At 70.6% G+C, this 55,235-nt stretch carries 56 protein-coding genes and 1 pseudogene (1 of these 57 running past the window's edge); 29 read left to right on the top strand and 28 right to left on the bottom strand.

Annotated elements, in window-relative coordinates:
- Nucleotides 1-351, top strand: partial view of an SDR family NAD(P)-dependent oxidoreductase gene (locus tag ISU10_RS15830; protein ID WP_194697385.1) — the final stretch only. 405 nt of this gene lie to the left of the window's left edge; 351 of the gene's 756 nt are visible here — the last part of the coding sequence; the start codon falls outside the window, past its left edge; it ends in the stop codon at nt 349-351.
- Nucleotides 352-380: 29 nt separating this feature from the next.
- Entirely contained in the window at nt 381-1,070 is a 690-nt protein-coding gene (locus tag ISU10_RS15825; RefSeq protein ID WP_194697384.1) for an aspartate/glutamate racemase family protein, read from the top strand.
- A gap of 7 nt (nt 1,071-1,077) precedes the next feature.
- Here ISU10_RS15825 and ISU10_RS15820 read toward each other — a convergent pair whose 3' ends face one another.
- Nucleotides 1,078-2,397 (bottom strand): M4 family metallopeptidase, encoded by a 1,320-nt coding sequence (locus ISU10_RS15820; RefSeq protein WP_194697383.1) that lies wholly within the window; start codon nt 2,395-2,397, stop codon nt 1,078-1,080.
- 9 nt (nt 2,398-2,406) lie between these two features.
- Complete coding sequence (locus ISU10_RS15815) at nt 2,407-3,480, bottom strand: hypothetical protein (protein ID WP_194697382.1); 1,074 nt, start codon at nt 3,478-3,480, stop codon at nt 2,407-2,409.
- A 274-nt stretch (nt 3,481-3,754) separates the two neighbouring features.
- Here ISU10_RS15815 and typA point away from each other — a divergent pair, with 274 nt between their 5' ends.
- From typA to ISU10_RS15780, 7 genes are all read left to right on the top strand, one after another.
- A complete protein-coding gene (typA, locus tag ISU10_RS15810) occupies nt 3,755-5,623 on the top strand; it encodes a translational GTPase TypA (RefSeq protein WP_194697381.1) in 1,869 nt (622 codons plus the stop codon).
- 391 nt (nt 5,624-6,014) lie between these two features.
- Nucleotides 6,015-7,286: an ABC transporter substrate-binding protein gene (locus ISU10_RS15805; protein WP_194697380.1), complete on the top strand. Its 1,272-nt coding sequence runs from the start codon at nt 6,015-6,017 to the stop codon at nt 7,284-7,286.
- Between the two features lie 45 nt (nt 7,287-7,331).
- Complete coding sequence (locus tag ISU10_RS15800; protein ID WP_194697379.1) at nt 7,332-8,357, top strand: carbohydrate ABC transporter permease; 1,026 nt, start codon at nt 7,332-7,334, stop codon at nt 8,355-8,357.
- Nucleotides 8,354-9,184: a carbohydrate ABC transporter permease gene (locus tag ISU10_RS15795; RefSeq protein ID WP_194697378.1), complete on the top strand. Its 831-nt coding sequence runs from the start codon at nt 8,354-8,356 to the stop codon at nt 9,182-9,184. Before ISU10_RS15800 ends, ISU10_RS15795 begins: the two co-directional genes overlap by 4 nt.
- Nucleotides 9,181-10,632 carry a GH1 family beta-glucosidase gene (locus ISU10_RS15790; RefSeq protein ID WP_194697377.1) on the top strand — a complete coding sequence of 484 codons (1,452 nt, stop codon included), beginning with the start codon at nt 9,181-9,183 and terminating at the stop codon, nt 10,630-10,632. The genes ISU10_RS15795 and ISU10_RS15790 overlap by 4 nt, the downstream gene beginning before the upstream one ends.
- 5 nt (nt 10,633-10,637) lie before the next feature.
- A complete protein-coding gene (locus ISU10_RS15785) occupies nt 10,638-11,645 on the top strand; it encodes a LacI family DNA-binding transcriptional regulator (RefSeq protein ID WP_194697376.1) in 1,008 nt (335 codons plus the stop codon).
- Nucleotides 11,646-11,685: 40 nt separating this feature from the next.
- Entirely contained in the window at nt 11,686-14,598 is a 2,913-nt protein-coding gene (locus ISU10_RS15780) for an ATP-binding protein (RefSeq protein ID WP_194697375.1), read from the top strand.
- Here ISU10_RS15780 and ISU10_RS15775 read toward each other — a convergent pair.
- The 3 genes from ISU10_RS15775 to ISU10_RS15765 are packed head-to-tail and all read right to left on the bottom strand — an operon-like array spanning nt 14,570 to nt 16,979.
- Nucleotides 14,570-15,517 carry a hypothetical protein gene (locus tag ISU10_RS15775; RefSeq protein WP_194697374.1) on the bottom strand — a complete coding sequence of 316 codons (948 nt, stop codon included), beginning with the start codon at nt 15,515-15,517 and terminating at the stop codon, nt 14,570-14,572. The two genes, ISU10_RS15780 and ISU10_RS15775, sit on opposite strands and share 29 nt — an antisense overlap.
- The gene (locus ISU10_RS15770; RefSeq protein WP_194697373.1) at nt 15,514-16,524 is read right to left on the bottom strand and encodes a GTP pyrophosphokinase; all 1,011 of its coding nucleotides are present in this window, start codon (nt 16,522-16,524) and stop codon (nt 15,514-15,516) included. The genes ISU10_RS15775 and ISU10_RS15770 overlap by 4 nt, the downstream gene beginning before the upstream one ends.
- Complete coding sequence (locus ISU10_RS15765; protein WP_194697372.1) at nt 16,524-16,979, bottom strand: hypothetical protein; 456 nt, start codon at nt 16,977-16,979, stop codon at nt 16,524-16,526. Before ISU10_RS15765 ends, ISU10_RS15770 begins: the two co-directional genes overlap by 1 nt.
- 90 nt (nt 16,980-17,069) lie before the next feature.
- Between ISU10_RS15765 and ISU10_RS15760 the strand changes: the two genes are divergently transcribed.
- Nucleotides 17,070-18,428, top strand: a complete 1,359-nt coding sequence (locus ISU10_RS15760) for a hypothetical protein (RefSeq protein WP_194697371.1) — start codon at nt 17,070-17,072, stop codon at nt 18,426-18,428.
- Between the two features lie 39 nt (nt 18,429-18,467).
- On the opposite strand, the gene ISU10_RS15755 is transcribed toward ISU10_RS15760, so the two are convergent.
- The 5 genes from ISU10_RS15755 to ISU10_RS15735 are packed head-to-tail and all read right to left on the bottom strand — an operon-like array spanning nt 18,468 to nt 22,967.
- Nucleotides 18,468-19,130, bottom strand: a complete 663-nt coding sequence (locus ISU10_RS15755) for a dihydrofolate reductase family protein (protein WP_194697370.1) — start codon at nt 19,128-19,130, stop codon at nt 18,468-18,470.
- Between the two features lie 30 nt (nt 19,131-19,160).
- Nucleotides 19,161-19,667: a class III extradiol ring-cleavage dioxygenase family protein gene (locus ISU10_RS15750; RefSeq protein WP_194697369.1), complete on the bottom strand. Its 507-nt coding sequence runs from the start codon at nt 19,665-19,667 to the stop codon at nt 19,161-19,163.
- A gap of 5 nt (nt 19,668-19,672) precedes the next feature.
- Nucleotides 19,673-20,536 (bottom strand): dihydropteroate synthase, encoded by an 864-nt coding sequence (gene folP, locus ISU10_RS15745; RefSeq protein WP_194697368.1) that lies wholly within the window; start codon nt 20,534-20,536, stop codon nt 19,673-19,675.
- Nucleotides 20,537-20,592: 56 nt separating this feature from the next.
- Nucleotides 20,593-21,792 (bottom strand): fibronectin type III domain-containing protein, encoded by a 1,200-nt coding sequence (locus ISU10_RS15740; RefSeq protein WP_194697367.1) that lies wholly within the window; start codon nt 21,790-21,792, stop codon nt 20,593-20,595.
- Nucleotides 21,793-21,797: 5 nt separating this feature from the next.
- Nucleotides 21,798-22,967 carry an acyl-CoA dehydrogenase family protein gene (locus tag ISU10_RS15735; protein WP_194697366.1) on the bottom strand — a complete coding sequence of 390 codons (1,170 nt, stop codon included), beginning with the start codon at nt 22,965-22,967 and terminating at the stop codon, nt 21,798-21,800.
- Between the two features lie 39 nt (nt 22,968-23,006).
- Between ISU10_RS15735 and ISU10_RS15730 the strand changes: the two genes are divergently transcribed.
- From ISU10_RS15730 to ISU10_RS15715, 4 genes are all read left to right on the top strand, one after another.
- Nucleotides 23,007-24,098 (top strand): PqqD family peptide modification chaperone, encoded by a 1,092-nt coding sequence (locus ISU10_RS15730; protein WP_194697365.1) that lies wholly within the window; start codon nt 23,007-23,009, stop codon nt 24,096-24,098.
- Nucleotides 24,099-24,105: 7 nt separating this feature from the next.
- The gene (locus ISU10_RS15725) at nt 24,106-25,203 is read left to right on the top strand and encodes a MauE/DoxX family redox-associated membrane protein (protein ID WP_194697364.1); all 1,098 of its coding nucleotides are present in this window, start codon (nt 24,106-24,108) and stop codon (nt 25,201-25,203) included.
- 295 nt (nt 25,204-25,498) lie between these two features.
- A complete protein-coding gene (locus ISU10_RS15720; protein ID WP_228501086.1) occupies nt 25,499-26,926 on the top strand; it encodes a sugar transferase in 1,428 nt (475 codons plus the stop codon).
- Between the two features lie 37 nt (nt 26,927-26,963).
- Nucleotides 26,964-28,073: a glycosyltransferase gene (locus ISU10_RS15715; protein WP_194697362.1), complete on the top strand. Its 1,110-nt coding sequence runs from the start codon at nt 26,964-26,966 to the stop codon at nt 28,071-28,073.
- Here the strand turns inward: ISU10_RS15715 and ISU10_RS15710 are convergent.
- The 3 genes from ISU10_RS15710 to rfbA are packed head-to-tail and all read right to left on the bottom strand — an operon-like array spanning nt 28,020 to nt 30,763.
- A complete protein-coding gene (locus ISU10_RS15710; RefSeq protein ID WP_194697361.1) occupies nt 28,020-28,856 on the bottom strand; it encodes an N-acetylmuramoyl-L-alanine amidase family protein in 837 nt (278 codons plus the stop codon). The genes ISU10_RS15715 and ISU10_RS15710 overlap by 54 nt on opposite strands.
- Entirely contained in the window at nt 28,853-29,860 is a 1,008-nt protein-coding gene (galE, locus tag ISU10_RS15705) for a UDP-glucose 4-epimerase GalE (protein ID WP_194697360.1), read from the bottom strand. Before galE ends, ISU10_RS15710 begins: the two co-directional genes overlap by 4 nt.
- 36 nt (nt 29,861-29,896) lie before the next feature.
- Nucleotides 29,897-30,763: a glucose-1-phosphate thymidylyltransferase RfbA gene (rfbA, locus tag ISU10_RS15700; RefSeq protein ID WP_194697359.1), complete on the bottom strand. Its 867-nt coding sequence runs from the start codon at nt 30,761-30,763 to the stop codon at nt 29,897-29,899.
- A 25-nt stretch (nt 30,764-30,788) separates the two neighbouring features.
- Here rfbA and rfbB point away from each other — a divergent pair, with 25 nt between their 5' ends.
- The 3 genes and pseudogenes from rfbB (at nt 30,789) to ISU10_RS24335 (ending at nt 33,214) form a co-directional block, all read left to right on the top strand.
- Nucleotides 30,789-31,808: a dTDP-glucose 4,6-dehydratase gene (gene rfbB / locus ISU10_RS15695; protein ID WP_194697358.1), complete on the top strand. Its 1,020-nt coding sequence runs from the start codon at nt 30,789-30,791 to the stop codon at nt 31,806-31,808.
- Nucleotides 31,805-32,320 (top strand): annotated as a pseudogene (locus ISU10_RS24340) (dTDP-4-dehydrorhamnose 3,5-epimerase family protein); the annotation flags it as partial. The gene rfbB and the pseudogene ISU10_RS24340, both read left to right, overlap by 4 nt.
- 21 nt (nt 32,321-32,341) lie before the next feature.
- Nucleotides 32,342-33,214 (top strand): SDR family oxidoreductase, encoded by an 873-nt coding sequence (locus ISU10_RS24335; protein ID WP_442417796.1) that lies wholly within the window; start codon nt 32,342-32,344, stop codon nt 33,212-33,214.
- Here ISU10_RS24335 and ISU10_RS15685 read toward each other — a convergent pair.
- The 6 genes from ISU10_RS15685 to ISU10_RS15660 all read right to left on the bottom strand — a co-directional run bounded on the left by ISU10_RS15685 (nt 33,190) and on the right by ISU10_RS15660 (nt 36,815).
- Nucleotides 33,190-33,540, bottom strand: coding sequence for a phosphomannose isomerase type II C-terminal cupin domain (locus tag ISU10_RS15685; protein WP_194697357.1), 351 nt, complete (start codon nt 33,538-33,540; stop codon nt 33,190-33,192). The genes ISU10_RS24335 and ISU10_RS15685 overlap by 25 nt on opposite strands.
- A 23-nt stretch (nt 33,541-33,563) precedes the next feature.
- The gene (locus ISU10_RS15680) at nt 33,564-34,313 is read right to left on the bottom strand and encodes a DUF2516 family protein (protein WP_194697356.1); all 750 of its coding nucleotides are present in this window, start codon (nt 34,311-34,313) and stop codon (nt 33,564-33,566) included.
- A gap of 213 nt (nt 34,314-34,526) precedes the next feature.
- Entirely contained in the window at nt 34,527-34,802 is a 276-nt protein-coding gene (locus tag ISU10_RS15675; RefSeq protein WP_194697355.1) for a hypothetical protein, read from the bottom strand.
- A 45-nt stretch (nt 34,803-34,847) separates the two neighbouring features.
- A complete protein-coding gene (locus ISU10_RS15670; protein WP_194697354.1) occupies nt 34,848-35,363 on the bottom strand; it encodes a hypothetical protein in 516 nt (171 codons plus the stop codon).
- Between the two features lie 31 nt (nt 35,364-35,394).
- Nucleotides 35,395-35,784: a helix-turn-helix domain-containing protein gene (locus ISU10_RS15665; RefSeq protein ID WP_194697353.1), complete on the bottom strand. Its 390-nt coding sequence runs from the start codon at nt 35,782-35,784 to the stop codon at nt 35,395-35,397.
- Nucleotides 35,785-35,858: 74 nt separating this feature from the next.
- Nucleotides 35,859-36,815 carry an asparaginase gene (locus ISU10_RS15660; protein WP_194697352.1) on the bottom strand — a complete coding sequence of 319 codons (957 nt, stop codon included), beginning with the start codon at nt 36,813-36,815 and terminating at the stop codon, nt 35,859-35,861.
- Between the two features lie 23 nt (nt 36,816-36,838).
- Here ISU10_RS15660 and ISU10_RS15655 point away from each other — a divergent pair, with 23 nt between their 5' ends.
- The 5 genes from ISU10_RS15655 to ISU10_RS15635 are packed head-to-tail and all read left to right on the top strand — an operon-like array spanning nt 36,839 to nt 41,449.
- A complete protein-coding gene (locus ISU10_RS15655; protein WP_194697351.1) occupies nt 36,839-38,002 on the top strand; it encodes a glycosyltransferase in 1,164 nt (387 codons plus the stop codon).
- A gap of 4 nt (nt 38,003-38,006) precedes the next feature.
- A complete protein-coding gene (locus ISU10_RS15650; protein WP_194697350.1) occupies nt 38,007-38,924 on the top strand; it encodes an ABC transporter ATP-binding protein in 918 nt (305 codons plus the stop codon).
- Between the two features lie 4 nt (nt 38,925-38,928).
- Nucleotides 38,929-39,810, top strand: a complete 882-nt coding sequence (locus tag ISU10_RS15645; protein ID WP_194697349.1) for an ABC transporter permease — start codon at nt 38,929-38,931, stop codon at nt 39,808-39,810.
- A gap of 2 nt (nt 39,811-39,812) precedes the next feature.
- Nucleotides 39,813-40,739 carry an ABC transporter ATP-binding protein gene (locus ISU10_RS15640; RefSeq protein ID WP_194697348.1) on the top strand — a complete coding sequence of 309 codons (927 nt, stop codon included), beginning with the start codon at nt 39,813-39,815 and terminating at the stop codon, nt 40,737-40,739.
- Nucleotides 40,736-41,449: an ABC transporter permease gene (locus ISU10_RS15635; protein ID WP_194697347.1), complete on the top strand. Its 714-nt coding sequence runs from the start codon at nt 40,736-40,738 to the stop codon at nt 41,447-41,449. The genes ISU10_RS15640 and ISU10_RS15635 overlap by 4 nt, the downstream gene beginning before the upstream one ends.
- A gap of 125 nt (nt 41,450-41,574) precedes the next feature.
- Here ISU10_RS15635 and ISU10_RS15630 read toward each other — a convergent pair whose 3' ends face one another.
- The 4 genes from ISU10_RS15630 to ISU10_RS15615 are packed head-to-tail and all read right to left on the bottom strand — an operon-like array spanning nt 41,575 to nt 45,192.
- Nucleotides 41,575-42,855, bottom strand: a complete 1,281-nt coding sequence (locus ISU10_RS15630) for an ArgE/DapE family deacylase (protein WP_370865491.1) — start codon at nt 42,853-42,855, stop codon at nt 41,575-41,577.
- 45 nt (nt 42,856-42,900) lie between these two features.
- Nucleotides 42,901-43,518 carry a hypothetical protein gene (locus tag ISU10_RS15625; RefSeq protein WP_194697346.1) on the bottom strand — a complete coding sequence of 206 codons (618 nt, stop codon included), beginning with the start codon at nt 43,516-43,518 and terminating at the stop codon, nt 42,901-42,903.
- Nucleotides 43,515-44,705: a hypothetical protein gene (locus ISU10_RS15620; protein WP_194697345.1), complete on the bottom strand. Its 1,191-nt coding sequence runs from the start codon at nt 44,703-44,705 to the stop codon at nt 43,515-43,517. The genes ISU10_RS15625 and ISU10_RS15620 overlap by 4 nt, the downstream gene beginning before the upstream one ends.
- Nucleotides 44,698-45,192: an RNA polymerase sigma factor gene (locus ISU10_RS15615; RefSeq protein ID WP_194697344.1), complete on the bottom strand. Its 495-nt coding sequence runs from the start codon at nt 45,190-45,192 to the stop codon at nt 44,698-44,700. Before ISU10_RS15615 ends, ISU10_RS15620 begins: the two co-directional genes overlap by 8 nt.
- A gap of 69 nt (nt 45,193-45,261) precedes the next feature.
- Between ISU10_RS15615 and cysC the strand changes: the two genes are divergently transcribed.
- From cysC to ISU10_RS15595, 4 genes are all read left to right on the top strand, one after another.
- On the top strand, nt 45,262-46,473 hold the full coding sequence (gene cysC / locus ISU10_RS15610; protein ID WP_228501081.1) for an adenylyl-sulfate kinase: 1,212 nt from the start codon (nt 45,262-45,264) through the stop codon (nt 46,471-46,473).
- 53 nt (nt 46,474-46,526) lie between these two features.
- Nucleotides 46,527-47,537: a sulfite exporter TauE/SafE family protein gene (locus ISU10_RS15605; RefSeq protein ID WP_194697343.1), complete on the top strand. Its 1,011-nt coding sequence runs from the start codon at nt 46,527-46,529 to the stop codon at nt 47,535-47,537.
- 89 nt (nt 47,538-47,626) lie between these two features.
- Nucleotides 47,627-48,571 carry a sulfate adenylyltransferase subunit CysD gene (gene cysD / locus ISU10_RS15600; RefSeq protein WP_194697342.1) on the top strand — a complete coding sequence of 315 codons (945 nt, stop codon included), beginning with the start codon at nt 47,627-47,629 and terminating at the stop codon, nt 48,569-48,571.
- Nucleotides 48,571-49,830, top strand: coding sequence for a sulfate adenylyltransferase subunit 1 (locus ISU10_RS15595; RefSeq protein WP_194697341.1), 1,260 nt, complete (start codon nt 48,571-48,573; stop codon nt 49,828-49,830). The genes cysD and ISU10_RS15595 overlap by 1 nt, the downstream gene beginning before the upstream one ends.
- 15 nt (nt 49,831-49,845) lie before the next feature.
- Here ISU10_RS15595 and ygfZ read toward each other — a convergent pair whose 3' ends face one another.
- Genes ygfZ through ISU10_RS15580 form a run of 3 tightly spaced genes read right to left on the bottom strand, consistent with a single transcriptional unit; the run spans nt 49,846 to nt 51,787 of the window.
- Nucleotides 49,846-50,820, bottom strand: coding sequence for a CAF17-like 4Fe-4S cluster assembly/insertion protein YgfZ (gene ygfZ / locus ISU10_RS15590; protein ID WP_194697340.1), 975 nt, complete (start codon nt 50,818-50,820; stop codon nt 49,846-49,848).
- Nucleotides 50,817-51,248: a Fur family transcriptional regulator gene (locus ISU10_RS15585; RefSeq protein ID WP_194697339.1), complete on the bottom strand. Its 432-nt coding sequence runs from the start codon at nt 51,246-51,248 to the stop codon at nt 50,817-50,819. The genes ygfZ and ISU10_RS15585 overlap by 4 nt, the downstream gene beginning before the upstream one ends.
- A complete protein-coding gene (locus tag ISU10_RS15580; protein WP_194697338.1) occupies nt 51,245-51,787 on the bottom strand; it encodes a heme-binding beta-barrel domain-containing protein in 543 nt (180 codons plus the stop codon). The genes ISU10_RS15585 and ISU10_RS15580 overlap by 4 nt, the downstream gene beginning before the upstream one ends.
- 22 nt (nt 51,788-51,809) lie before the next feature.
- Between ISU10_RS15580 and ISU10_RS15575 the strand changes: the two genes are divergently transcribed.
- Entirely contained in the window at nt 51,810-52,172 is a 363-nt protein-coding gene (locus ISU10_RS15575) for a DsrE family protein (RefSeq protein WP_194697337.1), read from the top strand.
- A 4-nt stretch (nt 52,173-52,176) separates the two neighbouring features.
- Nucleotides 52,177-52,878 (top strand): sulfotransferase, encoded by a 702-nt coding sequence (locus tag ISU10_RS15570; protein WP_228501079.1) that lies wholly within the window; start codon nt 52,177-52,179, stop codon nt 52,876-52,878.
- A 204-nt stretch (nt 52,879-53,082) separates the two neighbouring features.
- Here ISU10_RS15570 and ISU10_RS15565 read toward each other — a convergent pair whose 3' ends face one another.
- Nucleotides 53,083-53,739, bottom strand: a complete 657-nt coding sequence (locus tag ISU10_RS15565) for a DUF4386 family protein (RefSeq protein WP_194697336.1) — start codon at nt 53,737-53,739, stop codon at nt 53,083-53,085.
- Between the two features lie 114 nt (nt 53,740-53,853).
- Here ISU10_RS15565 and ISU10_RS15560 point away from each other — a divergent pair, with 114 nt between their 5' ends.
- Nucleotides 53,854-54,519: a TetR/AcrR family transcriptional regulator C-terminal domain-containing protein gene (locus ISU10_RS15560; protein ID WP_370865488.1), complete on the top strand. Its 666-nt coding sequence runs from the start codon at nt 53,854-53,856 to the stop codon at nt 54,517-54,519.
- Nucleotides 54,520-54,751: 232 nt separating this feature from the next.
- On the opposite strand, the gene ISU10_RS15555 is transcribed toward ISU10_RS15560, so the two are convergent.
- A partial coding sequence (locus ISU10_RS15555) for a DUF222 domain-containing protein (RefSeq protein WP_194697335.1) occupies nt 54,752-55,235 on the bottom strand: 484 nt, incomplete at its 5' end.

Genomic DNA, 55,235 nt, shown 5'->3' with positions numbered 1-55,235 from the left:
TCGACCGCGGGGCGCATCACCTACGAGGGCGGCGGTGGCTACACGGCGGCCAAGCACGCCCTCAAGGCGCTCACCGGCACCTTGCGGCTGGAGCTGTGCGGGGAGCCCATCCGGGTCACCGAGATCGCCCCGGGCATGGTCCGCACCGACGAGTTCGCCGTCACCCGCTTCCGCGGCGACCGGGAGAAGGCGGACGCGGTCTACGCCGGCGTCGCCGAGCCACTGACTGCCGAGGACATCGCTGACGTGGTCGGCTGGGTGGCCACCAGGCCGGCCCACGTGGACATCGACGAGATCGTGGTGCGCCCCGTTGCTCAAGCTGCCCAGCACAAGGTGCACCGCGTCACCTGAGACCGTCGGCTTCCGGCAGACTGCTCCGCATGCAGACCATCGGCCTCGTCGGGGGCATGAGCTGGGAGAGCAGCGCGGTGTACTACCGCGACCTCAACCTCGGAGTCCGGCAGCGACTCGGCGGCCTGTCGTCGCCGCGGCTGGTGCTGAGCACCGTCGACTTCGCCGAGCTGACCGACCTCGAGGAGGGCGAGCGGTGGGACCAGATCGGCGAGCTGCTCGCCGATGCGGGTCGCGGCGTCGAGCGCGCCGGTGCCGACTTCCTGCTGCTGTGCACCACCACGTTCCACAAGGTCGCCGACCAGGTCGAGGCAGCGGTCTCGATCCCCCTGCTGCACCTCGCCGACGTGGTCGCCGAGGCCTGCCTGGCGCAGGGCGCGACCAGCGTCGGGTTCATCGGCACCAGGGTCGCGATGGAGGACAGCTTCTTCGCGGAGCGGCTGGGCCGCCACGGGGTCACCGTGATCATGCCCGGGCCCCAGCACCACGATTGGCTCAACTCCGCGATCTACGACGAGCTCGTGCACGGCCGGGTCGTCGACGCCACCCGCCGCCGGGTGGTCGCACTGACCGAGGAGCTCTGGGACGCCGGCGCCCGGGCCATCCTGCTCGGCTGCACCGAGATCGAGCTGTTGGTCTCGCAGGCCGACATCGAGCTGCCCGCGATCCCGTGCACCACGCTCCACGTCAACGCGGCCCTGGATCGCGCCCTGGCCTGACCGTGCCCTAGGCCTCCAGCACGAGCACGGCCAGCCTGGACAGGTCCGGCGTGAGGTGCTGCTGAGGCACCTTGGCGCAGCGTCCGCAGAGGTTGAAGTCGTAGACGAACATGTCGGGGTGGGGGTCGCCGCCCGGCACGTCGGCCAGGTCGATGCGGTCGACCAGCTCGCGCACCTCGGGGACGCGCGCGTCGTGGGACCCGAGGTCAACGGTGCCCTCGGTGGTGCGGCCGGCGAACCCGCCCGTACGGCGGACGCTGACCAGCGACTCCTGGGGCACCGTCGGGGTCGGGGCCGCGCTGCTCGACCCGGATGCGGTTGTGACGCCCACGGTCTCCCAGGCCCGACCGACGACGTCGGCGTGGTCACCGGCAGCCGCGACACAGGCGGCGGCGAATCCCGCGAAGTCGGTGTCGGGACCGACATCGGGACCGGTGAGGGCGGCGTACCAGATAGCACCGGCGCCTTCCCAGGCGCGGCCGCCGATGGCCGAGGCCGAGAGGTGGAAGGCGCGGTTGGCGATGCCGGAGTTGAGGTGGACCCCGCCGTTGTCGTCGGTGGTCTCGACGTAGGCATCCATCGAGGCGCCCTGGGGGTCACGGCCGAGACGGGGGTCGTCGTAGGCGGTGCCGGGGTTGGCCATGTCGCGAAGGCCGCGGGCGCGGACGCCGGGGACGAACAGGCCGGCGCCGATCAGCCAGTCGGCCTCGTCGACGGTCTGGCCGAGGAGCCACTGCTTGAGGCAGCTGCCGAAGACGTCGCTCACCGACTCGTTGAGCGCACCTGACTGGCCGGAGTAGCGCAGGGCTGCCGAACGCTCGGTGACGGCGTGGGTGAGCTCGTGGCCGAGCACGTCGACCGGGCGGGTGAACCTGCCGAAGATCTCGCCGTCACCGTCGCCGAAGACCAGCTGAGCGCCGTCCCAGAAGGCGTTGTCGTAGTCGCGGCCGTAGTGGACGGTCAGTGAGACGGCAGCGCCCGCACCGTCGAAGGACGACCGGCCGAACACCTCGGCGAACAGCCGGAGCGCGCCTTCGATCCCGTCGGCGGCTTCGTCGACGGCGTCGTCGCCCGAGGCAGGCTCGCCCTTGGCACGCACCGGCCGTCCGGGCAGGGTCGTGGACCCGTCGGCCGTGTGCACGGTCCAGCCTGGAACGGCTACGAGCGTGCCGGAGGGTGCATTGGTTGGCCGCGACTGTGCAGCGCGCTGGCCACGCAGCTGCGCGTCGACCGACAGCGTCGCGCTGGCTCGGGCGGCGGCAGCGCCGACGCCGCCGGAGCGCGCGATCTGCTCGAGCAGGTAGGGGGGCACGAAGAGGCAGGTCATGCACCCTGCCTACATGTCACCGCCGACGGCCGCCAACCGGCGCACGCCCTCCTCGGGTACGAGCAGCCTCAAGCCCATCAGGTCGCGGACGGCAGCCGCCACCAGCTGCACCGACACCGGGTGCGGATCGGGTAGCTCGCGGATGGCTGCTGCGTGCAGGTCCTCGAGCGACGCGCCACCGGCTGCGGCCATCCAGACGACACGTCGAAGTCCGTCGAGGGCGAGGTCGTGGCCGCTGACGGCCAGCGGCCGGTCCTCGCCGTCGCCGACGCCGACGGCGACGTAGAGCTGGCCAGGACCGACGGGCACCTGCGTACGCCGGGCCACGAGCCCGGCCAGCACGGGCGCGGCGGCCTGGATCTCGCCGTACGTCAGCACCCACAGGCCGTCGACCTCGTCGACCAGGTCGGGCAGCGCCGTCTCTGCCCAGCTGCTCGGAGCCGACACGAGGGCGTCCTCGAGACGGCGTACGTCGTCGGGCCGCGCGACGCGGGTCAGCTCGGGAGCACCGCGGAGGTCCGGGTCGTGCTCGAGCATCACCACGGCGGCCAGGCGCAGACCCGCGTCGGGGCACGGGCGCATCCCGAGGGCGTCCGGACCGGCCAGGGTGGAGAACTCGGGGTCCTCGTGCTCGAAGCGAAGGGGCTCGGGGAAGGCCACGACCGCGAAGGACTCGTCGGCTGCGAGCAGCTCGTCGCTCACGTAGCCGAACCCTCGGCGGCTCAGCTCGGCGACGACGCTCGCCCGCTGGGCCGCGTCGGAAGAGACCAGCGCCACGACCGAGCCGTCAGGTGTGGAGACCGCTGCTGCCCTCAGGAGCAGCAGGCGGCCGGCTGCCGCCTCGAGCGCGACCGCGCGGACCTGGTCTGCCAGGTGCAGGCCGGCGTCCGGCGTCAACGGCCGGTCCGTCCGGGGCAGGATGATCGTGGTCTCCTCGCCGGTATCGCTCGCACCGGTCGTCCGGCAACGGGACCACAGGGCGTCGACCTGCGCGGTGGCCGGGTGCCCGCCAGCGTCGATGCGCACGCGGCGGCCGAGGACGTCGAGCACCACTGGTGAGTGCTGGCTGGAGGCGCGCGTCATGGCGACCACCCCGCCACGCCGCGCGGATAGCGGGCAGGCAGGGGTGTGTCCAGGCAGGCCGACGACGGTCGACGTCCCATCGAGACCCCCCCAGGTTCGACGTACGTGTGGGTACGCACTCGTGCCCGCCTACCCCCAGGCGAACGCACGAGGAGACTAACGACGGGCCAAGGTCCCCTCAAGGACGATGCGGCGGTGGACCATACCGCCGCTTAGACTCTGCGGGTTTGGCCTCCGCCCGCGCTTTCTCCCCTGTATGAGGAGCCCCTCTCTGATGTCCACGCTCCGTAGCGACCTGCGCAATGTCGCCATCGTCGCCCACGTCGATCATGGCAAGACCACGCTGGTCGACGCGATGCTCCACCAGGCCGGGGCGTTCTCAGCGCACCAGGAAGAGGCTGGTGTCGCCGACCGGATCATGGACTCCGGCGACCTCGAGCGCGAGAAGGGCATCACCATCCTCGCCAAGAACACCGCGGTGAAGTACGGCGACCTGACGATCAACATCATCGACACCCCCGGCCACGCCGACTTCGGTGGCGAGGTCGAGCGCGGTCTCTCGATGGTCGACGGGATCGTGCTGCTGGTCGACGCGTCCGAGGGTCCGCTTCCGCAGACCAGGTTCGTGCTCCGCAAGGCGCTCAACGCGGACCTCCCGGTCATCCTGGTCGTCAACAAGGTTGACCGTCCGGACGCCCGGATCAGCGAGGTGGTCGACGAGACCTACGAGCTGTTCTTGGACCTGCTCGACGAGCACCACGCCCAGGACGCGCTCGACTTCCCCGTCGTCTACGCCTCGGCGCGGGCGGGGCGGGCGTCGCTGGAGCAGCCCGCTGACGGCGGCATGCCCGACTCCCCCGACCTCGCGCCGCTGTTCCGCACGATCCTCGAGACGATCCCCGCTCCGACCTACACCGAGGGCGCGCCGCTGCAGGCCCACGTCACCAACCTCGACGCGTCGCCGTTCCTGGGCCGGCTGGCGCTGCTGCGGGTGCACGAGGGCGAGCTGCGCAAGGGCCAGACCGTCGCGTGGATGAAGCGCGACGGCTCCAAGCAGAACGTCCGCATCACCGAGCTGCTGGTGACCGACGGCCTCGAGCGCAAGCCCGGCACATCGGCCGGTCCCGGTGACATCGTCGCGGTCGCCGGCATCCCCGAGATCACCATCGGCGAGACGCTCGCCGACGCCGACATCCCGGTCGCCCTGCCGCTGATCCACGTCGACGAGCCGGCCATCTCGATGACCATCGGCACCAACACCTCACCCCTCGTCGGCCGCGGCGCCAAGGGGTCCAAGGTCACCGCACGGCTGGTCAAGGACCGGCTCGACGCCGAGCTGGTCGGCAACGTCTCCCTGCGGATCCTGCCGACCGACCGGCCCGATGCGTGGGAGGTGCAGGGCCGCGGCGAGCTCGCGCTGGCGATCCTGGTGGAGCAGATGCGCCGCGAGGGGTACGAGCTGACCGTCGGCAAGCCGCAGGTCGTCACCAAGACCGTCGACGGCAAGCTGCACGAGCCGATGGAGCGGCTCACCATCGACGCGCCGGAGGAGTACCTCGGCGCCATCACCGAGCTGCTGGCCGCCCGCAAGGGCCGGATGGAGCAGATGACCAACCACGGCACCGGCTGGGTCCGCATGGAGTTCATCGTGCCGGCCCGCGGGCTGATCGGGTTCCGCACCGACTTCCTCACCGAGACCCGCGGCACCGGCATCGCCCACCACATCAGCGAGGGGTACGAACCGTGGACCGGCGAGATCCGGTCTCGCGCCTCGGGCTCGCTGGTGGCCGACCGCTCCGGCTCCGCGACGGCGTACGCGATGACCAACCTCCAAGAGCGCGGCATCTTGTTCGTGGAGCCCGCGACGGAGGTCTACGAGGGGATGATCGTCGGCGAGAACTCCCGCGCCGACGACATGGACGTCAACATCACCAAGGAGAAGCAGCAGACCAACATCCGGTCCGCCACCTCCGACAACTTCGAGAAGCTCATCCCCCCGCGCAAGCTCTCGCTCGAACAGAGCCTGGAGTTCTGTCGCGAGGACGAGTGCGTCGAGGTGACCGCCGGCAGCATCCGCATCCGCAAGGTGGTGCTCGACCAGAACGAGCGCGCCAAGCTCGCCTCGAGGGCCCGCAAGAACTGACCGCGAGTCGGCGCAGTTCGCCCTCTCGCGCGCGTCCAGTCGGCGCAGTTCGCCCTCTCGCGTGCGTCCAGTCGGCGCAGTTCGCCCTGCCCAGCCGAGGGACGGTGATCCCCCACTGTCGGCGTACGGGGCCAACTGTGCCGACTCGCGCACGATGGCGGGGCCATCTGCGCCGACTCGGGGGCGTACGGCGGGCCAACTGCGCCGGCTCGAGGTGAAAGTGTGAGAGCGCTTCCACATTGATCGATCCAATTCTCCCGCGTCTCTTGACACTTTGTTGTGGCGCACGACATAGTCCTCCGCAACCGAGAGTGGAAGCGCTCTCACACCCACCAGGAGGCACTCGGTGAAGCGCAGCACCCGACGCCCGGCAAGTTCTCGAACCCCACGTGTGGCCTTGACCGCCGTCTCGGCGCTCGTCCTCTCCCTCGGACTGGCCGCATGTGGCGGCGACTCGGGCGACGGAGGCGACGGCGGCGACTCGGGCAACGCGGGCGACGGACCCGTCAAGATCACCATCGCGACGTTCAACGAGTTCGGCTACGAGGACCTCATCGACGAGTGGAACGCAGCCAACCCCGACATCCAGGTGACCCAGAAGAAGGTGGGCACCTGGGACGACGCCAAGGAGAACCTCTACACCAAGCTCGCCGCCGGCTCGGGCCTCTCGGACATCGAGGCGATCGAGGGTGACTCCATGCCCGCGATGCTGGCCGAGTCGGACGCCTTCGTCGACCTGACCGACCCCGCGCTCGACGGCCGCTGGCTCGACTTCAAGGCCAAGGCCGCGACCGACGCCGACGGTCACATGATCGGCTACGGCACCGACGCCGGGCCCGAGGGCATCTGCTACCGCGCCGACCTGTTCGAGAAGGCCGGGCTGCCGACCGACCGCGAGGAGGTCGCGGCACTGATGGGCACCTGGGACGACTACTTCGCCACCGGCGAGGAGTTCGTCAGCAAGGTGCCGGGCACGGCGTGGTACGACTCCACCGGAGGCACCGCGCAGGCGATGCTCAACCAGATCGCCAACCCCTTCGAGAAGTCCGACAACACCATCGACGTCGAGAACCCCGACCTTGAGTCGCTCTACGCCACGTTGACCGCCAACGTCGCCAAGGGTCTGTCGACCAAGCTCACCCAGTGGAGCGACGACTGGACCGCGTCGTTCCAGAAGGACGGCTTCGCCACGATGGCCTGCCCCGGCTGGATGCTCGGCGTGGTCGCCGGCAACGCCGACGGCGTCAAGGGCTGGGACTTCGCCAACGTCTTCCCGGGCGGCGGCGGCAACTGGGGCGGATCCTTCCTGGTCGTGCCGAAGCAGTCCGAGCACCCCGACGAGGCCAAGGAGTTCGCCGCGTGGATCACCGCGCCCGAGCAGCAGGTGAAGGCCTTCCAGGCGATCGGCGCGTTCCCCAGCCAGGTCGACGCCCTCGATGACCCCGCGGTCACCGAGATGACCAACGAGTTCTTCAACAACGCCCCCGTCGGCCAGATCCTCGGCGACCGCGCCGCCGCGATCACCGTGCAGCCGTACAAGGGCCCGAAGTACTCCGACATCCTCCAGGCCTTCCAGGCCGCGCTGATCCGCGTCGACGACGGGAGCAACACCCCCGATGAGTCCTGGGCGACGTTCCTCTCCGACGTCGACCAGCTCTCCTGACGGCACACGACACGGGACTGCCCTGTGCCTCAGGATGTCGAGGTGATGACCGGGGACGCCGCCCCAGACGAGGGCGCGGCGTCCCCGGTCGCCACTCCTCCGGAACCACCCGTCGTACGACGATCCGGCGCCCGCGCCGCGTCGCCGTGGCGGGAGCGGCTCAGCCGCTGGGACGTGCGGTACTCGCCGTACGTCTACATCTCGCCGTTCTTCCTGCTCTTCTTGGTGGTCGGGATGTTCCCGCTCGTCTACACGGCGGTCGTCTCGGTCTACGACTGGAGCCTGATCGGCGGCAAGGGCGAGTTCGTCGGCCTGCAGAACTACCGCGACGTGCTCGAGAACCCGTACTTCGTGAAGTCGGCGGTCAACACGGTCAGCATCTTCGTGCTCTCCTCGGGACCACAGATCCTGATCGCCCTCGCACTGGCCGGCCTGCTCGACAACGCGCTGCGCGGCGCAACGCTGTGGCGGATGGGCGTACTGCTCCCCTTCGTGGTGGCGCCGGTCGCGGTCGGCATCATCTTCGGCAGCCTGTTCGGCGACCGCTACGGCCTGATCAACGAGGCCCTCAACTGGGTCGGCCTGCCCAGCGTCAGCTGGCACACCGACCGGTTGGCCAGCCACCTCGCCATCGCCACGATGGTCAACTGGCGTTGGACGGGCTACAACGCGCTGATCCTGCTCGCCGCGATGCAGGCGGTGCCCCGAGACCTCTACGACGCCTCGGCCATCGACGGCGCCAGCAGGTTCAAGCAGTTCACCCGCATCACCGTGCCGAGCATCCGGCCGACGGTCATCTTCGTGGTCATCACCTCCACGATCGGCGGCCTGCAGATCTTCGCCGAGCCACGGATGTTCGACAGCACCCTTGCTCAGAACGGCGGTAGCGACCGGCAGTTCAGCACCATGACGATGCTGGTCTACGACTTCGGCTGGCACCTGCGCGACCTCGGCCGCGCCTCGGCCACGGCGTGGCTGCTGTTCCTGCTCATCATCGTGATCGCGCTGCTCAACTACGTGCTGTCGCGGCGCTTCGGGGCGCTGGCCCATCTCACGAGGAGACGGCGATGACTGCTCGATCCGTTGGCCGGCCCGGGTTCCTCGTCTACGGCCTGCTGACGGCGTTCATCGTCGGCTCGGCGCTGCCGCTGTACTGGTCGTTCCTGATCGGCTCCCACACCAAGGAGGTGATCACCCGCGACACCCCACCGATGCTGCCCGGTGGTCACTTCCTGGCGAACGCCCAACGGGTCTTCGACTCCGTGCCGTTCTGGAAGGCGCTCGGCAACAGCCTGATGGTCTCCTCGGTGGCGGCGACGTCGGTGGTCTTCTTCGGCACGCTCGCGGGCTACGCGTTCGCCAAGCTGCGCTTTCGCGGGAGCACCCCGCTGCTCGTCTTCGTCGTCGTCACGATGGCGGTGCCGACGCAGCTCGGTGTCGTGCCGCTGTTCATCGTGATGGCAAAGCTCGGCTGGACAGGCAGCGTGTGGGCCGCGATCGTGCCCACGATCGTCACGGCGTTCGGGGTGTTCTTCATGCGTCAGTACCTCATCGACGCCGTGCCCGACGAGCTCATCGAGGCCGCGCGCGTCGACGGGTGCAGCCAGTTCCGCACCTTCGTGACCGTCGCCCTGCCCGCGGCGCGTCCGGCGATGGCGATCCTGTGGCTGTTCACGTTCATGATGACCTGGACCGACTTCTTCTGGCCGCTCATCGTGCTGCCCGCAGAGAACCCCACGGTGCAGATCGCGCTCAACCAGCTGCAGAGCGGCTACTTCAAGGACTACGCCCTGGTGCTCGCCGGCACCACGCTGGCGACCATCCCGCTGCTCGTCCTGTTCGTCGCCACCGGCCGCCAGTTCGTGGCCGGCATCATGCAAGGAGCGGTCAAGGGATGACTCAGACCCAGCCGACGACCGCACTCACGGACGCGGTCGCGTTCCCCCCTGGCTTCGTGTGGGGCGCGGCGACGGCGGCCTACCAGATCGAGGGCGCCGCTGCCGAGGACGGCCGCCGGCCCTCCATCTGGGACACCTTCTCCCACACGCCCGGCATGGTCGCCAACGGCGACCACGGAGACGTGGCCTGCGACCACTACCACCGGATGCCAGAGGACGTCGCGCTGATGGCCGAGCTCGGCCTGGCGTCGTACCGGTTCTCGGTGTCGTGGGCTCGCGTGCGTCCCGACGGCGGTCCGGTCAACGCAGCCGGGCTCGCGTTCTACGACCGCCTGGTCGACGAGCTGCTCGGCCACGGCATCGCTCCCTGGTTGACGCTCTACCACTGGGACCTGCCGCAGGTCCTGGAGGACCGTGGGGGCTGGACCGTGCGCGACACGGCGTACCGGTTCGCGGACTACGCGGAGTCGGTGTACGACGTGCTCGGCGACCGCGTGCCCACGTGGACGACGCTCAACGAGCCGTGGTGCTCGGCGTTCCTGGGCTACACCTCGGGTGACCACGCCCCGGGTCGCCAGGAGGGTGCGATCGGCCTGGTGGCTGCCCACCACCTGCTGCTGGGTCACGGCCTGGCGCTCGACGCGTTGCGGGGACGCGACGACGTGAGGTGGGGGATCAGCCTCAACTGCACGGTTGCCGACCCCGTGAGCGACGAGGCTGTCCACCTCGATGCCGCGCGACGCATCGACGGCCTGCACAACCGCCTCTTCCTCGATGCGGTCCTGCGCGGCCACTACCCCGCCGACGTCATCGAGGACACCGCCCACCTGGGCTGGTACCACGCCGTTCACGACGGCGACCTCGCACTGATCAGCGCACCGATCGACGTACTGGGCCTGAACTACTACCACGGCGACGCGGTGTCGGGCTCGCCCACCAACCGGCAGGCGACCAACCATCACGGGCTCGAGGTCCCGCGTGGTGTCTCGCCGTTCCCCTCGGCCGAGCACGTGACCGTCGTCCCGCGCGACCTGCCCCGCACGGCCATGGACTGGGAGGTCCAGCCCGACGGGCTGCGTCGGCTGCTCGTGCGGGTCCACGACGACTACTCGCCCCCGCCCATCTACGTCACCGAGACCGGCGCGGCATACGTCGACCGGCTCGTCGACGGCCGCGTCGAGGACCCCGACCGACTCGCGTTCCTCGACTCCTACCTACGGGCCGTCCACGACGCCATCGCCCAGGGCGTCGACGTCGGCGGGGTGTTCGCGTGGTCGTTCCTCGACAACTTCGAGTGGGCCTACGGCTACGACAAGCGCTTCGGGCTCGTGCACGTCGACTACGAGACGCAACGGCGTACGCCGAAGTCCAGCGGTCTGTGGTACGCCCAGGTCGCCAGGACGAACGTGGTCTCGACGAGCCCGACCGACGGACCGCCGCTACCGTGACGGCCGTGAACAGCCAGCCGACGCTCGACGAGGTGGCCCGGGTGGCGGGCGTCTCGCGGGCCACGGCATCGCGCGCCATCAACGGCGGGTCGCGGGTCAGTGCATCGGCGCGGGCGGCGGTCGACGAGGCCGTGCGGACGTTGGGGTACGTGCCCAACCCGGCCGCGCGCTCACTGGTCACGCGGCGCACGGACTCGGTCGCGGTGATCGTGCCGGAGCCGGACGAGCGAGTGTTCAGCGACCCGTTCTTCGCCCGCACGTTGCGCGGCGTCGACCGGATGCTCGCTGCGGCGGACCTCCAGCTGGTGCTGCTGTTGGCGACCCGCGGAGCCGAGGGGGCGCGGACGATGCGCTACCTCTCGCACCGTCACGTGGACGGCGCCGTCGTCGCCTCCCACCACCGCAACGACGGCCTGGCCGACCACCTGTCGGCGATCGGTCTGCCCTGCGTGTTCGTCGGTCGGCCATGGAGCCCCGACCGGGTGACGTACGTCGACGTCGACAACGTGGCCGGCGGCCGTGAGGCCACCCGGGTGCTCATCGACCGGGGCTGCCAGCGGATCGGCACCATCGCCGGACCTGCCGACATGACCGCGGCCGTCGACCGTCTGCACGGCTGGCACGAGGCGATGCGCGCAGCCGACCTGCCGACCGATGCCGTCGCCATCGGCGACTTCACCGAAGCGGGAGGCGAGGAGGCCGCCCGTGAGCTGCTCGAGCGCCACCCCGACCTCGACGGCATCGCCGTCGCCTCCGACCTGATGGCCGCCGGCGCCCTGAAGGTACTGGCCGACAGCGGTCGCCGGGTACCCGACGACGTGGCCGTGGTCGGGTACGACGACCTCGGCGTCGCCGAGCGCACCTCACCCCTGCTCACGACCGTACGCCAGCCGATCGTGGAGATGGCCGAGCGCGCCACGCGACTGCTGCTCGAGCAGATGGACGGCTCCGCCCCACCCGGCGCGATGCGGGTCATCATCCCGCCCTCCGTCATCCGTCGCGACAGCGCCTGACACCGCCCCCCCCCTCCGCGAGACTGGCTAGCCTGCCCTTATGGAGGTGGGGGTGCTGGGGCCGGTCGTGGTCGAGGTACCCGTGGGGACGGCGCAGCCGGGCAAGCGGGCCCGGGCGCTGGCCGCCGTACTCGCCCTGGCCGGCGCCGAGACTCCCGGCACCGAGGAGCTGGTCGCGCGGGTGTGGCCGGCCCCTCCGCCCGATCCGGGCGCTGCGCTCGACGGACTGCGGGCCCAGCTGCCGGAGGGCAACCTGGAGACGGACCTCGATCGCTTCACCGCGCTGACCAGCAGGGCCCAGGAGCTGGCTGGCGCCCGCGACCTCTCGGGCGCCGGTGCCGCGCTCGACGAGGCTCTCGCGCTCTGGCGCGGCGAGGCGCTCGAGGACCTGCGGGACACGGCGTACCTCCAGGCCGAGGCCGGTCGGTTGACCGAGCTTCGCCTCACGGCGACCGAGGACCGGCTCGATCTCGCCCTCGGCAGCGCGGACGGCGCGGAGCAGGCACTCGCGCTCGTCTCGCAGATCCGAGGTCAGCTCGGCACGTACCCGACCCGCGAGCGCCTGTGGGCCCTGCTGATGAGCGCTCTGTACGCCGGCGAGCGGCGCGATGAGGCGATCGCGGTGTACGCCGAGGCTCGAGCGACCCTGGCCGACGAGCTGGGCATCGAGCCGGGCGAGGCACTGCAGCAGCTGCAGGCCGGCATCCTGCACAACGGACCCGACGGCCCGGCCGTCGGCACCACCGACCACTCCGGGGTCCAGCCGCGCAAGCGGGGTCGGATCCCCGTGCTGTCGTCCACGACCTACGGCCGCGACGAGCTCACGGCCCAGGTCGCGGCCCTCGTCGTGAGCCCCGACGTGCGGATGGTGACGCTGACCGGCATCGGGGGCAGCGGCAAGTCGCGCGTCGCCGCACTGGTGGCGGCTGCCGTGCAGACGCAGTTCGCCGACGTCGCCTATCTCCAGGTGACCGAGGAGGCCGACGCTCCCCAGCTGCTGGCCGAGGTGGCGCTGGCGCTGGGGTGTCCGCCGGCCGGCGACCCCGCAGACGGCCTGGCCGGGCTCGACGCGACCCGGCGCGTGCTGGTCGTCCTCGACAACCTGGAGTCGCTGGGCGACGCCCGACCGACCGTACGTCGCCTGCTCGACGCCTCGGCCGCCCTGACGGTGCTCGCGACCAGCAGGCTGCCACTGCGCACGGACGGTGAGCACGAGCTGCCAGTCCCACCGCTCGCGGTCCCGGGCGCCGGGTCCACCATCGGGCAGATCGCGCAGTCACCTTCGGTCAGGCTGTTCGCCGACCGCGCGGCAGCCGCGGAGCCGACGTTCGGGCTCGACGGCCAGGAGCTCGCCGTCGCCGAGGTCTGCACGCTTCTCGACGGCCTCCCGCTCGCGATCGAGCTGGCGGCAGCGCACGCCAAGCTCCGCAGCATCGATCGGATCATCGACGGGCTGCGCAGCGACCTCGACCTGCTGTCCACGGGCTCGCAGGAGGTGCCCGAGCGGCAGCGCGCGATGACGACCGCCATCCGATGGAGCTATGAGCGGTTGGGCGAGGACGCCCAGACGGTCTGCGACCGGCTGGCCGTCTTCGAGCGCGGCTTCACCATCGAGGCCGTCGAGGCGGTCTGCCCTGACGTACCCCGGGTGGTCGAGGCGCTGGCCGCGATCGTCGACGCGCGGCTGGTGCGGCAGCTGGAGAGCCGCGCCGACGTACGGTTCGCGGTCCTGGGCACGGTGCGGGCCTACGTGCGGGAGCGGCTGGCGCGACGACCCGACCAGGTCCGGACCCGTGAGCTGCTCGTCGACCACCTCACCGAGCTGGCCGAGGACTCCCGCCGGCGCCTCTACGGCCCCGACGGCCACCTGGTGCTGGCTCGTTTCGACGACGACGCGGCCGACGTGGCTGCTGCCGTCACCTGGGCGCTCGAGACCGGACGCCGGCCGCGCGCGGTCGAGCTGCTGCTCGTCAGCCTCGGCTGCTGGGCTGCGGCCGGCCGCTACAACGAGGCTCTCGGGCTCACTCTGCGGGTGCTCGACGACGTGCCGGCTCAGGGACCGGACGCCGCACGGCTGCTGGCCGTGGCCGCACAGCTCAGCCACTGGCTGACCGACCAGGAGCAGGCCGCCGACTACGGACGGCGCGCCCTGGAGCTCGCCGAGCGCCACCACGACCGCGAGGCGACCGCGACGGCGCGCGCGTTCCTCGGTGCCGCGCTGGTGCTGACGGGCCGGCTGGAGGAAGGCGCTCGGCTCGCCGAGGAGGCCGCAGCCGAGGCGGAGCGGTTCGACCTCTACCCGTTGCGGCGCCAGACCCTCTCGGTGCTGGCGATGGCGCGGGCGATCGGCGGGGACGCCGACGGGGAGCGGGCGGCCTACGAGACGAGGCTGCGGGTCGCTCGCGCCAAGGGCGACCTCGAGGGCACCGCCGACACGCTCAACACCCTGGCCGAGATCTCCCTCGACGACGCCGACGCCGAGACCGCGAGAGCGTTCGCCGCCGAGGCCGCGGGCATCGCCGCCAACCGGATCCCGGCCGTCACCAGGGATGCGACCATCACCCTGGCCAGGGCCGCGCTCGTCAACGGCGACCTCGCGGAGTCGGCGCGGCAGCTCGCCTCGGCCCTGCCGCTCAGCGAACGGCTCGGCCAGTCGCTGGCGCTCGCCCAGTGCCTGCGGGTGGGCGGCTGCCTGGCTCTGGCCCGAGCAGACACGGCAGCGTCGGTGCGGCTCTTCGCGGCGGCCCACGTCGTGTCGCCTCCGCCTGGAGGCGGCGACGTGCCGTTCGAGCAGGACTTCGCCGCCGCTCTGGCCGAGGCGCGAGCAAGCCTCGGCGACGCAGCCGCCGGGCGCGAGTGGACGCTGGGATCCGCGCTCCCGCTGGCCGTCGCACGCGAGCGACTGCTCGAGGTCGTCGAGCAGGTCAGCTCACCCGTGTCAGGGCCTCGATAGCCGCCTGGAGGTCCTTGGTCCAGTCGGCACCGAACAGGTCGCGTCCCGATGGGTCGGCTGCCCACTCCACCGACCCGGGCGTCATCGGCAGCGGGTCGAACCGGTCGAGCACCTCGGGGCGCAACGGGTCGGCCCCGCTCTTGAGCTCCAGGAAGTACGCCAGTAGCCGAGCCCGGGCCCGCAGGCTCACCAGCAGCGGCTCGACGACGTCGGCGTCCTCGCCGAGGTGCGCCTCGAGCTCGACGAGGTCCTTGCGCAGCTCGGCGATCGCCACCAGGACGCGGGTGCCGTTGCGAGAGGACGCGATGAGCGGCGTCCAGTCGCGCAGCGCCACCAGCAGCCGCCGGATGCACTGGTCGACCAGCTCCTTGCGCCACTCCGGGTCGTTGGTGGCGGGCAGAGCGACCACCCACGTGCGCGGGTCGCCGGTGCGGTCGGCCGCGTTGCGGCTCAGCCGCTCGCGTCCCTGGCGCAGCCACTGCAGGGGCTTGCCCGGCGACCACGCCCAGCCGTGGGCGTCGGGCGGCTCGGGCGAGGAGAGGAACGCGAGCCCGACCTCGGCGTCCACGAGGTGGTCGACGATGCCGCCGAGACCGGCCGCGGTGACGCTCTCGTCGAGCCGCTCCTGCTCGCGCAGCTGTCCGGCCTCGTAGGACAGCAGGCCGACGCCGAGCAGCAGGATGCTGTGGAGAGTCCCGGTGACGGTGCTGTGCTCGTCCCAGAACTTGTTGATCTCCGGGCTCGGCCAGTCGGTCAGGGGCCAGTCCGTGACGATCAGCAGCATCAGCAGCACCGCGCACGCGCTGGCCAACAGGGCGGCACTGCGCGCCGTCAGCTGCTGCTTGCGCGCCTTGTCGCCGAGTCGCCAGACGGCAACGGCGACGGCGACCTCGACCAGGATGAACAGGATCCGGGTCATGGCGCCTCCATCGACCGTCGTACGTCGTCGCACTCGGCGTCGAGTGCCTCGATCGCCGCAACGTCCGACACCCCGCGGCGCGCGAGGTAGTCGGCACCGAGCGACAGCCGCAGTGCGAGGTCGACGACGTACGACGCCGTCGCCCACGGCCGAGCGGCGCGGACGCTGCGTGCCAGCTCGAGACAGCGCGTCCGCCACTCGCCGAGCAGGGCATCGGCCTCGTCGGCCGTGGTCGCGCCCAGCTCGCTCAGCGCCCCGCGCAGGGCGGCGGCCCAGGCTGCGGGCTCGGTGCCGGCCTCGTCGCCCACGAGGGTCTCGGCCCACGCGCCGACCCCGGCGACGTCGAACCCGCCAGCGTGCGAGTCGTCGAGCACGCCGGCCGAGTCGCCGTGCGCCAGGCGCACCGACATGAACTCGTTGTCAGCCAGCTCGAGCAAGCCCGCGAGGGCGATCAGGCGACGGCGCACGCTGTCGGTCGGAGTGCGCTCGCCCTTGTACATCAGGTCGTGCTGCAAGGACGCCCACGCGTGCTGGAGGATCGAGCGCACCTGCAGCTCGACCGGCTGGTCGGGGACCCCTCGTTCGGCGAGCCCGAGGGCTTCGCGGTCCTCGTCGCGGAATCGCACGAGGAAGTGCAGGCTCTGGTACCCAGGTACGTCGAGGAGAGTGCCCGCACGCTGGTCCGACATCTCCTCGACAACGTAGAGCCGTTGCACCAGCCGCGCCACCGGCGCCACATCGGCACTCAGCGGCACCATCACCCGGGCTCCGACGAAGTCGGTCAGCTGGGTCTTCGGGTCGGCGTACTTGAAGCCGCCGCGCCCATCGGACTTGGTGGCCTTCACCAGGAAGCTCTCGACGTCCTTGGTGCGGGTCTCCAGCCTCGCGTCGTCGAGCCTGGCCGCGACGATCGCCTGGCCCAGGTGGTCGCGGAACGCCGCCTCGAGCGACCGGAAGCCCTCGGCGTGCTCCTCGAACCACGCCCTGAGGTCCTCCAGCCTGCTCATCAGGACCCCAGCTCGGCGGTCGTCCTCGCGGCGCGAAGCCGATCGAGGTCCACGAACCGCTGGAACATCGTCCACGCGGCGTCGGCGTCGTGGGAGACCGGCTCGAACGACGCGGTGTCGGGGTCGTCGGGCGGCGAGAGAAGCACGACGCACACCCGCGGGGTGGTCAGCCCGTCGTGCAGCGCCGCGGCGAGCACCTCGCCCAGCCGTCGCTCGACGGGATCGCCGCTCAGTGCCCGGGTGGCGGCGTCCTCGTGGGTCAGTGGAAGGGAGGCAGCGACGTGCAGGACGCGCGGGGCCAGTCCCTGGATGTGCCGACCGGAGTAGAACCCGAGGCGGCTGGCATCGCCGAAGCGGCGGTTCTCGGGGCCGACCCAGGCACCGGTCGCGAGGTAGAACGGCCAGGCGCCCGCGCCCGCAACGACACACACTCGCTCCGTCTTCGTCGCCGACATGCCACCTCCCGGCGATCACCGTAGTGCTCGGGCGGTCCGCGCTCTATCGTGCGGAGGGCCACATCGTTGCCCGAGTCGGGAAGGGTCCGCATGACGCGATCGCGGAGGACCGCACGCTTCGCCACCGTTGTCGCGGTCGCCGCCGCCCTGGTCGGCGTACCGGCTTCCACGGCACAGGCGCACGCCGGTGCGGTGGCATTCGACTGCGGCGCGACCAGCGACGCGGCCGTCCAGTGGCTCGGTGGCGCGGGGGTCTGGTCCGATGCCGCCAAGTGGTCCGGTGCCAGCGTCCCCGGCATCGGCTCTCGCACCGACGAGGTCTGCATCCCGCCCGACTCGCAGATCGAGGTCGACGGCACGTCACCACGCGTGGACCTCGCGGCGTTCGAGCTCGGCCGTGGTTCGGTGCTCACCTTGGACCCCGGCACCGCGTTGTTCGTGTGGGGCGACCAGAGCGTCTACCGCTCGGTCACCCGGCCGACCTCGGTGGTCGAGCTCGACGGGGCCACGCTCGGCGGCGCCGGGCGGCTGCGGGTGATGGGCTCGCTCAACGCGCACCGCAGCTCGGGTGGGTCTCCTGCCGTGCTGAGCACGCGTCCGCTGTCCTCCTCGGTGACGGGTCGCCAGGGCATCGTGCAGGTCGACGACGTCGGCACCCTGCGCGCCCTCGGCACGGGCAGCGTGCACGTGGCCAAGCGCTACGTGGTCGACGTCAGGGGGCGCGTGGTGCTGAGGGACGACGCGGACCTGAGACTCGACCACGGCACGGCCCTGCTGCTGCAACCGCGCACGCACTCCCCCGGTCTCGGGAAGCTGCTGATCCACAACGACCGGGGACTCTCCGAAGGTCGCTGGGACGGCGTGGCAGCCAAGGCGACGTTCGTCAACCACGGCATCGTCGTGAAGGAGTTCGCCACGGGCATCAGCCAGCTCGACGTGAGGTACTTCGGCGGCGGCCGGGTGCGGGAGAAGTCGGGCTCGGTCCGCTACCTGATCATCGCCCAGGGCGTCCCCGAGACCGGGCCGTGCGCCCACCGGGACTTCTGCACCGCCGAGCAGACGGTGGCCGTCCAGATCCCCGTCACCGATGCCAACGGCGCGCAGGTAGAAGTGACGCGGGCCCAGGCCTCGGGGTTCGCAGGTGCCGTCGCCAGCCCTGTGAGAGTCGCGGTCACCGACCTCCAGACCACCGTCGCCTACCCCGTGGTGCTGCGCCTCGAGTACACGCTCTCGGCGCTGCGCAGGGCTGGCGCGCCGCTCGACCCGGCCAAGCTCGACGTCTTCCGCGCCGAAGGCGACGACCCGTTCGCCGTCATCCCCAGCTGCCAGCGCCACGACATCCCGCTGGGGGCCAGGTCGTGCCTCGACAGAGGGTCCAGCTCCCGCTCAGGAGACTGGGTGCGGCTCGTCATCAGGACCGTCGAGCTGAGCCGTTGGGTCGCGCGCTGATGGGCGAGCGGAGCTCGCCTGTCCGGCGTCCCCGGGCCTTCAGGCCCTGAACCAGCGGCCGAGCAGGGTCCCGTCGGCCTCCACGAGCGAGTGCAGCGACAGGGGTACGTCGACGGGCGGGCCGTCGGTGATCCGCGGATGGATCCCGGCCACGAGGCGCGGCACGAAGGTGCAGGCGAGCTCGTCGGCCACGCCCTGGTCGAGCAGGTCGCGCAGCAGGTGGGGGCCGCCCTCGCACAAGATGTCGCCGAAGCCGCGCTCGACCAGGGCCTGCTTCATCGCCGCCAGGTCGACGCGGTGTGAGCCGAGCACCAGCACGTTGTCGTTGCCCAGCAGCTCGCGCGCAGACCCGAGTCCGGCGGCCACGCCGACGGTGGCGAGCAGCACCCGCCCCGGCTCGGCACCGCGCATCCTCTCGGGCACGGTGCCGCTGCGCGACACCACCACGGTGGGCACGTCGAGCGGCGGGTAGCCCTCGGTGCGCGCCGTGCCGGCCCCGACCACGACGCAGTCTGCGAGCTCGCGCAGCAGACCGAACACGAGCTGGTCGGCCTGGTTGTTGATCGAGTCGGTCAGACCGGACTCCCCGGTGGCGGCGCCGTCGACGGTGGAGACCATGTTGACGCGCAGCCACGGGGTTCGCGGCGCGGCGTAGAGCTCACGCAGGTCACCGGAGGTGGATGGTCCGAGGAGGGTCCGCATACCGGTCATCCCATCATCACCGCAACCGTGTCAGGGCTGCGGGCCCTCCCAGCGCACCACCCAGTAGGCGACGCCGAACGGGTCGCTGACGTGGTCGACGCCGACCGTGCGCGCGCCCCTCAGCAACTCCCCGAGCCGGACCAGGCCCGCCGGATGGCCGACCAACAGCGCCTCCGCGAGCTCGACGTCGAGGTCGGCCAGGGCCTCAGGGTCCGGCGCAGCCAGGGCGGCGAGGACCCGATCGTCGAAGGGCACCGCGCGCTCGTCGACGTACCCGGGCGCGGTGTCGTTGCGGCGTGCGGAGCCGTTGGCCACCACGAGGTACGCCGAGCCGGCACCCTCCTCGGCACCTGACTGCGCCAGCAACCGGCGGCCGACCCGGGTGCCCTGCGGGTCGCCGACGACCGTGACGGGTCCGGCCTCCCCCACCCACGCGGCAGCCGCCAGCGATGCGGCGCGCACCTCGGCGACGGGGTCCACCTGGCCGGCGTACTCGGGCAGGAACGCCAACACGCCCGGCACCAGCGCGACCCTCACCCCTGTCACTGCAAGGCCCTGATCGCACGCAGCGGAGGTCGCCGCCCGGCGATCGACCAGACCATGTCGACGGTCGCCCGGGTCTCACGCACCTGATGGACGCGGTAGATGCGAGCACCGGCGAGGGCGCACACCGAGGTGGCGGCCAGCGTGCCGGTCAGGCGCTCCTGGGGCGGCGCTCCCAGGGTCTCGCCGACGAAGTCCTTGTTGGACAACGAGACCAGCACCGGCCAGCCGGTCGCGACCATCTCCCCCAGTCGTCGGGTGATCTCCAGGGAGTGGAAGGTGTTCTTGCCGAAGTCGTGGGCGGGGTCGATGACGATCGACTCGCGGGGCACTCCGGCCGCGAGCGCTCGCTCGGCGAGGCTGGTCGTCTCGGCGATCGCCGCGGCCACCACGTCGTCGTACTCGACGCGGTAGGGGTCGGTGCGCGGTGGGAGCCCGCCGGTGTGGGTGCAGACGATGCCGGCGCCGAACTCTGCGGCGACCTCGACGAGTGCCGGGTCGTGGCCGCCCCACGCGTCGTTGACGAGGTCGGCTCCCGCCGCACACACCTCGCGGGCGACCTCCGAGCGCCAGGTGTCGACGCTGATCACCACGCCGGGGTGGTGCTCTCGCACCCAGGCCACGAACGGCACGACGCGCCGGATCTCCTCGGCGGCGTCGACCACCTCGCCGTAGCCGGCCCGCACCCCGCCGATGTCGACGATCTCGGCGCCGTCCTCGACGACCTGGCGCACGCGCTCACGCGCCGGCCCCTCGTCGTAGGTCGCACCCTGGTCGAAGAACGAGTCCCGCGTGCGGTTGACGATCGCCATCATCAGCGTCTGGTCCGGCCCGAACGTGTGACGTCCGAGCCGCAGGTCCATGCCGAGATCCTGGCAGAGCCCACAGGACTACCGCCTGAGCAGACCCCCGTTGGGGGTCACGGTCGGGCCGGCACCTTGACCCACGGCGACCACTTGCTGGGCCCGACCTTGGACAGGGCCCGCACCCGGCACTGGTAGGCGCGGCCGGGCTGCAGCCCGGACACCCGCACGCGAGTGGTGTCGGACCCGGCGGTCTCGCGGTCGGTGCCGTTGGGACGCTGGCACTGGGCGGTGTAGCCCTTGACCCTCGCGCCGCGCGCTCGTGAGGCATCGAACGCCACGCGCGCGACCTTGGCGCTGACGCGCTTGGTGCGTACGTCGGAGGGCTTGGTCGGCGTGATGGTTCCGGTCGCCACCCGGACCCGGCGCTTGCTGAAGGTGATGGGGCCGATGTCGACCGTCACCGCGCTGCCGTCCTGGCCGAGGGCGACAGGCGCGGTGGTGCCGCTGACGGTCGTCACGAGGGAGGACCCCGTCATCGTGCTCGGGTCGGGGATGCCGAAGACCTCGCGCAGCATGCGGTAGGGCACGCGGTAGTCGGCGAAGCCCTCGAACAGTGCCCCGCCGAAGTACTCGTGGGAGTTCTGCAGCAGCACCGTCATCGCCGTCGAGCCGTCGGCCGCGACGCTGAACTCCGGCGGCGTCGAGACCACGTGCACGTTGGTGAACAGCTCCAGGCCCTTGACCTGGTCGCGGATCGCCGGACCGCCCCACCACGAGCCGTCGTCGACCGATCCGTAGGCCATGGCCTGGACGGTGTCCTCGGCCAGGCCGGTGTAGGGGCAGGTCGTGGTGCCGGAGCCGTCGACCCGGCAGGAGAAGACCATCGACACGGGCCGCACCGTGAGGTCCACGCGGTAGCCGGTTCCGGTGTCGGGGAGCAGCGCGACGTCCACGCCGTCGGCGAACCCGAACGTCGTGCGCGGCTCGGCAGATCCGTTGTTGACCAGCGCCCGGAAGGTGTGACCGAGCTCGGAGGTGCCCATGTCGTAGCCACCGTTCTTGGTGAACTCCCACCAGAAGCCGCCGGGCATCGGGTCCCAGCCCTCGTCCTCCAGGAACAGGAAGGAGTACGTCGGGTCGGCACTGGTCAGCGCGACGCCGTCGCGCCACAGCCCCTCCAGACACGGGGCCGGCCGCCCGCTGCTGCACCACGGGCTGGCGACGATGGCCGCAGAGGTCGCGGGGGTGGGCACGGTCGCCAGGGCGGTCACGAGCAGGACCGACGCAGCGGCTCCGAGAAGGACGCGTCTCATGCGGCTCACCCTAGGTGTCCGCGCACCGTCACGTGGCCGGAAAGCAGGTTGCGGGCGATGGTGCGTCGCTGGATCTCGTCGGTGCCCTCGTAGATGCGCAGCAGCCGCAGCTCGCGGTACCAGCGCTCGATGGGCAGCTCGCGCGTGTAGCCCATGCCGCCGTGCATCTGCAGGACGCGGTCGACGATCTCGTTGGCCTTCACCCCGCCGTAGAGCTTGGCCATCGACTGCGACTGCCGGGAGTCCAGGCCATGGTCGACCTGCCAGGCCGCCGTGAGCACCAGCCAGCGCAGCGCCTCGATCTCGACCGCCGAGTCGGCGACCATCCACTGGATCGCCTGGCGGTCGGCGATGGGCGCACCGAACGTCACTCGCTGACGGGCATGCTCCATGCCCATCTCCAGCAGGCGTTCGCACGCGCCGAGAGCCCGGGCCGGCAGCAGGTAGCGACCGCGGCCGATCCAGCGCATGGCCAGCTCGAAGCCGCGCCCCTCCTCGCCCAGGATGGCCGTGTGGGGCACCCGGACGTCTTGGAAGCTCAGCGACGCGGGTCCCCACTCGCCCATCGTCGGGATCGGCGCGGAGGTCCAGCCCGCCTCGCGGTCGACCAGGAAGCAGGTCACCCCGCCGTCGGCACCCAGCTCCTTGTCGGTGACGGCGAAGACCATCACGAAGTCGGCCACGTCGCCGAAGGTGATGAAGGTCTTCTCGCCGTTGATCACCCATTCGTCGCCGTCGCGGACGGCGGACGTGCGGAGGTTGCGTGCGTCTGACCCGGCGCCCGGCTCGGTGATGGCGAAGCAGCTGATCTTGTCGCCCTCGATCGTGGGCAGCAGGTAGCGCTCCTGCTGCTCGGGGTTGGCGGCGTAGAGGATGTTGTCGGCGTCGCCGCCGAAGCTGAACGGCACGAACGAGCGACCGAGCTCCACCTGGGTCAGCGCGGTCATCAGCGCCCCGAGCCCCATCCCGCCGTACTCCTCGGGGGTCTGGATCCCGAAGAAGCCGGACTGCCTGGCCTTGTCCTGCAACGCCTTGAGCTCCTCGCGGGTCAGCCCTCGCTCGTTGCGCCGCTCGCGCTCGAGCACCATCGACTCCAGGGGCAGCACCTCGCGAGTCACGAACGTGCGCACCCAGTCGCGGATCTCGCGCTCCTCTTCGGTCAGCGTCAGGTCCATGTCCGCACCTTAGGCGTCGTCAGCCGACACAATGGCCCCGTGACCGCCGCTCCCGACGTGCCGCCACTCCAGGTACGTGCGATGGGGGTGACCATCGAGATCCGGGTGCCCGACCAGGCCAGCCGCGACCGGCTGGCAGGTCAGTGGTCGCGCGCCGTGGTCGACCCGCCGGAGAAGCCGGCGGCCACGATCTCCGCGTGGGACGGCGACTCCGACAACGAGGTCGTCCGCGACTACGGCGTGACGACCCGGGTGACGATGGCGGGCCTGCGGGCAACCGCCGGCCGACGCGTCAACCTCCACGCCGGCGGAGTCGCCGACGCCGACGGGCGGCTGCTCGCCCTGGTGGCACCGTCCGGCACCGGCAAGACCACCGCCACCCGAGCACTCGCCTCCCGCCTGGGCTACGTCTCCGACGAGACGATCTCGATCGACTCCGAGGGCGTCGTCTATCCCCACCCCAAGCCCTTGTCGGTGCTGACCGACCCGTCCTCGAAGCACCACAAGCTCCAGCTCTCCCCCGACGAGGTCGGCCTGCTTCCGACACCGGAGCTGGCACGCCTGGCGCGGGTGGTCATGCTGCACCGCGGTGGAGACGGGCCGCGAGGGCTGAGCCGGCTGGGCACCGCCGCGGCCCTCCTCCAGCTGGTCGAGCAGTCGTCGTCGATGTCGCAGCTGCCGCGGCCGCTACGGACTCTGGTCGGTCTGTTGCATGACTGCGGGGGCGCCCGGGTGCTGACCTATGACGAGATCGAGGAGCACCTCGACGACCTGACGGCGCTGCTGGCCGAGCCGGATGACGTCCCACCGGCCGAGGAGCTGGTCTGGCACGCCGGACAGGAGGGCTTCCCCCTCGTCGAGTCCGAGGGTCCCCTGCTGGCCAGGCTGCCGTTCGCGGAGGCCGTCGAGGTCGACCACGAGCTCGTGGTGCTCACCGAGTCGCACGCCTGGCTGCTGGCCGATCTGACCGCGGCCATCTGGCTGCACGTCGCCGAGCCGTCCTCGATGCAGGACCTGGTGGCCGCGGCCCAGGAGCGCTTCGGTGCCCACGACCGTGCCGAGGAGGTGGTCCGATCGGCTGTGGCCACGCTGGCCCAAGAGAACCTCCTGGCCTGGGGATCGCTGGCATGATCGAGCCGTGACCGAGACCGCCTTGGTGCTTGCCCCCTTGGCCTGTGCCGCCGTGCTGCTGCTCAGCGGAGTCGCCAAGTACGCCGACACGGACGCCACCCGGTCCGCCTTCGTCTCGATGCGCGTGCCGCGGGCGCTGAGCTCGCCCACCGTCGTACGCCTGCTGCCGACCGCCGAGATCGCACTCGGAGTCCTGCTGCTGGTCACCTGGAGCTGGACGCTCACGGTCGTGGCCGCTGCCGTGACCGCGCTGTTCATGGCCTACTGGGTGCTGGTGCTCCTGGTCCTGCGGCGCGGTGACGAGGTCGACTGCGGTTGCTTCGGCGCGGCCGGTGAGGACCGGGTGTCCTGGTCGACGCTGGCGCGCAACACCCTGCTCGTTGGGTTGGCCGCCCTGGCCGCCGCCCTGGGTGCGGGCGGCTCAGGAGTCATCCCGGCCCTCGGCGACCTGGGCTCCGCAGACGTGGCGTGGCTGCTGATGGCAGTCGCGGTCACGGCCACCGCAGTCTTGGTGGTCGGGCTCCGGCGGCCGTCCGGGGAGCAGGTCGCCGACGAGGACCTGCTCGACTACGAGCGCGAACCCATCCCCTTCGGCTTGCTGCGCGACCGCGAGGACGTCTCCGTCACCTTGCGCCAGCTCGCCTCCGAGAAGCCACAGCTGCTCCTGCTCCTGTCCTCCACGTGCGGCGCCTGCCACGACGTCGCGGCCAAGGTCCCCGACTGGATCGCGCGGCTCGGACCGGTCGAGGTCCAGCTGCTGTTCACCGAGCCGCTGGACCACCTCCCCAGCGAGGTCACGCCGCCCGGTGCCAAGGTCTGGTACGACGTCGAGGGCGGTGCGAACTTCGCGTTCGCCGCCGGGAGGCCCTCGGCCGTCCTCCTCGGAGCCGACGGGCTGATCGCCGGCGGCCCGGTGGCCGGCACCGCCGCCATCACGAGGTTCCTCGACGACATCATCGCCGAGCTCGCGGCCGCGGAGCTCGACGCCGAAGGACAGCCGACGGCGCTCGCCGTACCCGCCGCCGTCGAGGTCGACCACGGGCACGACCATGGGCACGACCACGGGCACGACCACCCGCATGCGACCGCCGATCACGGGGCCTGAGCCCCGCTCCTGAGCCTGACCTCAGACTTCGTCAAACCACCGCGGGGGTGACCAGGACCCCCCTACCCTGGGCAGCGACCCGACCGCCCTGACGAAGGACTACCATGGATCCGCGCGGCCTCCGAGTCGCCGACAGGCGGTTTGGACATTTCCAGAAGAGTTTTGTCGACTTCTTCCGGTTCTCCGCTGCGCAGGGCACAATCCTTGTGGGGTCATTGTGTGGTGCCGTCCCGAACGGGGCAGCACCAGGTCTGGGGGGACTTGAATGACGTTGCTCGGCCACGCGGTCAATCGCATGGCAGGCACGCGGAGATCGCAATCCGCGCGCCTGATTCCGATCGCTGCTGCGATCGGAGACGTACTCACGCTGGCGCTCGCCGTCTTCTTGGCCATGGTCGGTCGCCAGGAGCTCACGTTCTTCAACCCGGCCAGTGACGTCCGCGACTACGTCAGCGTCGCCGCCGGCCCGCTCCTGCTCGGCTGGGCGGCCATGCTGCTCGCCGTCGGCGCCTACGCCCGCGACATCTTCGGCGCCGGCACCGACGAGTACAAGCTGGTCCTGAAGGCCTCGCTGCTCAGCGCCGGCCTGGTCGGGATCGGCTGCTTCCTCACCCGCTTCCCGCTCTCTCGCGGCTTCTTCCTGCTCGCCTTCACCATCGGCGTGCCCCTGCTGCTCACCTGGCGCCTGGTCTTCCGCCGCTCGATCCAGCAGACCCGCAAGCACGGCCACCTCCGCGAGGGCGTGGTCATCGCCGGCAACCCGCAGCACATCGACGACCTGGCGGCCGTGCTGCGCCGGGAGTCCTGGCTCGGCTACACCGTGCTCGGCGCCCTGGTCACGCCCGGCCGACCGCTCATCGAGACGCCCGCCGGCATCCCCGTCCTCGGGACCACGACCGACACCCTGGCGGCGGTCGAGGGCGTTGACGCCGACGTGATCATCTTCGCCGACGGCGCGTTCTCCAGCGCCCACGACCTGCGCAGGGCCATGTGGGAGATCGAGGGCCACTCCGTGCGCGCCATCATCGTGCCGAGCCTCACCGACGTCTCGAGCGAGCGCCTCAAGGTGCGGCCGGTCGCCGGGCTGCCGCTCGTCCACGTCGACGCCCCGCGCACCGTGCAGGCCTCCCACTGGGCCAAGCGGGTCTTCGACATCCTCGGCTCTGCGGGCGCCATGCTCCTCATCTCGCCGCTGCTCCTCGCCACGGCGGTCTGGATCAAGTTCCACGACGGCGGTCCCGTCCTGTTCCGACAGACCCGGATCGGCCGCGACGGCCGCCCCTTCAGCTGCTACAAGTTCCGCAGCATGGTGACCGACGCCGAACAGCTGCGGATCGACCTCGAGACCAACCACGAGCGCAGCTCGGTGATGTTCAAGATGGTCGACGACCCGCGGGTGACCCGTCCGGGCCGCCTGATCCGTCGTCTCTCCATCGACGAGCTGCCCCAGCTGTGGAACGTCCTGCGCGGCCAGATGAGCCTGGTCGGCCCGCGTCCGCCGCTGCCCCACGAGGTCGCCCGCTACAGCACCGACATGAGCCGTCGGCTGCGCGTGCGTCCGGGACTGACCGGGCTGTGGCAGGTCTCCGGTCGCTCCGACCTGAGCTGGGACGAGACGGTCCGTCTCGACCTCTACTACGTCGACAACTGGTCGATGGTCCAAGACCTCAACATCTTGGCCCGCACGGTGTCGGCCGTCTTGAGCTCGCGCGGCGCGTACTGAGTCCTGCGCTCACCCGGCCGCTGACACAATCCTCGGCGTGACGCGTCCCCGGGTGGCCATTGCCCACGACTACCTGACGCAGCGGGGCGGTGCCGAGCGGGTCGTCGTGGCCCTGCTCCGCGCGTTCCCCGAGGCCGAGGTGCACACCTTGCTCTATGACGCCGACGCGACGTTCCCGGAGTTCCGGCAGGCGCGCGTCGTCACCTCCCCGCTCAACCGCATCGGCGCGCTGCGAGGCCACCACCGGATGGCGTTGCCGCTGCTCGCGCCGGCCGCCAGCCGGATGCGCGTCGATGCCGACGTGACCGTGATCTCGACCAGCGGGTGGGCCCACGGGTTCGACGTACGCGGTCGCAGCATCGTCTACTGCCACAATCCCGCGCGCTGGCTCTACCAGGGTGCCGACTACCTCGGCGAGCACCCGCGCGCCGCCGTGGCCCTGGCCCTCAAGGCGCTCTCGCCGGCGCTGCGTCGCTGGGACCGCCAGGCGATGGCCCGCCACGACACCTACCTGGTCAACTCGACGGTGGTTCGCGGGCGAGTGCGCTCGACGTACGGCATCGACGCCCCCGTGCTGTTCCCGCCGTCAGTGGTCTCGGTGGAGGGCGACCAGGTGCCCGTCGGTCCGTTCGCACCGGGCTTCCACCTGGTCGTCTCGCGGCTGCTTCCCTACAAGAACGTCGACCACGCTGTCGAGGCGTTCGCAGCGCTGCCCGACGAGCGCCTGCTCGTCATCGGCCACGGCCCCGAGGAGGAGCGGCTGCGCGCCCGGATGCCGGCCAACGTGGCGATCGTGTCCAACGTGACCGACAGCCAGCTGCGCTGGGCCTACCGGCACTGCGTGGCCCTGCTCGCGCCGGCGATCGAGGACTTCGGCCTCACCCCGCTCGAGGTGGGCGCGTTCGGGAAGCCGACGCTCGCGCTGCGCGGGGGCGGCTACCTCGATTCGGTCGAGGACGGCGTGAGCGGGCTGTTCTTCGACTCCGCCGGTGCCGCCGACATCGCCGAGGCCGTCGGCCGCAGCCGCGCGACCGACTGGGACGCCGGTGCGATCGTGCGGCACGGTGAGGGATTCGGCGAGGCGAGGTTCGCCTCAACCATCACCGCTGCTGTCGACCGCCTGATGCACGTACCTGCGGACCGCTAGCGCCAGGGCCCGCGCGTAGTGCTCCCGGCCGCGCGGCCGGGTCATCCGCGTCGCGTCGGAGCGGTTGCGCATGTTGCCGAGCTCGACCATCACCGTCGGGATGTCGGAGAGGTTCAAGGTCCCGAGATCGCGACGTACGTCGAGCCCGTCGCCGCCGGCGATGTAGGTCGCCGTGGTCAGGCCCCGGTCGACCAGCGCGTCACGCGTGGCCAGGGCCAGCTCGCGCGAGGCGTCGTAGATGTCGTCGGTCCACGGGCTGCGGTCGGCCGGCATGATCACGTGGAAGCCGCGCGCGCCGCGCAGCCACGAGCCGTCACCGTGGATGCTGATCTTGAGGTCGGCCGCGGCGCCGTTGGCCAGCACGTTGCCGGCCAGCCCGCGCTCGTCGACGCACGGGCCCCAACGGTCCTGCCGGTTGCTGTGTCGGGTCATCCTGACCACGGCGCCCTGCGCCTGCAGGCGCTCGCGCAGGCGGAGCGCGACGTCCCAGGTGAAGCTGGCCTCGGGGTAGCCGCCGTTGGTGGCGGTGCCCGTGGTGTTGCACGGCTTGCTGAACCCGCCGGCCGGCACCAACCGCTTGATCCGGCGCGGGAAGTTGTGGTTGCCCAGCTGGTGACCGGGATCGAGCACGATCACCTTGCCCTCGAGCGGCTTCGCCGCCGCGACCCTCTCCGCGGGGTCAGCGGTCTCGCCGGGCACTGCGGCCGCGACGGCGATACCGGGCGCGAGCACCACGAGGGCCGTGCCGGTCAGGAGCGCCGTCGCAAGACGCGAGCCGGTCATTCGTAGCCCAGGACCTCCTGGCGCCTGGCCCCCCAGGCCAGCGCCGAGGCGATGCCCTCGTCGATGTCGTGCTCGGCACGCCAGCCGGTCAGCTCGGCGATGCGGTCCACGTTGGCGTAGGCGCCCACCGCGTCGCCGAGTCGCGGTGGCGCCTCGCGAACCGGCACCTCGCGGCCGAAGACGCGCTCGAAGGCCGCGACCAGCTCGCGCACCGAGACACCCGCGCCGCAGCCGACGTTCATCAGCACGCTGGGTTCGCCGACCCGCTCGATGACCTCGTCGAACTGTTCGACGACGCGCACGTGTGCGCGCGCCACGTCCCACACGTGGACGTAGTCGCGGATGCCGGTGCCGTCGGGAGTCGGGTGCTCGGTGCCAGTGATGGTGAAGGCCTCCTGGTGGCCCAGCGCGGCGCGCACCAGCTGGCCCAGGATGTGGGAGGGCTCCTTGGCGTAGACACCCGTGGTGAGCTCGGGATCGGACCCGATCGGGTTGAAGTAACGCAGCAGGATCGCCTTGAGGTCCGTGGCCGCAGCGACGTCCGTGAGCACCTGCTCCATCATCAGCTTGCTGCGCGAGTAGGGGGACTGCGGGTCGAGCGGGTCGCCCTCTCGCACCTCGAAGCCGTCGGCGGGTGCGGCGTACATGGATCCGGTCGAGGAGAAGATCACCCGTCGCTGTCCCAGACCCTGGAGGGCGTCGAAGAGCTCCAACGACTTCGCGACGTTGTCGCGGTAGTACTCATAGGGCAGCTGCACCGACTCAGGTACGACGATCCGCGCCGCCATGTGGATGGTCGCGTCGAGGTCGGGGTGCTCCTCGACGATGCGGGCGAGCAGCGCACGGTCGGCGATGTCGCCTTCGTAGAAGATCCGATCGCCGACGAAGACCTGCGGTCCGGTCAGCAGCGAGTCGAGGATGACGGGGGTGTGCCCCGCCTGCTCGAGCGCCTTGGCTGTCGTCGACCCGATGTAGCCGGCGCCGCCTGTGACGAGGACCTTCATGAGGAGAACTCCCTGACCCATCTCATGACTGGCAGGCTAACGGTGGTGCAGTAGCTCCAGGAGGTAGGTCCCGTAGCCGCTCTTGAGCAGCGGCTGCGCGACCTCGACCAGCTCGTCGTCGCTGAGGAAGCCGCGACGCCAGGCGACCTCTTCGGGCGCACCGATCTTGGTGCCCTGGCGGCTCTCGATCGTGCGCACGAAGTTGGAGGCGTCGTTGAGGGAGTCGAAGGTGCCGGTGTCGAGCCACGCACTCCCACGCGGGAGCACCTCGACGAAGAGCCGGCCCTGCTCGAGGTAGATCTGGTTGAGGTCGGTGATCTCGAGCTCGCCACGAGCCGAGGGGCGCAGCTGCTTGGCGTAGCCGACGACGTCGTTGGAGTAGAAGTAGAGGCCAGGCACCGCGTAGTCGCTCTTGGGCTCCGCGGGCTTCTCCTCCAGCGACAGCGCCCGGAAGTCGTCGTCGAACTCCACCACGCCGTACGCCGTCGGGTCGGCCACCCGGTAGCCGAAGACCGCCGCGCCGTCGAGGTCGGCGAACCGCATCAGGCGGCTGCCGAGCCCGCTGCCGTAGAAGATGTTGTCGCCGAGGACCAGGCCCACCGGGTCGTCGCCGATGTGCTCCTCGCCGATGATGAACGCCTGGGCCAGCCCGTCCGGGCTGGGCTGCTGGGCATAGGTCAGGTTGATCCCGAACCGCGAGCCGTCACCGAGCAGGCGCACGAACGCCTCGGCCTCGTGGGGCGTGGTGATCACCAGGATGTCGCGGATGCCGGCGAGCATCAGCGTCGAGATCGGGTAGTAGATCATCGGCTTGTCATAGACCGGCATCAGCTGCTTGCTGATCCCCTGCGTGATCGGGTGCAGGCGTGAGCCGGTGCCACCGGCCAAGATGATCCCCTTCACGAGCGCCCACCTTAGACTCCGGACCATGTCTCGACTGCTCGTGACCGGTGGCGCCGGGTTCATCGGCTCCAACTTCGTGCGCTACCTGGTCGACCACACCGACGCCCGAGAAGGTGACCGGGCAGTCGAGCAGATCACCGTCCTCGACAAGCTCACCTACGCCTCGACGCGGGAGGCGGTCGAAGGCCTCGAGCGCGTCGAGCTGGTGGTCGGCGACATCGCCGACGCCGACGTGGTCGAGCCACTGGTCGCCCGGCACGACGCGGTCGTCCACTACGCAGCCGAGTCCCACAACGACAACTCGCTCGACGACCCGAGCCCGTTCATCCGCACCAACCTGGTCGGCACGTTCACGATCCTCGAGGCAGTCCGCAAGGCCGGGGTGCGTCTGCATCATGTGTCGACCGACGAGGTCTACGGCGATCTCGACCTCGACGACCCCAAGCGGTTCACCGAGGACACGCCCTACAACCCGTCGTCCCCCTACTCCGCCTCCAAGGCCGGCTCCGACCACCTGGTGCGAGCGTGGGTCCGCAGCTTCGGCGTGCGGGCCACGATCTCCAACTGCTCCAACAACTACGGGCCCTGGCAGCACGTCGAGAAGTTCATCCCCCGCCAGATCACCAACCTCATCACCGGTGGCCGACCCAAGCTCTACGGCGACGGGCTCAACGTCCGCGACTGGATCCACGCCGACGACCACTCCAGCGCCGTCTGGACGATCCTCAACGAGGGCCGGATCGGCGAGACCTACCTGATCGGCGCCGACGGGGAGAAGAGCAACCTCGAGGTGGTGCAGCTGATCCTGAAGCACTTCGGCCGTCCGCTCGACGACTTCGACCACGTCACCGACCGCGCCGGTCACGACCGCCGCTACGCCATCGAGTCGGGCAAGCTGCGCAGCGAGCTGGGCTGGCGACCGACCTACGAGGACTTCGAGGCGGGTCTGGCCAACACCATCGAGTGGTACCAGGCGAACGAGGAGTGGTGGCGCCCGCACAAGGAGGCCACGGAGGCGACGTACGCGTCGAAGGGCCAGGCATGACCGACCTCTCGGTCGAGGTCACCCCGATCCCGGGCCTCGTGGTCCTGAGGCTCGACGTCCGCGAGGACAGCCGCGGTTGGTTCAAGGAGAACTGGCAGCGCGCCAAGATGGTGGCCCTCGGCCTGCCGGACTTCGGTCCGGTGCAGCACAACGTCTCCTTCAACACAGCTCGCGGGACCACGCGCGGCATCCACACCGAGCCCTGAGACAAGTTCGTCTCAGTCCTCACCGGACGCGCCTTCGGCGCGTGGGTCGACATGCGTGAGGGGCCGACCTTCGGCACTGTCTTCACGATCGAGATGGACCCGCGCACCGCGGTGTTCGTGCCGCGTGGCGTCGGGAACAGCTACCAGACGCTCGAGGACGCGACGACCTACAGCTACCTGGTCAACGAGCACTGGCGTCCGGGCACGACGTACCCCGCGCTCAACCTCGCCGACGAGACGGCCGCGATCGCGTGGCCGATCCCCCTGTCGGAGTCCGAGATCTCCGAGAAGGACAAGACCACGCCGCGGTTGGCTGACGTCGTGCCGATGAAGCCGCTCAAGACGCTGATCGTCGGCGCGCTCGGCCAGCTCGGGCGAGCCCTGCAGGCCGACTTCCCCGACGCCGACGTGGTCGACCTCGTCGAGGGAGCCAAGGACGGCGTGCTCGACGTCAGCGACCCCGCGCAGGTCGCGGAGTTCGCGTGGCACGACTACCAGCTGGTGCTCAACGCCGCGGCCTACACGGCCGTCGACAAGGCAGAGACCACCGAGGGCCGCCGGGCGGCCTGGGCTGCCAACGCGGCTGCCCCCGCGACCCTGGCGAGGGTCGCGACCGAGCACCGGCTGACGTTGGTGCACTACTCCACCGACTACGTCTTCGACGGCACCGCCGAGCTGCACACCGAGGACGAGCGCTACTCGCCGCTCGGGGTCTACGGCCAGACGAAGGCCGCCGGCGACATCGCCGTGGCCACCACGCCGCGGCACTACATCGTGCGCACCTCGTGGGTGATCGGCGAGGGGCGCAACTTCGTTCGCACCATGCAGCAGCTCGCTGCCGACGGCATCTCACCGACCGTGGTCGACGACCAGGTCGGCAGGCTGACGTTCACCGCTGACCTGTCACGCGCCACCAGGCACCTCCTGGACCAGGGAGCGCCGTACGGCATCTACAACGTGCAGGGATCCGGTCCGAGGACCTCATGGGCGCAGCTGGCCAAGGAGGTCTTCCGACTCAGCGGCCGCGACCCCGGCGAGGTCACGCCCGTGACCACCCAGCAGTATGTCGAGGGGCGCGAGGGCATCTCGCCCCGACCCGCCAACGGCGTGCTGGATCTCTCGAAGATCCAGGCGACCGGCTTCACGCCGGCCGACCACCTCGAGCAGCTGAGGGACTACTGCGAGTCCGACCGGCCGTAGTCGTCGTCGAGGCGGCAGATGTCGTCCTCGCCGAAGTAGTCGCCGCGCTGGACCTCGATGATGACGAGCAGCTCGTCATGCACGTTGGCGATGCGGTGGGGCGTGCCCACACCGATGTCGACGCAGCCACCGGACTTCACCTCGACGGTCTCGCCGTCGATCGTGCAGGTCGCGGTGCCGGCGACCACCACCCAGTGCTCGGCCCGCAGCCGGTGGGTCTGGTAGGACAGCCGTTGACCGGGCAGCACCTCGAGCCGCTTGACCTGGTAGCCGTCGCCACGGTCGAGTGCGTGCCACGCACCCCACGGCCGCTGGTCGGACTCCATGCTGGTCTTTCCCCGTTCGGAAGTCAGCGTCGCGTGAGCGAGCTGAGCGCAGGCTTGACATCAGCAAGGTAAACCAGCGCCGCGATGGTCAGGGCCAGATTGATCAGATTGAGAGGCGCACCCGCGAGCACGACCTGGGCCGCCACGCCCAGACCGAGGATGATGGTCCAGGCCGCCTTGTTGAGCTTGCCCGCCGCTCGGTAGGCCTCGTCGGAGAACCTCAGCGAGCTGACGAAGGCGTAGATCTTGACCGCCAGCAGCCCGATCTCGATCAGGAGCATCGTGTAGCCCTCGACGGCGAAGACGTCCATCACGGGTTCAGGGTACCGGTCATCCACAGGTTGGCAGGCCACCCGTTGCGGCCGCCGCCCCTCCTCGATCTGGTGCTGGCCGTGGATCGGGTGGAGATGCGGCGCTTGCTCACGCGTCAGTGCGGCACGGTGTCGCGGCGCCAGCTGCTCGATCTCGGAGCCCGTGACAACGACATCCAGCGCATGGTGCGGCGCCGGGAGCTCGCCCGGATCTTCGAAGGTGTCTTCGTCGACCACACCGGTCCACCCACGGCCGACCAGAAGGCGTGGGCAGCGGTGCTGTACGCCGCGCCCTCCGCTCTGGCTGGCCGCGATGCGTTGCGGGCCCACGGACTCCGCGGCTTCGAGCCACTTGCGCGTGCGCCGGTCGACCTGGTCGTCCCGGCCGAGCGGCGCGTGGCGCCACAGCCCGGAATCCGCGTACGTCGACTGAGCGCGTTCGACGCCCAGGTCCAGCAGCACCTGTCGCCACCGCGCACGAGGTTGGAGACCGCCGCCTTGCAGGTCGCCTCCGAGTCCCCGACCGAGGACGGCGCTGTGGCCGTGTTGTCGGACGTCTGCCAGACAGGTAGATCGACGGCCGAGAGACTACGCGACCACCTGACGGCCACACCTCGCCTCGCCCATCGTGCACTCCTGCTAGCGGTCCTCGACGACATCGCGACCGGCGCCTTCTCAGCCTTGGAGCGCAGGTTCCTCGCGAGGGTCGAGCGCGCCCACGGACTGCCGGTCGGCGTTCGTCAGCGCCGGGTGGAACTCGCCGGCAAGGTCTGCTTCCGCGATGTGAGCTATCCGCGCCTGACCACCCACGTGGAGCTCGACGGCCGCCTCGGCCACGAGCGCGCGACAGACAGGTGGGCCGACCTGGAACGCGACCTTGCGAGCGCTGGGCCAGGCGCGTCGATGTGGTCCCGACTGCTCACTGTCGTGAAATGGGAAGATCCCCAGCACCAGGTGCTGGGGATCTTCCGAATTCCTCTGAACGAGGCGAGAAGGTCAGTCGCCGACCTTCTGGGCCGCGTCGACGAGCGCGCGAGAACCAGCGGAGACGGTCTTCTTGGCCGAGGTGCGGGTGGCCTTGGCGCTGGACTTGGCCACGGCGCGCTTCTTGGCGACGGTCTTCTTGGCCGCGGTCTTCTTGGCCGCAGTCTTGTTGGCGACGGCCGCCTGGGTGCGGGTGGTCCTGGCCTTCGCGACGGTGGTCTCGGCGGCGGCGACGGCCTCCTGGGTGGAGGACTGGCGACGGATGCGGCCGACCAGGGTCTGGCCGCGCTTGACGAGGTCGCCGTAGGCGTCGGTGGCGGTCGACAGGCCGACCGTGGGCAGGCTCACGACGCGCTTCTCGATCGCGGAGTAGGTCGCCTTGGGGTCGAAGTCGACGACCGACTTCTGGGCGGCGGCAACGCGCTTTTGGGCCTCAGCCGCGTAGTCGCGAACGGTCTCGACGGCCAGGTCGGTCACGCCGACACCGGCGTCGATCACGCGCTTGAGGTCGAACTTGGGGGTAGCCATTCTGTGTTTCTCCCTTGTTGTGGTGGGTTGGTCATGCGGTCGACTGGTCGTGCAGGTCGTCGTTCTGGTGGATGAACGACGCGTAGACGTCCAGCAACGTCTGCTTCTGACGCTCGGTGAGCGAGGCGTCGTTGAGCACGGCCAGCTCCACGGATCCGCCCACTGCGATGTGGGAGTCGTCGGGACTGACGATGCCGGCACGGATGTAGAGCTGCTCCGCGGAGATGCGCAGGGCCTTGGCGAGCTGCTGGAGCACCTCGGCCGAGGGACGGCGCAAGCCGCGCTCGATCTGGCTCAGGTAGGGGTTGGAGACGCCGACCTGGTCGGCGAGCTGGCGAAGGGACAGGCGCGACTGGGTGCGCTGCTCCTTCAGGTACTCCCCCAGCTGGCCACCCAGCTGGCCCACCTTGGTCCTGGCCATGTACCCAGTGTGCTAACACTAGTTAGCAAATTGCAAACTCCAGGCTGCGTGATCCGCGTCTCAGCCGGCTGGAATCAGAAGGTCGCGCGGATCTCACCCACGGGCACTCCCCCACCGAGCAGGGGTGCAGCGCCCGTCGCCCGTACGGCGTCCGTGTCGACGCCTGCCTCGGTGTCGACCCCACTGCGACGCAGGGCGGCGGCCATCAGCACCGGCCGCACCCGCGGGTAGCCGTCGTCGGCCTTGAGGGCGAACGCCCGGCCGTCGCTCAGCGCCACGGCGTAGCACGCCTCGGCGCCGGCCTTGCCGATCGCGCCCGGGATCGCGGTCAGCAGGGCGCGTTCGTCGCGCCGTGTCCCCGAGACGTTCGCCGGGTGGTTGCGGATCGCGTCCGCCACCCGCCGCTCGGGCCCGGACTGCGCGGTCGCGAGGGCCCGGAAGCCGCGGGCCAGCCCGGTCAGCGAGGCCGAGAGCAAGGGCGCCCCGCACCCGTCGACGGCGACCACCGCAACGGGCTCGCCCGTGAGCTCGGCGAAGGTCTCCGAGATCGCGACCTGCAGCGGGTGGGCGGGGTCGCGGTAGGTCGCGGTGTCCCAGCCGTTGACCACACAGGTCAGCAGCATCGCGGCGTGCTTGCCCGAGCAGTTCATCAAGATGGGCGCGCGGTCGCCTCCCGCGCGGATCACCGCGTCGCGTGCCTCGTCGTCGAGCGGGTAGTCGGGTGGGGTCTGCAGCGCCGACTCGTCCAGGCCGCCGAGCGCCAGGATGCGGCCGGCCCCGGCGACGTGGAACTCCTCGCCCGAGTGGGAAGCGCAGGCGAGTGCGAGCAGTTCGGGCTCGAGGTCGAGGCCCAGACGCACCATCGCCAGCGCCTGCAGGGGTTTGTTGCACGACCGCGGCAGGATCGGGGCGGCCACCTCGCCGATCGACCAGTCGACCTCGCCGGACGCGCCGAGCGCGACCACCGAGCCGTGGTGATGACCTTCGACGAAGCCCGAGCGGACCACCTCGGCGACGACCGGCAACGACATGCGGCTCACGCTAGCGTTCGGCCATGCGAGTGCTCTTCGCGACCACCGCCAACGACGGACACTGGGGTCCGCTGGTGCCGTTCGCGCGGGCGTGCGTCGATGCCGGCCACGAGGTACGGGTGGCGGCGCCGGCGTCCTTCGCCGGTCGGCTCGAGGACGCCGGGTTCGGGCACGAGCCCTTCGCCGACGCGCCGCCGGAGCTCATCGGGCCGGTGATGGCCGGCTTGCCGAGCATGTCGTTCGAGGAGGCCGACGACACGGTCGTGCGAGACGTGTTCGGGCGCATCGACGCACAGGCGGGACTCCCCGCCGTCAGCGCGACCATCGAGCGCTGGCGGCCCGACCTCGTGGTCCGCGAGTCCGCCGAGCTGGCCTGCGTCGCCGCGGCCCAGCGCGCCGGCGTACCTCACGTCCACGTCTGCATCGGCATGCACGAGATCGTGCGCAGGTTCGCCTCGCTGGTGGCCGAGCCGCTGGCCGAGCTCGACACGCTCGCCGGGCTGCCGGCCGGTAGCTGCGCCGACTCACTGACTCGCGAACCCGTGCTCAGCACGGTGCCGCAGCGACTGGACGACGCGGTCGGCGAGGCGCTGCCCGGTGTCAGCCGCTTCCGCGACCCCGCCCCTGCTCGCGGCACCGGTCCCCTGCCCGAGGCCTGGGGCGATCCCGGCCTGCCGCTGGTCTACGTGACGCTCGGCTCGGTGACGGCCTCGTTGCCGCCGTTCGCCGGCCTCTTCGGCGAGCTGTTGGCGGCCCTCGCCGAGGTCGACGCACGGATCCTGCTGACCGTCGGCCGCAGGTTCGACATTGCCGGGCTGGGTCCGCTGCCGGCCAACGCCAGGGTCGAGCCGTGGTGGCCACAGGCCGATCTGCTCGCCCACGCCGACGCGATGCTCGGGCACGGTGGCTTCGGGACCACCATGGGCGCGCTGGCGGCCGGCGTGCCCCAGGTGGTGATGCCGGTCTTCACCTCCGACCAGCTGGCCAACAGCCTGCACGTCGCGGCGGTCGGTGCCGGCATCGCGGTGCCCATGGGGCCGGGCTCGGTCGCACTCGCGGCCGACGCGGTGGTCACCGTCCTCGCCGATCCTGCCTACGCCCTCTCCGCGAACCAGGTCGCGGGCGACATCGCCGACCTGCCGCCGGCGTCGGATGCCGTGCGGCTGCTGGAGTCCCTCGTAGGGTGACCGTGTGCAGCCGGGGGTCATCCAGACAGCGGGTCTGACCAAGGACTACGGTGCCGTCCTCGCGCTCGACGACCTGACCATCGACATCGCGCCCGGCATCACCGGCCTCGTGGGTGCCAACGGCGCTGGCAAGTCCACGCTCATCAAGATCCTGCTCGGCCTCGTCGCACCGACCTCCGGCACCGCCAGCGTGCTCGGCCTCGACCTCGCCGCCGACGCCCCGGCCATCAGGGCCCGCGTCGGCTACCTGCCCGAGCACGACTGCCTGCCGCCCGACGTGAGCGCCAGCGACTTCGTGGTGCACCTCGGCATGATGTCCGGGCTGCCGCGCGTCGCCGCCCGCGAGCGAGCCGCCGAAGTACTGCGCCACGTGGGGCTGGCCGAGGAGAGGTACCGTCCGATGGGCGGCTACTCGACGGGCATGAAGCAGCGGGCCAAGCTCGCGCAGGCCATCGTCCACGACCCGCGGCTGGTGCTCCTCGACGAGCCCACCAACGGCCTCGACCCGGCGGCCCGCGACGACATGCTCGGGCTGGTCCAGCGGGTCGGGCACGACTTCGGCATCTCGGTGCTGGTCACCTCGCACCTGCTCGGCGAGCTCGAGCGGGTCAGCGACCACGTGGTGATCCTCGACAGTGGTCGGCTGCTGCGAGCCTCGGAGACCAGCGAGTTCCTCGACGTCACCGGCACCCTGCTCGTGGAGGTGCTCGGCGACGACGCCCAGGCACGCATGGGCCAGGCGCTCCTGGCCGCCGGAGTGCCCGTGCAGCGCCGCGGTGGACTGCTCGCCCTCGAGCCGGCACCCGACCTGACGGTCGACGTCCACGACCTCGTGCGCGACACGGCTCTCGAGCTGGGGCTCGGGCTCGTGCGGATCCAGGCCGACCACCGGCGCATCGAGGACGTGTTCGCCGATGCCTGAGCCGATGCCTGAGACCCCGCCCACCGGCGTCATCCACGACCTCGGCTACCGCCCCTATGACGGCCCGAGGCAGACCGGCCGCCACATCGCGCTCGCGCTCTTCGTCAGCGGATTCCGCAACGCCTTCGGGCTGGGACGCTCCAACAAGTCGAAGGTGCTGCCGTTCCTGCTGCTGGTGATCAACCTGCTGCCGGCAGTGATCATCGTGGGCGCGATGACCCTGTTCAACCTCAACGAGCTGCCGCTGGCCTACGCGCGCTACGCCTCGGCCACCCAGATCCTGCTGAGCATCTTCGTGGCGGCCCAGGCACCGGTGCTGTTCTCGCGCGACCTGCGCCACGGGTCGATCGCGCTCTACCTGGCCAGACCACTGTCTTCGGCCGCCTACGCCGCCGCCCGGTGGGCCTCGCTGCTCGCCGCGACGCTGGTCTTCCTGCTCGTGCCGGTCATCGCTCTGTACGTCGGAGCGGTCCTGGCGGAGCTCGACTTCGGCGAGCAGACGCGCGACGCCGCCAAGGCGGTCGTGCTGGCCGGCCTCCTGGCCTTGATGCTCACCGGTGTCGGCGGCCTGATCGCCTCCATCTCGTTGCGCAGGGGCTTCGCGATCGTGTCCACCATCGTCGTGCTCCTGCTGGGCAACGGGGTCGTGACCGCCGTCCAGGGCATCGCCCGGGACCAGGGCGAGCTGCGGGTCGGCGAGGTGGCGGGCCTGTTCTCGCCGTACTCCCTGCTGCGCGGCGCCACGACCGCATGGACCGACGAGGAGTTCGTCCTGCCGCGGGGCTCCGGCGCGATGTCGGCGACGTACTTCGTCGTGATGGTGCTCGTGGCGATCGTCTTGTTCGCGCTGCTCCTGCTCCGCTACCGCCGGATCGCTGGACGGTAGCCGTGGCCACCATCAGTCTCGATGCCGTCAGCCGGTGGTACGGCAACGTCGTCGCCGTCAACGGCATCACCATGACGATCGGCCCTGGCGTCACCGGTCTGCTCGGCCCCAACGGTGCGGGCAAGAGCACATTGATCGCCCTGATGTCGGGCTTCTTGTCGCCGTCGGCCGGAAGCGTCACCCTCGACGGCACCCCGATCTGGCGCAACACCGAGGTCTACCGCACGATCGGGCTGGTCCCCGAGCGCGAGATCAGCTTCGGCTACCTCACCGGTCACCAGTTCGTGATCGCCAACGCCGAGCTCCACGGGCTGCCCGATCCGGGTGCAGCAGCCCAGCGTGCGCTGGAGATCGTCGACATGGTCGAGCCAGCCGCCCGCCGGATAGGCACGTACTCCAAGGGCATGCGGCAGCGGGTCAAGCTCGCCTCCGCCCTCGTGCACGACCCGGGCGTGCTGCTGCTCGACGAACCGTTCAACGGCGTCGACCCGCGCCAGCGTCTGCACCTCATGGCCCTGCTGCAGCGGTTCGGCGCCGAGGGGCGGACCGTGCTGTTCAGCTCCCACATCCTCGAGGAGGTCGAACAGGTCGCCCGCCAGATCGAGGTCGTGGTCTCGGGCCGGCATGCCGCCTCGGGCGACTTCGGCGAGATCCGCCGGCTGATGACCGACCGGCCCGTGCAGTACGTCGTGGTCAGCAGCGACGACCGCCGCCTGGCCAGCGCGCTCATCGCCGAGCCCTCCGTCGTCGCCGTCAGCCTGCGCCCCGTCGTCGCCGGCCGAGGTGGCGTCGACGTCTCGGTCAGCGACCTCGGCGGCTTCGCTCACCGCCTGCCGCGGGTCTCCCACGACGCGGGCGTCCGCCTGATCGAGCTGTCGCCGACCGACGAGTCGCTCGAGAGCGTCTTCGCCTACCTGGTGGGGCGGTGACCTTGAACGCGACCATCCTGCGGCTGTCCGCCCAGGCCCTGCTGGGCCGACGACGTGGGCTCGTCCTCGCGCTCATCCCCGCTGTCGTGGTCGCGCTGGCGATCGTCGTACGCGCCCTCACCGAGTCCGGCACGGGGTACGAGATCGTCAACGCGGTCGGCTTCACGCTCGCCCTCCCCCTCGTCGCGCTGCTCGCCGCATCAGCGGTGCTCGGTCCCGAGGTCGACGACGGCTCGATCGTCTACCTGATCGCCAAGCCCGTACCTCGTCGGGTCGTCGCCCTCAGCAAGTACGCCGTCGCGTGGCTGGCCACCATGGCCCTGGGCGCCGTCCCCCTCTTCCTCGCCGGCCTGATCCTCCAGGCCGACGCGCCCAGCAAGGCGCTGGCCTGGGCCGTGGGCGGCGCGGTCGCCGGCACGACGTACGCCGCACTCTTCCTCGCCCTTGCCGCTCTCACCCGTCATGCCGTGGTCGCGGGGCTGCTGTTCGTGCTGTTGTGGGAAGGCCTGCTGGGCGGGCTGCTCAGCGGCATCAAGTGGCTCGCCATCGGCGCGTGGGGTCGCGAGATCGCCTCCGCCGTCAGCTCCGCGGTCGACGACCCGGGCACGGGCCTGACCTACGCCGTGCTCGCGTCACTCGTGGTGACCGCGTTCTCGCTGTGGTTCGCCGGAGACCGGTTGCGGTCGTTCACGTTGCGCGGCGACGAGTAGCTCGTTCCGCTCGAACGAATCGGAGGATCGCGGCCAGCATGCGGATGGGATCCTCCGACATCTCGGCGGTCCCTTCATCGCGTCCGGCTACCCGATCGACCAGGTGATCCGCGACGAGGCGCCACCTAGAGGTGCGCCCCGCACCGCCGTACCGCGGTGACTGCGAGGGAGCGGGCGGTGCGCACCAGCTCGGCGACCTCGACCTGCTCCCTGGGGGCGTGGGCGAAGCGGACGTCGCCGGGTCCGTAGTGCAGGGTCGCGATGCCGCCGAGGTGCTGGTAGAGACGCAGGTCGCTGCCGTACGGCGCGGCCCCGATCGAGGACTGCCGTCTCTCGGTGTCGTGCACGGCGGCCAGCACCTCTGCGACCAGCGGATGGTCGGCCGCGAGACGCCCGCTGGCGAACTGCCCGCCGGGCCAGGTCACCTCCACCGGGTGATCGACCAACCAGGGGTCGCGGGAGCAGGCGACGGTGACGGCTCGCTCGAGCGTCGCGCGCGCCTGCTCCGGTGGCTCGTCGAGCTGGACGCCGAGGCGGCCCTCGGCGACGAGCAGGTCGGGGACGCTGCTGGCCCAGTCGCCCGCACGTACCTTGCCGACCGAGATCGGGTACGGCAGCGGGTTGTCGTCGAAGAGAGCGTCGGGCCGCGCGTTCCGCTCGCGCTCCAGCTCGGCGAGGGCGGCGTACACGGGCAGGAAGGCATCGAGGGCGCTGTGGCCGGACAGCCGCGCGCTCCCGTGGGCCGCGCGGCCGGCGACGCGCAGCCGGAAGGTCAGCGCACCGGCGTTGGCCACGACGACCTTGCCGCTGGTCAGCTCGGTGATGACGGCGGCCTCGCCGTCGTGTCCGCGCAGCAAGGTGGCGAACGCGCCGAGCCCGCCGTCCTCCTCGCTGATCACGCTGTGCACGGCGAAGGGCCTCTCCAGCACCACCCCGGCCACCGCGAGTGCACGAGCCACCGCGAGGTTGACGGCGACTCCGGCCTTCATGTCGCAGGCGCCCCGTCCGTGCACGGTGCCGCCGCGGACGCGGCCGCTCCAGGGGTCGCGGTCCTGCCACTTGTCGAGGTCGCCGGTTGGCACGACGTCGACATGGCCCTGGAGCACCAGCGCCGGGATCCCGGCAGGCCCGAAGCTGCCGACGACGCCGTACCCCTCGGTCCGCGTCGCCTCCGTGCCCGGGTGCGCTGGATGGTCGGCGAGCGAGGCCAGGTCCAGCTGCCAGGCGTCCACGTCGAACCCGAGGCCGGTGAGCCGGCCGGCGACGCGGTGCTGGAGGTCGGACTCGGCGTCACTGCCTGTCACGCTGGGGATGCGGATCAGGTCGACGAGGTCGCCGACCAATGCGTCTTCGTCCAGGGCGTCGAGCACCCGGAGCTCGGCACCGGACAGGCTGGGTCCGGTCACCGGGTGACCGTAGCGCCCGCGGGTGCCAGCCCGCGGCAGCTCGTCTCAACTGATCTCGAGCGACTCGACCATGGCGCCCAGGGCGTCTCGCAGGTCCGCGGCCGTGTCGGGTCCGTACGACGAGTCGACGATGAGGCGCTGACCGTCGACGTCGAGGATCCAGAGCTGGTCGACCTGGTCGTCGACGTAGATGCCCCGCTCGTCGGCGAGTCCCGGACGCTCGTCGCAGACGCCCAGGTCGGGCGGACCGGTCAGCTCGAGGTAGAGCCCGTCGTAGCCGGCGAGCACCACCGCCTCGGGCTGCGTGGAACGAGTCGCCTTCTGGGACACCAGCGCGTCGGCGAGGTCCTGGACCGACGGCCCGGGCGTGACCAGATCGTCGTCCGGAACGAGGCACGCGTCGCGATCGACCTGGTCGGCAGTCCAGAGACCGAGGAAGGCGCCGTGATCCGCCGAGACGACGTACCACGTGTCCTCGGCCTCGAAGCCGTCGGCAACCTCGAGCGTCGCGTCGACGGGGTGCATGCGGGGCTGCACCAGGAACGACAGCGTCGAGGTGGACCCGGCACCGCTCGTGACGGACGCGGAGGCTTCCGGCTGGGAGTCCTCGCAGCCCGTCGCCACCAGGCAGAGCAGCACGGTCAGAACAGCCGGGATCCTCATCGCAGCCCCAACGGCAGCGGGGTCTCGGTGCGGACGACGAGTGCGTACCTGACATTGCGCGGGTCACCGCGCACGACGCGCACCTCGATCGTGTGTGCGGCACCGGGTGAGAGCCGCTGGCCGAGCTCGGTGAAGTGACCACGCTGCTCGGAGCCGTCGCGCGGGACGGTGCTCCGGTCGACCACCAGCTCGAGCGTCACGCCGCACAGCTCGTCGACGGCGGCCCAGTAGTCCGCGCTCTGCGTCGTCTCGTAGTCGGGCAGCTCGTCTCGGTTCTGCTCGACGCACTTGTCGAAGTGCGGGCTGGGTGCCTGGTAGGTGTCGACGAGGTGAGCCTGGTCCGACGCAGGCAGCTCGGCGACGAGCGTGCTCGCGCCGGGAGCGGCCAGCACGGCCCGGTCGAGCAGCCACGCGGATCCGCCGATCGTGCTGACCGCGTCGTAGTCGCGGCCGAACAGGTGGAGGACCGGAGCAGGACGGTGCTCGTAGACCGCGAACCCGAACTCCGCGTCGGGGACCACCACGGCCTGCGGCTCGCCGTACTCCGCGTTGCAGTCGGACGTGCCCTGCCGGAAGCAGTCGAGGTACGCCGACGAGGGGCGCGCGAGCCACATCCGCATGCGGAGGGGCACCGCTGTGTCTGTGACGACCTCGTCACCGATGTCACTGCTGGGCGCCAAGGTGGTGTCCGCGTCGGGCGAGCAGGATCCGTAGCCAGAGGCGCCGTCCTCGCGGTCGTAGAAGTAGTAGAGGTCGCGGCCGCCACGGCAGTAGACCTCCACGAAGGCGGTCCCGTTGCTCGTCGCCACTGTTGTGGTCAGCTGGGTGTCCCCTGCGTGCTCGGACTGCGAGCTGGTCAGCCTCGCCAGCTCGTCGAAGCCGCGCACGTCATCGGGTCCGACGTCGGCCACGATCGTCTGCTGTCCAACGGGAACCTGCGGCCCCCCGTCGGGCGTGGGAGTCGGGCTCGTCGTCGACGAGGGCTGGCCGGAGGGCTGCGGCTCACTCCGGTCCGTCCACGCCGACGACCCGAGGAGGCCGGCGACCACGACGGCCGTCACGGCCAGGGTCGAGGCACCCGTCACACGCGCCTGCCGACGGCGGCGCCGCTGCGTGTCGAGCAGGTCGTCGAAAGCAGGCTTGGGCAGCTGCCGCCCGAGCTCTCGCAGCTGGTCGAGATCAGACATGGTCGGCCTCCTCGGGCACGGACAGCAGCGGGGCGAGCAGCTGCCGGCTGCGCGCCAGTCGGGTCTTGACGGTGCCGATGGGCACTCCGAGCTCGCTCGCGATGTCGGCGACCGATCGGTCGGCGAGGTAGAAGAGGACGGCCACGGTCCGGTGGGCGAGGTCCAGCGTCCCCAGGGCCTGCACGACGGCGACGGGCTCGGGTCCGATCTCGTGCGCAGCCATCGGCCCCGGCACCTTGGCCTGGAACCTGCGCACCACGTCGAGGTGGCGCCAGCGGTTCCGCACGTGGTTCAGCGCGACCGTGCGCAGCCAGGCCTCGGGGTTGTCGAGCCGGGCGAACCTCGCACCTTGGCCGAGTGCCTTCACGAACGCTTCCTGGACCGCGTCCTCGGCGTCGGCCAGGTCCCCCGTCAGCGCGAGGAGCTGGACCACGAGGCGCACGTACGACGCGTCGTACACCTCGCGCACGTAGCCCTCTGCACCCATCGGCTTCACCCTCACGACATCGCTTCTCGATGATCCACCTCCACGACACCTGACGAGGCGATCCGGTTCATGGGCAATGGCAAGATGGCCGCCGTGTCGGCGCCCCAGCCCGTGGTCCAGTACCACCCCACGCCCCGTGAGCTCGACGACCTCGAGCTGTTGAGCTCAGGAGCCTTCGCGCCGACGACCAGGTTCAACGAGCCTGGGTCTCCCGTGACGCTCACCCTGCCGGCCGAGCTGGTGGGCCACGACGTCGAGCTGGTAGACCCGGAGGGCCTGCCGTTGGCGAGGGTGACGGCGACGGGAGAGGTCACCGTCCTCACGCACGCCCAGCACGGCCCCTTTCGACGGCTCTACCTGACTCCGTCGCAGGTGAGGGAGCAGCACGCCGGCGCGACGTTCGTGCCAGTGACCGACGCTCTCGACGTCGACGAGCTCGCCCTCTTGGCGGACCTCGACGGTCGGGTGGTGCTGATCGCCCTCGTCGGGCACGGCACCCCTGCCCTGAGCCCCGTCGCGCTCCTCCGGGCGAGTCTCGCGGCCGCCGCACGGCTCGACGACGCCCTCGTGGTCGCCGTACCCCTCGCCTCCCACGGCGATGCCCAGACCGACCACGACCTCGGCGTCCAGGTGCTCGGCGCCTACGCCGCGGACGATCCCGTGGCCGCTCTGCCGGAGACCGACCCCGATGCTCCGCTGCCCGACGAGATCGCCCGCATCGTCGACGCCGATCGTCCAGGGCCTGGCGAGCAGGGCGTGGTGCTGTTCTTCACCGGACTCTCCGGCAGCGGCAAGTCCACCCTCGCCCAGGCGGTCATGGACCAGATCCTCGAGATCGGCGACCGGACGGTCACCAGCCTCGACGGCGACGTCGTACGCCGCCACCTCAGCGCCGGACTGACCTTCAGCAAGGAGGACCGCGAGACCAACATCCGCCGCATCGGCTGGGTGGCCGCCGAGATCTCCCGGCACGGCGGGCTGGCGGTCTGCTCGCCGATCGCGCCGTTCGACGCGACCCGCAAGCAGGTGCGCGAAATGGTCGAGCATGCCGGCGGGGCGTTCTTCCTGGTCCACGTCGCGACCCCCCTGGCCGAGTGCGAGCGGCGCGACCGCAAGGGGCTGTATGCCAAGGCCCGGCGTGGCGAGATCCCGGAGTTCACCGGCATCTCCTCCCCCTACGAGGAGCCGGAGGACGCCGCGTTGCGCATCGACACCACCGGTCGCACGATCGAGGACTGCCGCGACGAGGTGCTCGCCGCGGCGGCGGGTTTGCTGCAATAGCGCCCTGAATCAGTAGAGTTATTGCGGTTTGCACCGACCACCCCGAGGACACCATGCAGGACCTGATCAACGACTCGTTCTTCTCCATCCTCGCTGCTGGCTTCTTCGTGGGCGTGGTCGTCGGCCTGACCGGCATGGGTGGCGGGGCGCTGATGACACCGGCGCTGATCTTCCTCGGCGTCGGCGACGCTGCGACCGTCGTCACCGCCGACCTCACCGCCGCAGCGGTCTACAAGACCGGCGGCGCGCTGGTGCACCGGCGCGAGGGCTCGCCCAACATGCAGCTGGCCAAGTGGCTGATCCTGGGCTCGGTGCCGATGGCCCTGCTCGGGCCCCACCTGGTCGACTGGTTCACCGACCCCGCAGACCTCGACAGCACGCTCAAGCTCTGCATCGGCTTCGCGCTGCTGTTGGCCGCGGCGACCTACGCCCTGCGCCTCTACATCAACCTGCGACGCGTACGCCGCGGACACGAGGTCGACGACAACCCGCGGATCCGCCCCCTCCCGACCCTGCTCGTGGGCGCGCTGGGCGGCCTGCTGGTCGGCATCACCAGCGTCGGCTCAGGCTCGGTGATCATGATCGCGCTGCTGATGCTCTACCCCGGCCTGGCCGCCGTCCGCCTGGTCGGCACCGACCTCGTGCAGGCGGTGCCCCTCGTGCTGGCAGCAGCCATCTCCAACATCGCGCTGCACGGCCTCGACTGGTCGCTGCTGATCCCGCTGGTCATCGGGTCGGTGCCCGGCACCTTGATCGGCAGCAAGATCGCGCCGCGAGTGCCGCAGTCGGTCATCCGGCGCGGCATCGTCATCGTGCTCACGATGAGCGGCGTGGCACTGCTCGACAAGGCCGGCTGGGCGCCCCTGGGCGCCGGTGACGACGACACCCACCCGATGCTCGTGGCGGGGGTCGGTCTGCTGATGCTGGTGGTCGTGCCGCTGGTCTGGGGTGTGCTCCGCAAGCAGCAAGGACTGCCGATGTTCGGGTCCCCGACCGTGGCCGAGCTCGAGCGCGACCCCTACTCCGCGGGGCACGAGCGTCATACCCCTCACGGCTCGCCGTGAGCGCGAGCACACCCTTCGCGATTGGGAGGGCTCCCCGCACCCCCCGATAGCATGACGGGGATCCGAACCGAGAGGTACCTGACGACACGATGACGACCGAGGACACTGCGCTGAACACCGCTCCCGCTACCCACGTCGACTACCAGCTCAGCCAGCTCGACCAGCTGGAGGCGGAGTCGATCCACATCTTCCGGGAAGTGGCGGCCGAGTTCGAGAAGCCGTGCCTGATGTTCTCGGGCGGCAAGGACTCCATCGTGATGATGCGGCTGGCCGAGAAGGCGTTCTTCCCGGCCAAGATCCCGTTCCCGGTGCTGCAGATCGACACCGGCTACGACTTCCCCGAGGTGCTCGAGACCCGTGACCGCTGGGTGCAGCGCCTCGGTGTGCGCCTGATCGTGGCCAGCGTCGAGGACGCCATCGCCAACGGCATCGTCGTCGACGACGGCAAGACCAGTCGCAACCGCCTCCAGACCGGCACCCTGCTCAACGCGATCGAGGAGAACGGCTTCACCGCGATGTTCGGCGGCGGCCGTCGCGACGAGGAGAAGGCCCGCGCCAAGGAGCGCGTCTACTCCCACCGCGACGACTTCGGCCAGTGGGACCCCAAGATGCAGCGTCCCGAGCTGTGGAGCCTCTACAACGGCAAGATCCACTCCGGCGAGCACATGCGGATCTTCCCGATCTCCAACTGGACCGAGCTCGACGTCTGGGACTACCTCGGCCGCGAGAAGGTCGAGCTCCCCTCGATCTACTTCTCCCACCAGCGTCGGGTCTTCAAGCGCGACGGCATGTGGATGTCGGAGAGCGAGCACAACCCGCTGCGCCCCGGCGAGGTCGTCGAGGAGCGCACGGTCCGGTTCCGCACGGTCGGCGACATCACCTTGACCGGTTGCGTGGAGTCCGAGGCCGACACGATCGAGAAGATCATCGAGGAGGTCGCGGTCGCTCGCATCACCGAGCGCGGCGCGACCCGCGGTGACGACCGGTTCTCCGAGGCGGCCATGGAAGACCGCAAGAAGGAAGGCTACTTCTGATGGACCTCCTCCGCTTCGCCACGGCGGGCTCGGTCGACGACGGCAAGTCGACGCTCATCGGGCGGCTGCTCTACGACTCGAAGTCGATCTTCGAGGACCAGCTCGAGGCCGTCGAGGCCACCAGCGTCTCCAAGGGCCACGAGTACACCGACCTGTCACTGCTGACCGACGGCCTGCGCTCCGAGCGCGAGCAGGGCATCACCATCGACGTCGCCTACCGCTACTTCGCCACGCCCAACCGCAAGTTCATCATCGCCGACACCCCGGGCCACGTTCAGTACACCCGCAACATGGTCACCGGCGCCTCGACCGCCGACCTGGGCCTGGTGCTGGTCGATGCCCGGCAGGGCCTCACCGAGCAGTCGCGCCGCCACGCGGTGCTGCTCTCGCTGCTGCGGGTGCCCCACCTGGTGCTCTGCGTCAACAAGATGGACCTGGTCGACTGGTCCGAGGAGATCTACGAGCGGATCCACAAGGAGTTCACGCAGTTCGCGACCAAGCTGTCGATCCCCGATCTCGAGGTCATCCCGATCTCGGCGCTCAACGGCGACAACGTGGTCGACCGGGGCGAGAACTCCCCCTGGTACCACGGCCCGACGCTGATGCACCACCTCGAGCACGTCCACGTCGCCTCCGACCGCGACCTCGTCGACACCCGGTTCCCGGTCCAGTACGTCGTACGCCCGAAGTCCGACGAGTACCACGACTACCGCGGGTACGCCGGTCAGGTCGCCGGTGGTGTCTTGAAGAAGGGCGACGAGGTCGTCGTGCTCCCCAGTGGCATGACCTCGACCATCGAGGGCATCGACCTGTTCGACAGGGAGGTCGAAGAGGCCTTCCCGCCGATGTCGGTGACCGTCCGGCTGGCCGACGACGTCGACGTCTCGCGAGGCGACATGATCGCGCGCGTCAAGAACGCCCCGAGCCCCAGCCAGGACATCGACGCGATGATCTGCTGGATGACCAACGCGCCGCTGCGACCGCGCGCCAAGCTGGCCATCAAGCACACGACCCGGATGGGCCGCGCGCTGGTCAAGGACATCCAGTACCGCCTCGACGTCAACACGCTGCACCGCGACGTTGAAGGGGCAGCGACCAATGGCCTTGGTTTGAACGAGATCGGGCGCGTCCAGCTGCGCACCACGGTGCCGCTGCTGTGCGACGCCTACTCCAAGAACCGCACCACCGGGTCGTTCATCCTCATCGACGAGGCGACCGGCGTGACCGTCGGCGCCGGGATGATCAACAGCGCCAGCTGATCGCTGACCCGCGACTCAGCGCAGGTTCGGTCGCACGTGGAGGCCGACCTCGGGGTCGACGACGACCTCCTGGGACGCCGGCATGTCGTCGGCGTCGAGGGTGGCCTCGATCGGGACGTTGCGCTTGACCAGCGCGAGGGCGATCGGGCCGAGCTCGTGATGCCGGGCGGAGCTGCCGACCATGCCTACCACCCTGCCGTCGTGGAGGAGGTCAGCGCCCTGGCGGGGTAGGCGGTTCTCGGAGCCGTCGAGGTGGAGCAGCGTCAGGCGGCGCGGCGGACGGCCGAGCGTGTGCACCCGGGCCACCGTCTCCTGGCCGCGGTAGCAGCCCTTGTCGAGGTGGACGGCGCCGGGACGGTCTGCCTGGCCGATCCAGCCCACCTCGTTGGGGATCGTGCGATGGTCGGTGTCGAGGCCGAGACGCGGCTCACCGCGCGCGATCCGCAGCGCCTCGAACGCCCAGGTGCCGCAGGGCTGGCCCGCCGCGCGCGCATAGGCCTCGAGGCGGTCGCGTGGCACCAGCTCGTAGGCCGCCTCATCGGCGCTCGAGCCGGCCGAGACCCGTGGTCGCCAGGTGACAGCCAGCTCGGAGGTGACCTCGGCGACCTCGACGCGCATCATGAACCGCATCCGGTCGAGGAACTCCACCAGCGCCGCGGCTGCGCCGGGCTCGGTGTGGGCCGTGAACGCCTCGCCGTCGTCGACACCGGAGAAGGCGTGCTCGACATGACCTTGGGGCGAGAGGATCAACGCGTCGGTCCACCGGTCGGGCGCCAGCCCCTCGAAGTACTGCGTCGTCAGCGAGTGGAGCCAGGTCAGCCGGTCGGGGCCGCTGACGCGCACCACGTCGCGGTGGGAGAGGTCCACGAAGCCGTCGAGGGCCTCGAGCACGCGCTGCTCGCGGTTGAAGGAGCCGTAGTGGGCGGCCACGCCGGCGTCGATCCCGTTGCCTTCGACGGCGCCGGGCAGGCTGAGCAAAGGGCTGGTCACGAGTCCACCGTCTCGCACTCGACGCAGGTACCGAACATCGTCAGGTGTCCCACGTCGACCGCGAAGTTGCGCTCGTCGCGCAGACGGGCGCCGAGGGGTGCGAGCATGTCGGGTCCAACAGACACGATCCGACCGCAATTCCGGCACACCAGGTGGAAGTGCTCGTGGTCGGTCACCGAGTGGTACGTCGGCGCGCGGTCGCTCAGGTGAGCGTGGCGCACCAGCCCGAGGCCTTCGAGGACCTCCAGCGTGCGGTAGACCGTCGAGGCGTTGACCGCCGTGGACTGCTGGTGCACCTCGGCGAGGACCTCGTCGGGCGTGGCATGGCCGAGCTTCTCGACGGCAGCCAGGATCAGCTCGCGCTGGGGGGTCAGCCGGTAGCCGCTGTCGCGCAGACGCGCGCGGAGACCGGTTGCCTGGTCGCTCACGGCTCCCCCGCGTGACGGCCGCCGCCCTCGGCAGAGCCGCCGCCGCGCTGCAGTCGCGCCCAGGTGTGGGGCTGGAGCTCCTGATCCATCGCGGCCATGTCGTAGGCGTAGAGCAGGTCCCCGTCGACGTACCCGTAGAGCCTCTTGCCTGCCGTGTAGGCCTTGGCGGTGGTCGTGCGCGCGACGGTGTCGGTCACGATCTCGAGGCGAGGCTGGTCGGGGTGGATCTCGCCGTGCCAGATCTCCACGAAGCCCGTGTTGTGGGCCAGCACGACCTCGACCGTGCGGTCGGGCTGCGGGCGCAGGAACCCGGTCTCCTGGGCGGCGTTGCGGACGAACTCGCCGTTGTCGCCGACGATCCAGGCCCGGCTGAAGTAGTGGATGAACGGCCGGCCGTCTTGCTGGAAGACCAGCTCCTGCCCGAACTGGAACCCGTCGATCGTCGGGTAGTCGCCGTGCCCGTTGCCTCGCCAGCTGCCGATCAGCCACGCCAACGGCGCACACAGCTCGTGGATGTTCTCCGGGATCTCGAACGGCACCCCCTCACTCTAGTGTTGCGGCATGCCCCGAGGACTTGTCGTGAAGGTGACCGCAGGCGCCGACGACGCGGAGCGGTGCAACCAGGCGTTCACGGTCTCGGCCACGGCTCTGGCCTCCGGCGCCGAGGTGAGCCTGTGGCTGACAGGCGAAGCAGCCTGGTTCGCCGTACCCGGCCGGGCGGAGGAGTTCTCGCTGCCGGTGGCGGCACCGCTGGCCGACCTGCTGGCCGCCGTGCTCGCGGGAGGGCGGGTCACCCTGTGCACCCAGTGCGCCGAGCGCCGGGGCATCGCCGCCGACGACGTGCTCAAGGGCGTGCGCATCGCCGGTGCTGCCGTGTTCGTCGAGGAGGCTCTCGCCGACGACGTCCAAGCCCTCGTGTACTGAGCCGATGCCAGGTCCCTCACCGGTCTTCGTGGCGGGCACGGGCCGTTCGGGAACCTCCCAGCTCGCCGACGTCATCGGCGAGCACCCGTTGATCCATCGGATTCCGATGGAGACGCACTTCATCGTCGACCCCGGAGGGCTGCGGGACCTGGCCGACGCCCTCACGATCCGCAGTGACCCGATCGTCGGAGCTGATGCCCTTCAGCGGCTGGGCGAGATGCTGCGGGTACGCATGGTCGAGCGGCGCGACCGCGACCGCGGGCACTCGCTGCCCGAGGTCATCGGCGAGCGGCACTACTGGGCGGCAGTCGACCGGCTGTGGTCGGACCTCGTGGCGGCGACGTACGACGAGCCCGCGCCGAGCAGCCGGCCACGTGTGCTCCCGAAGTACTTCGGCGACCGGCGCGAGCTCGCCGCGGTCCTGCGGCGTGCGGTCGAGACGATGTTCGCTGGCGCGGCCACGGACGCCGGCAAGCCGACGTGGTGCGAGAAGACGCCCTTCAACCTCCTGTCCATGGACTTCCTCTGGGAACTGTTCCCCGAGGCCACCATCGTGCACGTCAAGCGCCACCCCGTCGCGGTGGTCTCCTCCCACCTCGACCAGCCCTGGGCCCCGAGCACGATCGATCGACGGCGTCCTCGCCTGGCTGGCGCCTGTCTATGGGCGCTGGCTGTCGTGGAAGGCCTCGGCAGACCTGACCGGTAGGAGGTACGTCGAGGTCCGCGCCGAGGACCTCGCGGCCGACTGGCCCGCTCAGCGCGAGGCGCTGTTCGGGCAGCTCGGCGTCGAGGACGCAGCGACCCGTTCGCGCTTCGAGGCGCGTTCCCTGTCCGCGCGCGATGGGCAGCTCGACCCAGCCGCCCGGAAGTACGTCGAGGGGGAGCTCGGAGACGTCATCACCGCGATGGGCTACGCATGAGCAGCAGCAAGCCGACGCTGCGGCGAAGCGAATCCCTTAGCGATCAGCCAGATCGGGAGGACGAGCAGCTCGAACAGGCCGCCGGGCACGACGAGGAGCAACCCGCCGCCTGCACTCATGTCGAGGAGGGCGAGGAGGTCGAGGGGTACTCCGATGGTGAGCAAGCCGTATCCCACGAGGCCGAGGAGCGCTATCGCTCTCGGCACCAGCCGCGAGACCAGGAGCACGTAGGTCAAGATGATGCCGCCGAGCCCGGTCGGCACGTAGACCCACAGCATGTGGTTCGCGACGACTTCCGACTGGACCAGGAGATAGACGCCGCAGGCGGCCGACACGGCGAACTCGACGATCCGTAGAGCTGGGTACCAACCGGCCAGGTGTGGGGCGACCTCCTTGAGGACCGGGTACATCAGGAGGCCGATGGCGACGACGGCTAGTCCGGCCACCGTCATCAGCAGGACGCCGATGGTCATGGGGCCTCGGGCGGAGTTGCCGTCCACGAAGGCCTCGATGAGGGACGTGCCGGCCATGGCGGTGACCATCTGGATCACGAACAGGACGCCGACTGCGGTCGCGGTCCCCGTCCTTTGGTAGCTCGGCGCGTCGGGTCGGGGTTGGGTGGTGCTCGTGACGCTCAGGGTGGTCATGGTGGAGGCCCTTTCGGCAGCGTCGGGAGCGACGGCTTATCTAACGATGTTAGATTAGATCGAGACGCTATTCTAACGCCGTTAGATTGTCGATAGCGCGGGAGGTGGGAAACCGTGGGCCGCAGGTCAGCCGAAGCCGCGAGCAAGGCGCCCCTGAACCGCGAGCGGACCTTCGAGGTCGCACTTGAGCTGGCGGACCGCGAGGGGATCGAGGCGGTCAGCATGCGCCGGCTGGCCCGAGAGCTGGGCGTGGAAGCCGCGTCGCTCTACCACCACGTCGCGAGCAAGGACCAGATCCTCGACGGGCTGGTCGATCTCGTGGCGGCCGAGATCGAACTACCCGCGCCTTCGCCCGACTGGCGCGACACGATCAGCCAGCGGGCGAGGCACACCCGCACGTGCCTGCGTCGTCATCCGTGGGCCGTCAGCCTGATGGCCTCGCGAACCAGCCCGGGGTCAGCGACCCTGGCGCTCTTGGAGGCCGGGATCCGATGCTTCCGCGAGGGTGGCTTCTCGGTTCAACAGGCTGCTCACGCCATCTCGGCGGTGGACAGCTACGTGCACGGGTTCGTGTTGCAGGAAGTCAACCTGCCCTTCCGCGACGAGACAGAGCTGGCAGCCATGACCGCAGCGATCATGGAGACGTTTCCGGCCTCGGAGTTCCCCTACCTCTTCGAGATGACAGTGGAGCACGTGCTGAAGCCCGGCTTCGACTACGGCAAGGAGTTCGACTCCGGACTGGCCGTGGTCCTGGATGGTCTTGCCACAACGCTCGCCTGAAGAGCCGCAGGCAGATGCCTCTCCGGTGTGGTCGTGAATCTCATCGGCGTCGGGTGGAGGTGGTGGATCCTCGCGGCCCATTGATACGGCGCGTCCGTCGAACTCTGTCGGTAGGTCCGCCAGCGGGTCGCCCAGTATGGCGACTCCCCAGTGCCATGGCCGCGTGAGCGTCACCTCAGCCAGCGGTTGCACGGGCGCGATCGTACGTCGAGCAGGAATCTTCAGCGCCCTCTCATCGGCTGAGAGTGCGTCCGGAACTCGAGCGGAGGGACGCGCAGTCTATGCCTGGCCTATTGGCGTCGGGTGTAGGTGGTGGTGCCGTCGGGGTGGTGGTGGGTGTCCCAGTTGGGGTGGTGGGCTCGGTGGTGGTGGAAGGGGCAGAGGAGTTTGCCGTTGTGAGGCTGGTGGTGCCGCCGTGGGCCCAGGGTTGTCGGTAGTGGTGGCCGTGGCAGTAGGCGGCGGGGACGTGGCAGCCGCGGGTGGTGCATTCCTTGTCACGCAGGTCCAGGGCCTTGCGGAGCGGGCCTTTGAAGAACCGGGAGGTGCGGCCGAGGTCGAGGACCTCGCTGTCACCGTCGAGGATGGCGGGGAGGATCGCGGCCTGGCAGGCCAGCCGTCGGGCTTGTCCGGCGGTGATCGTGTCCCCGGTGGAGGTGGCCGCGGTGCCGAGCCCGGTCAGCAGGGTTTGGTGGGGGATGGTGACGATGATGCTGGTC

This window comes from Nocardioides agariphilus, from assembly GCF_015352445.1.
Lineage (GTDB): Bacteria > Actinomycetota > Actinomycetes > Propionibacteriales > Nocardioidaceae > Nocardioides > Nocardioides agariphilus.
Note: the sequence above shows the minus strand (reverse complement) of the source record. Positions and strands in the feature narration are given on the sequence as shown.

Coding starts and splice junctions, on each gene's coding strand:
- ISU10_RS15755 (WP_194697370.1), bottom strand. CDS start 19,130: ATGCGGACCCTCCTCGGACCATCCACCTCCGGTGACCTGCGTGAGCTC.
- ISU10_RS15605 (WP_194697343.1), top strand. CDS start 46,527: ATGCAGGACCTGATCAACGACTCGTTCTTCTCCATCCTCGCTGCTGGC.
- ISU10_RS15735 (WP_194697366.1), bottom strand. CDS start 22,967: ATGGACCTGACGCTGACCGAAGAGGAGCGCGAGATCCGCGACTGGGTG.
- ISU10_RS15685 (WP_194697357.1), bottom strand. CDS start 33,540: ATGGAGTCCGACCAGCGGCCGTGGGGTGCGTGGCACGCACTCGACCGT.
- typA (WP_194697381.1), top strand. CDS start 3,755: ATGTCCACGCTCCGTAGCGACCTGCGCAATGTCGCCATCGTCGCCCAC.
- ISU10_RS15670 (WP_194697354.1), bottom strand. CDS start 35,363: ATGGCTACCCCCAAGTTCGACCTCAAGCGCGTGATCGACGCCGGTGTC.
- ISU10_RS15765 (WP_194697372.1), bottom strand. CDS start 16,979: ATGTCGGCGACGAAGACGGAGCGAGTGTGTGTCGTTGCGGGCGCGGGC.
- ISU10_RS15760 (WP_194697371.1), top strand. CDS start 17,070: ATGACGCGATCGCGGAGGACCGCACGCTTCGCCACCGTTGTCGCGGTC.
- ISU10_RS15720 (WP_228501086.1), top strand. CDS start 25,499: ATGGCAGGCACGCGGAGATCGCAATCCGCGCGCCTGATTCCGATCGCT.
- ISU10_RS15710 (WP_194697361.1), bottom strand. CDS start 28,856: ATGACCGGCTCGCGTCTTGCGACGGCGCTCCTGACCGGCACGGCCCTC.
- ISU10_RS15800 (WP_194697379.1), top strand. CDS start 7,332: ATGACCGGGGACGCCGCCCCAGACGAGGGCGCGGCGTCCCCGGTCGCC.
- ISU10_RS15770 (WP_194697373.1), bottom strand. CDS start 16,524: ATGAGCAGGCTGGAGGACCTCAGGGCGTGGTTCGAGGAGCACGCCGAG.
- rfbB (WP_194697358.1), top strand. CDS start 30,789: ATGTCTCGACTGCTCGTGACCGGTGGCGCCGGGTTCATCGGCTCCAAC.
- ISU10_RS15780 (WP_194697375.1), top strand. CDS start 11,686: ATGGAGGTGGGGGTGCTGGGGCCGGTCGTGGTCGAGGTACCCGTGGGG.
- ISU10_RS15570 (WP_228501079.1), top strand. CDS start 52,177: ATGCCAGGTCCCTCACCGGTCTTCGTGGCGGGCACGGGCCGTTCGGGA.
- ISU10_RS15625 (WP_194697346.1), bottom strand. CDS start 43,518: ATGAGGATCCCGGCTGTTCTGACCGTGCTGCTCTGCCTGGTGGCGACG.
- galE (WP_194697360.1), bottom strand. CDS start 29,860: ATGAAGGTCCTCGTCACAGGCGGCGCCGGCTACATCGGGTCGACGACA.
- ISU10_RS24335 (WP_442417796.1), top strand. CDS start 32,342: ATGAAGCCGCTCAAGACGCTGATCGTCGGCGCGCTCGGCCAGCTCGGG.
- ISU10_RS15615 (WP_194697344.1), bottom strand. CDS start 45,192: ATGGGTGCAGAGGGCTACGTGCGCGAGGTGTACGACGCGTCGTACGTG.
- ISU10_RS15795 (WP_194697378.1), top strand. CDS start 8,354: ATGACTGCTCGATCCGTTGGCCGGCCCGGGTTCCTCGTCTACGGCCTG.
- ISU10_RS15775 (WP_194697374.1), bottom strand. CDS start 15,517: ATGACCCGGATCCTGTTCATCCTGGTCGAGGTCGCCGTCGCCGTTGCC.
- ISU10_RS15740 (WP_194697367.1), bottom strand. CDS start 21,792: ATGAGACGCGTCCTTCTCGGAGCCGCTGCGTCGGTCCTGCTCGTGACC.
- ISU10_RS15620 (WP_194697345.1), bottom strand. CDS start 44,705: ATGTCTGATCTCGACCAGCTGCGAGAGCTCGGGCGGCAGCTGCCCAAG.
- ISU10_RS15790 (WP_194697377.1), top strand. CDS start 9,181: ATGACTCAGACCCAGCCGACGACCGCACTCACGGACGCGGTCGCGTTC.
- ISU10_RS15815 (WP_194697382.1), bottom strand. CDS start 3,480: ATGACGCGCGCCTCCAGCCAGCACTCACCAGTGGTGCTCGACGTCCTC.
- ISU10_RS15595 (WP_194697341.1), top strand. CDS start 48,571: ATGGACCTCCTCCGCTTCGCCACGGCGGGCTCGGTCGACGACGGCAAG.
- cysC (WP_228501081.1), top strand. CDS start 45,262: ATGGGCAATGGCAAGATGGCCGCCGTGTCGGCGCCCCAGCCCGTGGTC.
- folP (WP_194697368.1), bottom strand. CDS start 20,536: ATGGACCTGCGGCTCGGACGTCACACGTTCGGGCCGGACCAGACGCTG.
- cysD (WP_194697342.1), top strand. CDS start 47,627: ATGACGACCGAGGACACTGCGCTGAACACCGCTCCCGCTACCCACGTC.
- ISU10_RS15575 (WP_194697337.1), top strand. CDS start 51,810: ATGCCCCGAGGACTTGTCGTGAAGGTGACCGCAGGCGCCGACGACGCG.
- ISU10_RS15825 (WP_194697384.1), top strand. CDS start 381: ATGCAGACCATCGGCCTCGTCGGGGGCATGAGCTGGGAGAGCAGCGCG.
- ISU10_RS15820 (WP_194697383.1), bottom strand. CDS start 2,397: ATGACCTGCCTCTTCGTGCCCCCCTACCTGCTCGAGCAGATCGCGCGC.
- ISU10_RS15565 (WP_194697336.1), bottom strand. CDS start 53,739: ATGACCACCCTGAGCGTCACGAGCACCACCCAACCCCGACCCGACGCG.
- ISU10_RS15655 (WP_194697351.1), top strand. CDS start 36,839: ATGCGAGTGCTCTTCGCGACCACCGCCAACGACGGACACTGGGGTCCG.
- ISU10_RS15660 (WP_194697352.1), bottom strand. CDS start 36,815: ATGTCGTTGCCGGTCGTCGCCGAGGTGGTCCGCTCGGGCTTCGTCGAA.
- ISU10_RS15645 (WP_194697349.1), top strand. CDS start 38,929: ATGCCTGAGACCCCGCCCACCGGCGTCATCCACGACCTCGGCTACCGC.
- ISU10_RS15665 (WP_194697353.1), bottom strand. CDS start 35,784: ATGGCCAGGACCAAGGTGGGCCAGCTGGGTGGCCAGCTGGGGGAGTAC.